This window comes from Streptomyces sp. NPDC041200 (genome assembly GCF_055591805.1).
Genome location: NZ_JBVIZF010000032.1, coordinates 1 through 55,477, shown reverse-complemented (window position 1 = coordinate 55,477; position 55,477 = coordinate 1). Strand labels below are relative to the sequence as shown.

53 protein-coding genes (1 of these 53 cut by a window edge) are annotated in these 55,477 nt (G+C 71.9%); 25 read left to right on the top strand and 28 right to left on the bottom strand.

The window, feature by feature from the left end; all coding sequences use genetic code 11:
* Together ACZ6CL_RS35895 and ACZ6CL_RS35890 are read left to right on the top strand one after the other, a co-directional pair.
* Positions 1–596 carry the 3' portion of a response regulator gene (locus ACZ6CL_RS35895; protein WP_468943912.1) on the top strand. 136 nt of this gene lie to the left of the window's left edge, so only the last 596 of its 732 coding nucleotides appear in the window; its start codon lies off the left edge, out of view; the stop codon is at positions 594–596.
* Positions 597–663: 67 nt separating this feature from the next.
* The gene (locus ACZ6CL_RS35890) at positions 664–1,632 is read left to right on the top strand and encodes a hypothetical protein (RefSeq protein WP_468943909.1); all 969 of its coding nucleotides are present in this window, start codon (positions 664–666) and stop codon (positions 1,630–1,632) included.
* Here the strand turns inward: ACZ6CL_RS35890 and ACZ6CL_RS35885 are convergent.
* From ACZ6CL_RS35885 to ACZ6CL_RS35875, 3 genes are all read right to left on the bottom strand, one after another.
* Positions 1,571–3,301 carry a sensor histidine kinase gene (locus tag ACZ6CL_RS35885; RefSeq protein WP_468943906.1) on the bottom strand — a complete coding sequence of 577 codons (1,731 nt, stop codon included), beginning with the start codon at positions 3,299–3,301 and terminating at the stop codon, positions 1,571–1,573. The genes ACZ6CL_RS35890 and ACZ6CL_RS35885 overlap by 62 nt on opposite strands.
* A 303-nt stretch (positions 3,302–3,604) precedes the next feature.
* Complete coding sequence (locus tag ACZ6CL_RS35880; protein ID WP_468943903.1) at positions 3,605–4,099, bottom strand: NUDIX hydrolase; 495 nt, start codon at positions 4,097–4,099, stop codon at positions 3,605–3,607.
* Positions 4,100–4,136: 37 nt separating this feature from the next.
* Positions 4,137–4,907: a class I SAM-dependent methyltransferase gene (locus ACZ6CL_RS35875; protein ID WP_468943901.1), complete on the bottom strand. Its 771-nt coding sequence runs from the start codon at positions 4,905–4,907 to the stop codon at positions 4,137–4,139.
* Between the two features lie 104 nt (positions 4,908–5,011).
* Between ACZ6CL_RS35875 and ACZ6CL_RS35870 the strand changes: the two genes are divergently transcribed.
* From ACZ6CL_RS35870 to ACZ6CL_RS35855, 4 genes are all read left to right on the top strand, one after another.
* Positions 5,012–5,518 carry a winged helix-turn-helix transcriptional regulator gene (locus ACZ6CL_RS35870; protein ID WP_468943898.1) on the top strand — a complete coding sequence of 169 codons (507 nt, stop codon included), beginning with the start codon at positions 5,012–5,014 and terminating at the stop codon, positions 5,516–5,518.
* 358 nt (positions 5,519–5,876) lie between these two features.
* Positions 5,877–6,554, top strand: coding sequence for a peptide deformylase (locus ACZ6CL_RS35865; protein WP_468943896.1), 678 nt, complete (start codon positions 5,877–5,879; stop codon positions 6,552–6,554).
* Positions 6,555–6,694: 140 nt separating this feature from the next.
* The gene (locus ACZ6CL_RS35860; RefSeq protein WP_468943893.1) at positions 6,695–7,453 is read left to right on the top strand and encodes a GNAT family N-acetyltransferase; all 759 of its coding nucleotides are present in this window, start codon (positions 6,695–6,697) and stop codon (positions 7,451–7,453) included.
* Positions 7,450–8,286 (top strand): lysophospholipid acyltransferase family protein, encoded by an 837-nt coding sequence (locus ACZ6CL_RS35855; protein ID WP_468943891.1) that lies wholly within the window; start codon positions 7,450–7,452, stop codon positions 8,284–8,286. Before ACZ6CL_RS35860 ends, ACZ6CL_RS35855 begins: the two co-directional genes overlap by 4 nt.
* Before the next feature lie 117 nt (positions 8,287–8,403).
* On the opposite strand, the gene ACZ6CL_RS35850 is transcribed toward ACZ6CL_RS35855, so the two are convergent.
* The gene (locus ACZ6CL_RS35850; protein ID WP_468943889.1) at positions 8,404–9,390 is read right to left on the bottom strand and encodes a pirin family protein; all 987 of its coding nucleotides are present in this window, start codon (positions 9,388–9,390) and stop codon (positions 8,404–8,406) included.
* Positions 9,391–9,592: 202 nt separating this feature from the next.
* Between ACZ6CL_RS35850 and ACZ6CL_RS35845 the strand changes: the two genes are divergently transcribed.
* Positions 9,593–10,132 (top strand): hypothetical protein, encoded by a 540-nt coding sequence (locus tag ACZ6CL_RS35845; protein WP_468943886.1) that lies wholly within the window; start codon positions 9,593–9,595, stop codon positions 10,130–10,132.
* 76 nt (positions 10,133–10,208) lie between these two features.
* Here ACZ6CL_RS35845 and ACZ6CL_RS35840 read toward each other — a convergent pair whose 3' ends face one another.
* The 8 genes from ACZ6CL_RS35840 to ACZ6CL_RS35805 form a co-directional block, all read right to left on the bottom strand.
* Positions 10,209–10,967: a sugar phosphate isomerase/epimerase family protein gene (locus tag ACZ6CL_RS35840; RefSeq protein WP_468943883.1), complete on the bottom strand. Its 759-nt coding sequence runs from the start codon at positions 10,965–10,967 to the stop codon at positions 10,209–10,211.
* Entirely contained in the window at positions 10,964–12,919 is a 1,956-nt protein-coding gene (locus ACZ6CL_RS35835; protein WP_468943880.1) for a DUF2264 domain-containing protein, read from the bottom strand. The genes ACZ6CL_RS35840 and ACZ6CL_RS35835 overlap by 4 nt, the downstream gene beginning before the upstream one ends.
* A 50-nt stretch (positions 12,920–12,969) precedes the next feature.
* Entirely contained in the window at positions 12,970–13,950 is a 981-nt protein-coding gene (locus ACZ6CL_RS35830) for a hydroxyacid dehydrogenase (RefSeq protein WP_468943986.1), read from the bottom strand.
* Between the two features lie 65 nt (positions 13,951–14,015).
* Entirely contained in the window at positions 14,016–14,903 is an 888-nt protein-coding gene (locus tag ACZ6CL_RS35825) for a carbohydrate ABC transporter permease (protein ID WP_468943877.1), read from the bottom strand.
* Positions 14,900–15,862, bottom strand: coding sequence for a carbohydrate ABC transporter permease (locus ACZ6CL_RS35820; RefSeq protein ID WP_468943875.1), 963 nt, complete (start codon positions 15,860–15,862; stop codon positions 14,900–14,902). Before ACZ6CL_RS35820 ends, ACZ6CL_RS35825 begins: the two co-directional genes overlap by 4 nt.
* A gap of 64 nt (positions 15,863–15,926) precedes the next feature.
* On the bottom strand, positions 15,927–17,273 hold the full coding sequence (locus ACZ6CL_RS35815; protein ID WP_468943872.1) for an ABC transporter substrate-binding protein: 1,347 nt from the start codon (positions 17,271–17,273) through the stop codon (positions 15,927–15,929).
* A gap of 207 nt (positions 17,274–17,480) precedes the next feature.
* Positions 17,481–18,566: a LacI family DNA-binding transcriptional regulator gene (locus tag ACZ6CL_RS35810; protein ID WP_468943869.1), complete on the bottom strand. Its 1,086-nt coding sequence runs from the start codon at positions 18,564–18,566 to the stop codon at positions 17,481–17,483.
* Between the two features lie 104 nt (positions 18,567–18,670).
* Positions 18,671–19,276, bottom strand: coding sequence for a hypothetical protein (locus ACZ6CL_RS35805; RefSeq protein ID WP_468943866.1), 606 nt, complete (start codon positions 19,274–19,276; stop codon positions 18,671–18,673).
* A gap of 813 nt (positions 19,277–20,089) precedes the next feature.
* Between ACZ6CL_RS35805 and ACZ6CL_RS35800 the strand changes: the two genes are divergently transcribed.
* From ACZ6CL_RS35800 to ACZ6CL_RS35790, 3 genes are read left to right on the top strand one after another with little or no spacing between them, the layout of a single operon-like run.
* Positions 20,090–20,731 carry a DUF4142 domain-containing protein gene (locus ACZ6CL_RS35800; RefSeq protein ID WP_468943864.1) on the top strand — a complete coding sequence of 214 codons (642 nt, stop codon included), beginning with the start codon at positions 20,090–20,092 and terminating at the stop codon, positions 20,729–20,731.
* Positions 20,732–20,751: 20 nt separating this feature from the next.
* The gene (locus ACZ6CL_RS35795; RefSeq protein ID WP_468943861.1) at positions 20,752–22,278 is read left to right on the top strand and encodes a DUF1996 domain-containing protein; all 1,527 of its coding nucleotides are present in this window, start codon (positions 20,752–20,754) and stop codon (positions 22,276–22,278) included.
* Complete coding sequence (locus ACZ6CL_RS35790; RefSeq protein ID WP_468943859.1) at positions 22,278–23,231, top strand: RNA polymerase sigma factor; 954 nt, start codon at positions 22,278–22,280, stop codon at positions 23,229–23,231. Before ACZ6CL_RS35795 ends, ACZ6CL_RS35790 begins: the two co-directional genes overlap by 1 nt.
* Before the next feature lie 109 nt (positions 23,232–23,340).
* Here ACZ6CL_RS35790 and ACZ6CL_RS35785 read toward each other — a convergent pair whose 3' ends face one another.
* Positions 23,341–24,519 carry a PucR family transcriptional regulator gene (locus ACZ6CL_RS35785; protein WP_468943856.1) on the bottom strand — a complete coding sequence of 393 codons (1,179 nt, stop codon included), beginning with the start codon at positions 24,517–24,519 and terminating at the stop codon, positions 23,341–23,343.
* A gap of 496 nt (positions 24,520–25,015) precedes the next feature.
* Here ACZ6CL_RS35785 and ACZ6CL_RS35780 point away from each other — a divergent pair, with 496 nt between their 5' ends.
* The 4 genes from ACZ6CL_RS35780 to ACZ6CL_RS35765 all read left to right on the top strand — a co-directional run bounded on the left by ACZ6CL_RS35780 (position 25,016) and on the right by ACZ6CL_RS35765 (position 29,086).
* The gene (locus ACZ6CL_RS35780) at positions 25,016–25,756 is read left to right on the top strand and encodes a hypothetical protein (RefSeq protein WP_468943853.1); all 741 of its coding nucleotides are present in this window, start codon (positions 25,016–25,018) and stop codon (positions 25,754–25,756) included.
* Positions 25,753–27,267, top strand: coding sequence for an NADH-ubiquinone oxidoreductase-F iron-sulfur binding region domain-containing protein (locus ACZ6CL_RS35775; protein ID WP_468943852.1), 1,515 nt, complete (start codon positions 25,753–25,755; stop codon positions 27,265–27,267). The genes ACZ6CL_RS35780 and ACZ6CL_RS35775 overlap by 4 nt, the downstream gene beginning before the upstream one ends.
* A gap of 195 nt (positions 27,268–27,462) precedes the next feature.
* Positions 27,463–28,473, top strand: a complete 1,011-nt coding sequence (locus ACZ6CL_RS35770) for an SCO0930 family lipoprotein (protein WP_468943849.1) — start codon at positions 27,463–27,465, stop codon at positions 28,471–28,473.
* A gap of 82 nt (positions 28,474–28,555) precedes the next feature.
* Positions 28,556–29,086: a hypothetical protein gene (locus ACZ6CL_RS35765; protein ID WP_468943846.1), complete on the top strand. Its 531-nt coding sequence runs from the start codon at positions 28,556–28,558 to the stop codon at positions 29,084–29,086.
* 24 nt (positions 29,087–29,110) lie between these two features.
* Here the strand turns inward: ACZ6CL_RS35765 and ACZ6CL_RS35760 are convergent, their stop codons facing one another.
* Both ACZ6CL_RS35760 and ACZ6CL_RS35755 read right to left on the bottom strand, forming a co-directional pair.
* Positions 29,111–29,788: an HAD family hydrolase gene (locus tag ACZ6CL_RS35760; protein ID WP_450874946.1), complete on the bottom strand. Its 678-nt coding sequence runs from the start codon at positions 29,786–29,788 to the stop codon at positions 29,111–29,113.
* 302 nt (positions 29,789–30,090) lie between these two features.
* On the bottom strand, positions 30,091–31,029 hold the full coding sequence (locus ACZ6CL_RS35755; RefSeq protein WP_468943842.1) for a ScbA/BarX family gamma-butyrolactone biosynthesis protein: 939 nt from the start codon (positions 31,027–31,029) through the stop codon (positions 30,091–30,093).
* Positions 31,030–31,118: 89 nt separating this feature from the next.
* On the opposite strand from ACZ6CL_RS35755, the gene ACZ6CL_RS35750 reads away from it, so the two are divergent.
* Positions 31,119–31,769: a ScbR family autoregulator-binding transcription factor gene (locus ACZ6CL_RS35750; RefSeq protein ID WP_468943839.1), complete on the top strand. Its 651-nt coding sequence runs from the start codon at positions 31,119–31,121 to the stop codon at positions 31,767–31,769.
* A 14-nt stretch (positions 31,770–31,783) separates the two neighbouring features.
* Here the strand turns inward: ACZ6CL_RS35750 and ACZ6CL_RS35745 are convergent, their stop codons facing one another.
* The 9 genes from ACZ6CL_RS35745 to ACZ6CL_RS35705 all read right to left on the bottom strand — a co-directional run bounded on the left by ACZ6CL_RS35745 (position 31,784) and on the right by ACZ6CL_RS35705 (position 40,978).
* Positions 31,784–32,581: an endonuclease I family protein gene (locus tag ACZ6CL_RS35745; RefSeq protein ID WP_468943836.1), complete on the bottom strand. Its 798-nt coding sequence runs from the start codon at positions 32,579–32,581 to the stop codon at positions 31,784–31,786.
* Positions 32,582–32,718: 137 nt separating this feature from the next.
* A complete protein-coding gene (locus tag ACZ6CL_RS35740; RefSeq protein ID WP_468943834.1) occupies positions 32,719–33,408 on the bottom strand; it encodes an SDR family NAD(P)-dependent oxidoreductase in 690 nt (229 codons plus the stop codon).
* A complete protein-coding gene (locus ACZ6CL_RS35735) occupies positions 33,401–34,606 on the bottom strand; it encodes a sialidase family protein (RefSeq protein WP_468943831.1) in 1,206 nt (401 codons plus the stop codon). The genes ACZ6CL_RS35740 and ACZ6CL_RS35735 overlap by 8 nt, the downstream gene beginning before the upstream one ends.
* Positions 34,607–34,693: 87 nt before the next feature.
* Positions 34,694–35,713: an aldo/keto reductase gene (locus ACZ6CL_RS35730; protein WP_468943828.1), complete on the bottom strand. Its 1,020-nt coding sequence runs from the start codon at positions 35,711–35,713 to the stop codon at positions 34,694–34,696.
* Positions 35,710–36,582 carry an ATP-binding cassette domain-containing protein gene (locus ACZ6CL_RS35725; RefSeq protein WP_468943825.1) on the bottom strand — a complete coding sequence of 291 codons (873 nt, stop codon included), beginning with the start codon at positions 36,580–36,582 and terminating at the stop codon, positions 35,710–35,712. Before ACZ6CL_RS35725 ends, ACZ6CL_RS35730 begins: the two co-directional genes overlap by 4 nt.
* Positions 36,579–37,439 (bottom strand): ABC transporter ATP-binding protein, encoded by an 861-nt coding sequence (locus ACZ6CL_RS35720; RefSeq protein WP_468943822.1) that lies wholly within the window; start codon positions 37,437–37,439, stop codon positions 36,579–36,581. Before ACZ6CL_RS35720 ends, ACZ6CL_RS35725 begins: the two co-directional genes overlap by 4 nt.
* 35 nt (positions 37,440–37,474) lie before the next feature.
* Entirely contained in the window at positions 37,475–38,467 is a 993-nt protein-coding gene (locus ACZ6CL_RS35715; RefSeq protein ID WP_468943821.1) for an ABC transporter permease, read from the bottom strand.
* Between the two features lie 3 nt (positions 38,468–38,470).
* A complete protein-coding gene (locus ACZ6CL_RS35710; RefSeq protein WP_468943819.1) occupies positions 38,471–39,400 on the bottom strand; it encodes an ABC transporter permease in 930 nt (309 codons plus the stop codon).
* A gap of 3 nt (positions 39,401–39,403) precedes the next feature.
* Positions 39,404–40,978 (bottom strand): ABC transporter substrate-binding protein, encoded by a 1,575-nt coding sequence (locus tag ACZ6CL_RS35705; protein ID WP_468943816.1) that lies wholly within the window; start codon positions 40,976–40,978, stop codon positions 39,404–39,406.
* 187 nt (positions 40,979–41,165) lie between these two features.
* On the opposite strand from ACZ6CL_RS35705, the gene pdxA reads away from it, so the two are divergent.
* From pdxA to ACZ6CL_RS35685, 4 genes are all read left to right on the top strand, one after another.
* Positions 41,166–43,526, top strand: a complete 2,361-nt coding sequence (pdxA, locus tag ACZ6CL_RS35700) for a 4-hydroxythreonine-4-phosphate dehydrogenase PdxA (protein ID WP_468943983.1) — start codon at positions 41,166–41,168, stop codon at positions 43,524–43,526.
* 37 nt (positions 43,527–43,563) lie between these two features.
* Complete coding sequence (locus tag ACZ6CL_RS35695) at positions 43,564–44,340, top strand: DeoR/GlpR family DNA-binding transcription regulator (protein ID WP_468943980.1); 777 nt, start codon at positions 43,564–43,566, stop codon at positions 44,338–44,340.
* A 138-nt stretch (positions 44,341–44,478) separates the two neighbouring features.
* Positions 44,479–44,796 (top strand): hypothetical protein, encoded by a 318-nt coding sequence (locus ACZ6CL_RS35690; RefSeq protein ID WP_468943813.1) that lies wholly within the window; start codon positions 44,479–44,481, stop codon positions 44,794–44,796.
* 108 nt (positions 44,797–44,904) lie between these two features.
* Positions 44,905–45,873 (top strand): alpha/beta hydrolase, encoded by a 969-nt coding sequence (locus ACZ6CL_RS35685; RefSeq protein WP_468943810.1) that lies wholly within the window; start codon positions 44,905–44,907, stop codon positions 45,871–45,873.
* A 14-nt stretch (positions 45,874–45,887) separates the two neighbouring features.
* On the opposite strand, the gene ACZ6CL_RS35680 is transcribed toward ACZ6CL_RS35685, so the two are convergent.
* A complete protein-coding gene (locus tag ACZ6CL_RS35680) occupies positions 45,888–46,478 on the bottom strand; it encodes an HhH-GPD-type base excision DNA repair protein (protein WP_468943808.1) in 591 nt (196 codons plus the stop codon).
* 250 nt (positions 46,479–46,728) lie between these two features.
* Here ACZ6CL_RS35680 and ACZ6CL_RS35675 point away from each other — a divergent pair, with 250 nt between their 5' ends.
* Together ACZ6CL_RS35675 and ACZ6CL_RS35670 are read left to right on the top strand one after the other, a co-directional pair.
* Positions 46,729–47,514 (top strand): SigB/SigF/SigG family RNA polymerase sigma factor, encoded by a 786-nt coding sequence (locus tag ACZ6CL_RS35675; protein WP_468943806.1) that lies wholly within the window; start codon positions 46,729–46,731, stop codon positions 47,512–47,514.
* A gap of 51 nt (positions 47,515–47,565) precedes the next feature.
* Complete coding sequence (locus ACZ6CL_RS35670; RefSeq protein ID WP_468943803.1) at positions 47,566–48,228, top strand: dienelactone hydrolase family protein; 663 nt, start codon at positions 47,566–47,568, stop codon at positions 48,226–48,228.
* Between the two features lie 27 nt (positions 48,229–48,255).
* On the opposite strand, the gene ACZ6CL_RS35665 is transcribed toward ACZ6CL_RS35670, so the two are convergent.
* The gene (locus ACZ6CL_RS35665; RefSeq protein WP_468943801.1) at positions 48,256–49,317 is read right to left on the bottom strand and encodes an ATP-dependent DNA ligase; all 1,062 of its coding nucleotides are present in this window, start codon (positions 49,315–49,317) and stop codon (positions 48,256–48,258) included.
* An 80-nt stretch (positions 49,318–49,397) separates the two neighbouring features.
* Here ACZ6CL_RS35665 and ligD point away from each other — a divergent pair, with 80 nt between their 5' ends.
* From ligD to ACZ6CL_RS35645, 4 genes are all read left to right on the top strand, one after another.
* Entirely contained in the window at positions 49,398–50,402 is a 1,005-nt protein-coding gene (ligD, locus tag ACZ6CL_RS35660) for a non-homologous end-joining DNA ligase (protein WP_468943799.1), read from the top strand.
* A 28-nt stretch (positions 50,403–50,430) separates the two neighbouring features.
* Entirely contained in the window at positions 50,431–51,423 is a 993-nt protein-coding gene (locus tag ACZ6CL_RS35655; RefSeq protein ID WP_468943796.1) for a GlxA family transcriptional regulator, read from the top strand.
* 193 nt (positions 51,424–51,616) lie between these two features.
* On the top strand, positions 51,617–51,769 hold the full coding sequence (locus ACZ6CL_RS35650) for a hypothetical protein (protein ID WP_468943794.1): 153 nt from the start codon (positions 51,617–51,619) through the stop codon (positions 51,767–51,769).
* An 83-nt stretch (positions 51,770–51,852) separates the two neighbouring features.
* A complete protein-coding gene (locus tag ACZ6CL_RS35645) occupies positions 51,853–53,199 on the top strand; it encodes an erythromycin esterase family protein (protein ID WP_468943792.1) in 1,347 nt (448 codons plus the stop codon).
* A 1-nt stretch (position 53,200) separates the two neighbouring features.
* Here ACZ6CL_RS35645 and ACZ6CL_RS35640 read toward each other — a convergent pair whose 3' ends face one another.
* Complete coding sequence (locus ACZ6CL_RS35640; protein WP_468943789.1) at positions 53,201–54,334, bottom strand: asparaginase; 1,134 nt, start codon at positions 54,332–54,334, stop codon at positions 53,201–53,203.
* A gap of 55 nt (positions 54,335–54,389) precedes the next feature.
* A partial coding sequence (locus ACZ6CL_RS35635) for a PP2C family protein-serine/threonine phosphatase (RefSeq protein WP_468943786.1) occupies positions 54,390–55,477 on the bottom strand: 1,088 nt, incomplete at its 5' end.

Below are 55,477 nucleotides of genomic sequence, written 5' to 3'. Positions count from 1 at the left end.
ACGCGGGCACGGTGGACCACGCGCTGGCCCGGGGCCCGGCGCTGCGGCCCGACGTGGCCATCCTGGACGTCCGGCTGCCGGACGGGGACGGCATCACGGTCTGCCGGGAACTGCGTTCCCGCATGCCGGGGCTGGCCTGTCTGATGCTCACCTCGTTCGACGACGACGATGCGCTGCTGGACGCGATCATGGCCGGGGCCGCGGGCTATGTCCTCAAGCAGATCAAGGGGTCCGACCTGGTCTCCGCCGTACGGACCGTCGCGTCCGGCCAGTCGATGCTGGACCCGGCCACCACCGCGCGGCTGATGCGGAGCCTGCGCGGCGACACCGCCCCGCAGGAGCCCCGGGACGAGGCGCTGGCCGGGCTGTCGCCGCGCGAGGGGGAGATCCTGGCGCTGATCGGCGAGGGGCTGACCAACCGGCAGATCGGCAAGCGGCTCTTCCTGTCCGAGAAGACGGTCAAGAACCACATCTCACGGCTGCTGGCCAAGCTGGGCGTCGAACGCCGCGTCCAGGCCGCCGTCCTGGCCAGCCACACGCCCCCGTCCCCGCCTCCGGCGCAGGCTCCCGACACCCGTCCCGCCCCGCCCCGCTGACCCTGTCCCCGCTCCGCTGACCTGACCCCACTCCGACCATCGGCCCGCCCCCGGCGAGGAGAAGACCATGCAGCCCGCAGTACTGGACGCGGCGACGCTGGAGAAGCTGATCTCCGCCGCCGTCGCGGCTCCGTCGATGCTCCACACCCAGCCGTGGCGGTACCGGCTGAACCCGGACACCGTCACCCTGGAGGTCCGGGCCGCCCCGGAGCGCGGGCTGCGGCAGGCCGATCCCATGGGGCGGGCGCTGTGCGTCTCCGCCGGGGCCGCGGTGTGCAATCTGCGCGTGGCCGTGGCCCACTTCGGCTGGGAGCCGGTGGTGCGGCTGCTGCCGCACCGCTCCCAGCCGGACCTGCTGGCCACCGTACGGCTGGCCCTGTCCCCGCACACGGCCGCCCCGCACCCCGACGGCGCCCACCCCACCACCCTGTACGACATGATCTGGCGGCGACCCGGCGGCCGGTTCCCGTTCCCGGGGCGCCGTCTGCCGCCACGGGAGCTGGGCGCGTTCACCGAGGCCGCGCGCCTGGACGGGGCGTCGCTGTATCCGGCGGGCCCCGAGGAGACCGCGCGGCTGCTGGAGCTGACCGCGGAGGCCGAGCGGCGCAGCGCCGATGACCACCGCCACGGGCAGGGGGCGGGCGACTGCCGGGGGCGCGACAGCGGTCCGTACGGCATCGCCAAGGGCCTCCCCGTGACCGCGGTCGTCGAGAGCAGGCCGACGATCGCCGTGCTCACCACCGCCCACGACCGGCGCGCCGACTGGCTGCGGGCGGGCCAGGCGCTGGAGCACGTCCTGCTGCTGGCGACGGCGCACGGCATCCGGGCCTCGCTGCTGCACCAGGCGCTGGAGTGGTCCGATCTGCGCTGGGCGCTGAGCGACGGGCGGCGCGCGCCCGGCCATGTCCAGATGATGATCCGGCTGGAAGGTGTCAGCGCTCCGGAAACGGGCGGCAACGGCTCGGAAACGAGCGTCAGCGCTCCGGAAGGGGCACGTCCCACACCAGCCGGGTGCCCCCGTCCCGGGGCGCGCTGAGGTCCAGCCGCCCGCCCAGCTTCTCGGCGCGCTCCGCGAGGTTGCGCAGACCGCTGCGGCGGCCGCCGTCCGGGATGCCGACGCCGTTGTCCGTCACGGTCAGGGCCAGCCGTGCGCCCCGTACGATCAGCGTCACCTCGGCGGCGTGCGCCCGGGCGTGCCGGGCCACGTTGGACAGCGCCTCGGCGAGCACCGCGACCATGTCGTCCGCGACCGGCCGCGGCACATCGGTGTCGACCAGGCCCTCGGTGCGCAGCGCGGGGGTGAAGCCGAGCGCGGGCACCGCCTCCTCGATGGTCTTGGCGGTACGGACGCGCAGCCCCTGCACCGAGGGACCCGCCTCGTGGGAGCGCAACCCGAAGATCGTGGAGCGGATGATCTTGATGGTGTCGTCGAGGTCGTCCACCACCCGCAGCAACCGTTCGGAACCCTCCGGGTGCTGGACGAAGCGCAGGGTGCTCTGGAGCGTCATCCCGGCCGCGAACAGCCGCTGGATGGCCAGGTCGTGGAGGTCGCGGGCGATACGGTCGCGGTCCTCCAGCAGGGCGAGCTGTTCGGCGTCGCGCCGTCGCTCGGCCAGCTTCATGGCGAGCGCCGCCTGACCCGCGAAGCCGAGCAGGGTGTCCGTCTCGATCTGGGTGAAGGCGGGGCTGCGTTCCGTACGGGCGAGGGAGAGGACGCCGCCGACCCCGTCGCTGGTGCGCATGGGGACCGCGACGGCCGGGCCGAGGCCGTTCCAGCGTTGGGGGCCGACCGTGATCCGGGGGTCGTTCGCGACATCGGTACTGGTGACCGGCTCGGACGCGGTGAAGGCGGCTCCGGCGAACGTGCCCTCGCGGGGCAGCACCAGACCGCGGTGCGCCTCGGCGTCGGTGCCGGACGCCAGCGCGACCTGGAGGGAGTCGGAGCCGGTGACGGGCAGCATCAGCACGCCCAGGTCGGCGGAGAGGATGCGGCGGGCGTGGTCGACGATCAGCTCCAGCACCCCGGTCTCGTCCACGCCGGACAGCAGGTTGTTGGTGACCTCGGCGTTCGCCTCCAGCCAGTGCTGGCGGTGCCGGGCCTCCTCGTACAGCCGGGCGTTCTCGATGGCGACCCCGGCGGCCACCGCGAGGGTGGACAGCACCGTCTCGTCCTCGCCGTCGAACTCCTTGCCCCCGCGCTTCTCGGTGAGGTAGAGGTTCCCGAACACCTCCTCCCGCACCCGGATGGGCACGCCCAGGAAGGAGTGCATCGGCGGATGGCCGGGCGGGAATCCGTACGAGGCGGGGTGCTCGGACAGCTCGGCCAGCCGCAGCGGCTCGGGGTGGCGGATCAGCTCGCCGAGGATGCCGTGCCCGGCCGGGAGCGAGCCGATCGCCTCGCGCTGCTCCTGACTGACGCCCACCGGCAGGAACTCGGCCAGCCGCTGTTCGTCGCCGACGACAGCCAGGGCCCCGTACTCGGCGTCCACCAGCACCACCGCGGCCTCGACGATGCGCCGCAGCACCTGGCGCAGATCCAGCTCGCGGCCCACCGAAAGAACCGCTTCGAGCAGGCTGTGCAGCCGGTCCTGGGTGCCGCGCACGGCGTCGATGCGTACCTGAAGCTCCTCCAGCAGCTCGTCCAGGCGCAGCCGGGGCAGGTACTCGGAACTCCTCGCGCCTCGCGTATCCCTCGCGTTCTCCATGGTCACCGCGCCTCCGTCGGCCCCACCGCGCCCGGCGGGGCATTCCGCACGGTCCTCCCCTTCACGGTAGCCGCGCTCGGCGGGGCGGCGAGTCCTGTCCGATGCCTTGGCCCGATGAAATGCGTTGACTAATGTGCGGACCTGTTGATTTTGGAGCGTTTCTCACCCATAGAAGGGTGAACCACCAGATGTCCCGACGCCCCCGTCTCCCCCGGCTCGCCGCCCTGGCTCTCGCCTTAGTGCTCGCCGCACTCGCCTCCTGCGGAACGTGACGGCACCGGCGGCGGATGGCGCGGACCCCGGTCACCCGGCCGGGGAGCCCGCGCCGTCCGCCCCCCGGACCAGCTCTGCGAGCCGGTCGAGGAAGAGCTGCTGCTTCGCGATGATCTTCGTACGGGCCAGGTCGAGGTCCAGCCAGGCGACCCGGTCGATCTCGGGGAACTCCCGTGTGCGGCCGGATCCGCGCGGCCATTCCATGGCGAACGTGCCGGGGGTGATCCGCTCCGGGTCGAGGTCGCCCGCCAGGGCCCAGACCGTGACCAGCTTGCCGCCGGTCTGCCGTACGGTGCCCAGCGGACGGAGGTCGCCCACGGGCGGCGGCAGCCCCAGCTCCTCCTGGAACTCGCGCCGCGCGGCGGCCTCGGGAAGCTCGTCCTCCTCGTACTCGCCCTTGGGTACGGACCACGCGCGCTCGTCCCGGGCGGCCCAGAACGGCCCGCCCATATGACCCAGCAGGACCTCGGTGGCCGGGCTCGTCCCGCGGTACAGGAGGATCCCGGCGCTGCGTTTACCCGTCACAGTGCCAGTGTGCGCCGGAACGCGCGGGCTGCCGCGCTCAGCGCTTCACGGCGTATCCGAGGTAGGTGACCAGCGGCCGGGCGTCCGGGGCCAGGACGAACCCGGCCAGCGGCGGGATCTGCTCATCGGTGATCCGGCCCCGGCGGCGGGCGACGGTGGCCTTGATGAGGCCGCGCGGGTCCCGGGGGCGGAAGTCGCAGATGTCCTCGTCACGCAGGCCGTGCCGGTCGAGCGCGGCGGTCAGCTCGGCGGGGGTGCGCAGCCGGGCGGCGGTGTAGCGGCCCGCGGGCATGATCCGGGTGAGCGGGAGGCGCTGGAAGGCGCCGAGGTAGATGAGCCGGGACAGCGGGGTGCGGTTGACGGTGTCGTAGACGAGGACGCCGCCGGGGCGCAGCACGCGGGCGGCCTCCGCGAGCGCCCGGTCGAGATCGGGGGTGATCTCGAAGGTGTCCGCGTAGTAGGCGAGGTCGAACGAGGCGTCCGCGAGGCCCAGTTCCCCGGCGGGCGCGGTCCGGTAGTCGACGGCGGGGTGGCCGTGCGGGTGGGTCTCGCGGGCGACGCGGGTGGCGGCGGCGGACGGGTCGACGGCGGTGACGCCGAAGCCGAGCCCGGCCAGACCGCGCGCCAGCAGCCCCCGGCCGCTGCCCACGGCCAGGGCCCGGCGCCCTGCGGGGGTCCGGCCGAGGGCGGCGAGGGTGGTGCATACGTAGGACAGGCGGCACTCCTGGAAGGCCACGGCCCTGATCTGGCGGCCGTCGACGGCCTCGGGCGAGCGTGCGTCCAGCTCGACGCGCGGGGTGGCGGCCATGGTCTTCCTCCGTCGCGGGGGTGGGTTCCCTGAGGGAATTCATGAGTTCCCTCGGGGAACTTAACACCTCGGGTTCCCTGGGGGAACGCGGATAGGCTCGGGGCATGACCCGTACTCCGCTCACCGACGTGGCCTGCTCGATCGCCCGAGCCACCGACCTGTTCGGCGACGCGTGGACCGCACTGATCATGCGGGACGTGCTGTCCGGAGTCAGCCGGTTCGACGACCTCGCCCATGACCTCGGCATCTCCCGCAAGGTGCTGGCGGCCCGGCTGGCCCGGCTGGTCGAGGAGGGCGTTCTGGTCAAGGAGCGCTATCAGGAGCGGCCGCCGCGCGAGCACTACCGCGCGACCGGGAAGGGTGAGGAGCTGTACCCGGTGCTGCTGGCACTGATGGCCTGGGGCGACCGCTGGTGCGCCGGTGCGGACGGGTCCCCGGCCCGTGTCCGCCACCTGACCTGTGGCCGGGACACCACGCCCGTCACCGCGTGCGCGCACTGCGGCGATCCACTGACCGTGGACAACACCACCCAGCTCCCGGGCCCCGGCGGCCGCATCGGCCCCGGTACCCGCGTCCTGGGCCCACTGCTCGCCTCCCGCGAACCGGAGTGACGACGCGCCGGTGCGGCTGAACGCGGGGCAGCGCACCGGCAGCCACGGAGTCAGGACTCCGCGGCCGCCGGTGGTTCCCCTCCGGCCGGGAGCTGACCGGAGGGGCGACCGGGGGCTGCCGCTCCGCCGCGTACAACCGGGGAGAGACACCGCGGAGCGGCAGCGAACCGGGTCCCGGGAGGACCCGGACGAGCCGCGGAGGCGTGGGATTCCCCGGCGGCTCACGGGCGGGTACGGAGCGCGCCCGCGCCGCGTTCACTCATTGTCCGATCGTGAGCATGAAGCGGAGGCACCTGTTCCGCGCACCGCGACCGCCGGACGGATTGCCCCCGCCCGGCCTCCTTGCCAGGCTGTCCCCATGCCCACCACCTCCCTGTCCGAGCTGGTCGAAGAACTGCTCGACGGCTGCCGTCCGCTCCCCATCGTCTCCGCCGGTCTCCCCGTCCTGCGGCAAGCCGCCCTCCCCTACGAGGGCCAGCTGTCCGACGGCCTGCTGGACCGGCTACTGACGGCGATGCGCGAGACGATGCACAACGCGCCGGGGGTGGGGCTGGCCGCTCCGCAGATCGGCGTGCCGCTGCGGCTCGCGGTGATCGAGGACCCGGCCGAGGTCGCGGCCGAGGTGCGCGAGGCACGCGGCCGGGTGCCGCAGCCGTACCGGGTGCTGGTGAATCCGTCGTACGAACCGGTCGGCGACGCCCGGGCGGGGTTCTTCGAGGGGTGTCTGAGCGTCCCCGGCTGGCAGGCCGTGGTCAGCCGCCCCGAGCGGGTCCGGCTGCGCGGGCAGGACGAGACGGGACGTGAACTGGACGAGGAGTTCACCGGATGGCCCGCCCGGATCGTCCAGCACGAGACGGACCATCTGGACGGCGTGCTCTATCTGGATCTGGCCGAAACCCGCTCCCTCTCGTCCGCACAGGCCGTCGCCGACCACTGGTCGCAGCCCACCCCGGCCGCCGCGGCCCGGGCGCTGGGCTTCCCGCTCCCCGGGGACCACGGGCCTCATGGACGTCAGGGCCACCACGGCGCCCCTTAACACCTCGCCGACCGACCTGTGGCATGTTTTCGTCATCGGCTGGCAGTCGTCGAATCACCACGCGGACACTGTGCCGTTCGGAGCCGGAGCAACAGTGGTGACATCACCGCTCCTGACGGTCCCCTGAACGGAGAACAGGAATGTCCGTGCTCACGACGTCCCCGGCTGCGGCCTCCACGAGCTCGTACGTCACCTCCATCGCCCATACCGAGGAGCAGATCAACGCCGCGCAGCGGCTGCGCTACCAGGTGTTCGGCGACGAACGGGGAGGGGTGCTGACCACGCCCTTCCCAGGCCGTGACGTGGACGAGTTCGACGATGTCATGGACCACCTGATCGTCACCGACACCGCCACGGACACCGTGGTCGGCACCTACCGGCTGCTGCCCCCGGGGCGCAGCGAGCGGCTCTACTCGGACACCGAGTTCGACCTGCGGGGGCTTCCCGACGAGGTGCGCTCCTCGATGGTCGAGGCGGGTCGCGCCTGTGTGCACCCCGATCACCGCTCCGGCGCGGTCATCAACCTGATGTGGGCCGGTCTCGCCCGCTACGTCCTGCTGTCCGGCCACCGCTACCTCGCGGGCTGCGCCTCGGTCCCGCTCGGCGAGGGCGAGCAGGCCGCGTCGAACGCCTGGCTGCTGGGCACCTCCAAGCACGCCGCCCCGCCCGAGCTGCGGGTCCACCCGCTCGACCCGTGGGTTCCGACGCAGACGCTGGACGCCCGGCCCAGCTACTCCGAACTGCCGCCGCTGCTCCGCGGCTATCTGCGGGTCGGCGCCTGGATGTGCGGCTCCCCGCAGCACGACCGGAACTTCAACGACGCCGACTTCTTCGTCCTCCTGGACACGGAGCGGATGAACGGCCGCTACCGCCGCTACTTCCTCGGCGAGTCCCGGTGACCCTGCCGGTGAGCGTCAACGCGAACGTTCCGGCGCACGCGTGGGCGGCCTGGTCCCCCTGCTCCCCCAGCTGTGTGTCGCACGCGGCGGAACGGCTGCCCACCACCCGGATCGCCCGCCGTTACGCGGCGTTCAGCCGGGCGATCATGGGCGCGCTCCTCAGGGGCGAGGGCATCGCCGACCCGGAGGCGCTGCGTTCGACCGCCGCGGCGATGCTGGACGCGCTGGACATCCGGCTGGAGGTGGCGGGCGACCGCACGCTCAGCGCACCGGGGAGCACCGGCACGCTGGTGGTGGCGAACCACATCTCCTGGATCGACATCATCGCGCTGCTCGCCGTCGAGCCGGTGGTCATGCTGGCCAAGCGGGAGGTGGGCGCCTGGCCGGTGGTCGGGCCGCTGGCGAAGCGGGCGGGCACGATGTTCATCGACCGCGACTCCTTGCGCCAACTGCCGGACAGCGTAGGGGAGATGGCGGACCGGCTGCGGTCCGGCCAGTCGGTGATGGTGTTCCCGCAGGGCGTCACCTGGTGCTCCGGGACGGGCGGCAGCTTCCGGCGGGCCACCTTCCAGGCGGCACTGGACGCCGGCGCCCCGGTGCGGCCGGTGTCGCTGGACTACGTCCAGCACGGCGCGCCGACCACGGTGGCCGCGTTCGTCGGCGAGGACGACTTCAGCAGCTCGCTGCGCCGGGTGGCCAGCGCCACCGGGCTCACGGTGCGGGTACGTACGCACCGGCCGCTGCGCCCCGTGCCCGGGACCGACGACCGGCGCGCCCTGGCCGCCCGGGCGCAGGCGACGGTGTGCGGTGCGCGGCTGCCCGTTCACGCCTGACGGATGCCAGACATCAGCTGACAGGCATCAACTGACGGCTGACGCATAACAGCTGACACGTAACAGGTGACAGCTGACAGATTACGTACGGTGTCCGGCCTGGCCCGGACACCGTGCTCAGCTCCGCTCCGTACCGCCCGTGTGCGGGATCCGCCCGGCGGGGATCACGCCGAGGCGGCCGCTCTGGAAGTCCTCGACCGCCTGGGCGATCTCGGCCTTGGTGTTCATCACGAACGGACCGTAGTGCGCGACGGGTTCACGGATCGGCTGCCCGCCGAGGATCAGCACGTCGAGGTTGGGCGTGCGGCTGTCCGGGCGCTCGGTGGCGGCGACGCTCAGGGAGCCGCCCTGACCGAAGACGGCCAGCTCATGCGCGTCCAGCGGGCGCTGTTCCGCGCCGACCGTGCCGCGTCCGGACAGGGAGTAGACGAGCGCGTTGAAGTCGGTGCGCCAGGGCAGGTCGAGCCGGGCGCCCGGGGCGAGAGTGGCGTGGATCATGGTGATCGGCGTGAAGGTGCCGCCCGGCCCCCGGTGTCCGGCCACGTCACCGGCGATGACGCGCACCAGCGCCCCGCCGTCCGGCGAGGAGAGCAGCGCGGCCTGCGGGCCCTCGATGGACTGGTACTGCGGCGGGTTCCACTTGTTGGCGCGGGGCAGGTTCACCCACAGCTGGATGCCGTGGAAGAGGCCGCCGGAGACCACCAGGTGCTCCGGGGGCGTCTCGATGTGCAGGATGCCGCCACCGGCGGTCATCCACTGGGTGGCGCCGTCGGCGATCAGCCCTCCCCCGCCGTTGGAGTCCTGGTGCTCCATCTGACCGTCGATGATGTAGGTGACGGTCTCGAAGCCGCGGTGCGGATGCCAGGGGGTGCCCTTGGGCTCGCCCGGCGCGTACTCCACCTCGCCCATCTGGTCCATGTGGATGAACGGGTCGAGATCGCGCAGCGAGGCCCCGGCGAAGGCCCGGTGGACCGGGAAGCCCTCCCCCTCGAAGCCCCGCGGGGAGCCGGTCACCGAGCGGACCGGGCGCGGCGGCGCGGTCTGCGGGTCGGGGGCGGGGACGTGGGGCAGCTGTACGGTGCTCTCGACGGTGACGGCGGGCATGGCGCTCTCCTCCCTGCGGGGGCTTCGGCGGCCGGTCGGCCACCGATGTCTTGTTGAACGCTAAACCATTCGGGCGCATTCCCGCACACGGGCAAGGGCCGGGAAGGCGCTGAACAACCGCTTCCGCTCGTCCGTACCCCTGGGTGTGAGGTACGCACCGGTGTGTGCACGCACCGGCCGAACCAGAACGAGAGGGAGCCTGATGGAAGCTTCACCCCACCCGGTCAGAACGCGGCGCCGCCCCGGGCGGCGGATGGCGCCGGTGCTGGCGGTGGCGAGCGTGCTGCTGGCCACCGGCTGCGGCGGCGGCAGCGGTTCGGCGGACGCCAACACGGGGGGCAAGGGCGGCAAAGGTGCGACGGCGCGACCGGGCGGCGGCGAGTCGAGCGCCGCGCCCAAGCCCGCGCGGGTGGAGCAGCTGGCGAAGTTCGCGGGCTGTAAACCGGATTTCACCACCGAGGTGGACGACTACCGGCAGGCGGTCTGCCAGAACTCCAAGGGGAAGTTCCTCTTCCTCGACTTCATCAGCATGAAGGCGCAGCGCGACTGGCTGGAGACCGCGCAGATGTACGGCGGGGTCTATCTGGTCGGCAATCGCTGGGCGCTGTCGTCGTCCCCGACGAAGAACATGAAGACGCTCCGGGGCGAGTTCGGCGGCACCATCGAGGAGAGCGGCGCGTTCGGCTCCTCCCCGGGCGCGGCCTCCTCATCGGGCGCGCCGTCCTCGCCGGGCGCGGGCTGATCTGCGGGCGCGGGCTGACCGCCGGGCGCGGGACAGCGGCCCGCACCCGGCGAGGACGGACGCGCAGAGCGTCCGCTCACACGGCGGCGAGCGCCCGGAGCGTCGCCGCCTCCCTCGGCAGCAGCCGTTCGTCGTCCCCGGGGACGAACTCCAGCAGCACGTCCAGAGGCGCCGCGCCCTCGGTGCTCAGCCGCTCGAACGCGCGGCGCCACAGCGGGGCGCGCGCGGTCAGCGGCAGCCGGTTGGTGCCCGGCCACCAGGAGAAGGCGTGGACGGCGGCGACCCGGCCACCGAGCACATCGAGCCCGGTCAGCGCCTCCGCGTCGGGCAGGTCGACCGGCGGCTGCCAGTAGGTGCGCACCCCGGGGCGGTCCACCTCGTCCAGCAGGCGGAGGGTGCGGGCGGCGCCGTCGGTGAGCGTGTTGCGATGGAACTCGTAGGCGAGTTCCACGCCCGCGTCCGCCGCGAGCGCCGCGGCGCGCCGGGTGTCCTCGACCACCGCCCGGCGCTGTTCGGGCGGGGTCGCGTCGGTGCCCGTGACGCCCGCCCAGATCCGCACCCGGGGCGCCCCGAGGGCCACGGCCGAGCGCAGCACGGCGTCGAACTCCCCCGGATCGGTGTGTCCGGCGCGGTAGTACGAGCCGTACGAGGCGACGGCGAGCCCCGCGTCCACGGTGGCCCCGCGCACCGCCCGGGCGACGGCCGTATCGCCCGCGGGCACATGGACGTCGCCGCCCCATTCGACACACTCCAGGCCCGCGCCGGCCACGGCGGAGATCACCCCGGCCGCGTCCAGGTGGCGGAGGGTGACCGAGCAGATGCCCAGCCGGCTCACGCGCTCTCCTCCCGCACGGTGGGAACGCCGAGCGCGCCTCCGTCGCCGAAGTCCACGACGGTCCGGGCGCCGTCCGGCCAGCGCACGGTGACGGTGCATCCGCTGACCTCGGCGGTGGCGAGCCCGGTGAGCGGGTCCGGTCCGACGTCGCCGGTGAGCGAGGCGAGCGCGGCGAAGAGCGTGCCGTCCGGGCCCTCGCCGACGGTGCCGGTCAGCTCGGGGACCAGGGCCCAGGGCCCGTACGCGGTGCCCCGGGGCGCCCGTACCGTACGGGAGGTGTCCCAGCCGTGCAGGCCGAGCAGCTGGCCGGTGACCTCCGCCCCGGCGAGGGTGACTTCGGGGGCCCCGTCGGTCGCGTCGGTCTCGGTGGCCGTGCCCGGGGGCAGCGCGATGGCCCAGCCGGTGTGGTGGACCGTGGTTCCGGCGGGGATGTTGACGGTGCGGTGGACCCGCAGTTCGAGCCTGCCGCGCACCAGGGTCAGGCTGTCGAGGCGCGCCGCGGGCAGGACGGGACCGCCGGGCGGGAAGAGCGGGATGTGGGAGGAGGCCAGCCAGCCGGGGCCCGCGGCGAGCGGCTCGACGCGCAGCCGGTCGCTGCGCACGCCGCGCATGTGGAGGGCGATGTGGTTGTCGGGGATGTTGTCGGCGCTGGTGGGGCCGGTGCGGGTGGAGTAGGCGAGCCGCCCGTAGAGGGGTTCGGCCGGTGGCCGCTCCGCCTCCCAGGGGCGCACTTTGCAGCTGCCGTGGTTGTGCAGCCGCACCAGGCCGTCGCTCTCGGTGGTCTGGACGAGCAGCCCGGGGGCGGGCAGCGCGAGTGCCCGGTCGGGGCCTTCGGCCGGGGCGGCCTCCTCGGGTGCGGTCCATACGGGGTGATCGGCCGGGAGCAGCAGGCCGAGGAAGCCCTTCGACGCCCAGTAGGGCGAGGCGGGTCCGGAGTAGCGCTGCACCGTCGGGAGGTGCGGCCCGTACCAGCCGAGGCCCAGGATGCCGTCCGCGGTCAGGGCGCCGCGGTCGAGGAAGTGGCGGAGCGCGCCGCTGAGGAGACGGCGGGTGGTGCCGGGCGCGAGCGGGGTGTGGCCGGTGAGCCCGCCGAGCGCCACGGCGGCTCCGGCGGCGAAGCGGTAGGTGAGGGAGCGCCCGTGGTGGATGGGGGCGCCATTCGCGTCGAAGAGCAGCGCGAAGCCGTCGAGGAATTCCTCCAGCCGGGGGCCGAGCCGGTCCAGCAGGGCGCGGTCCCCGGCGAGGTGGGCGTGGAGCAGCGGATACATGTGCAGCGCCCAGCCGTTGTAGTGGTCGAAGGCGCGCCCGTCGCCGTCGGAGTACCAGCCCTGCCCCTGGTACCAGCCGTCGAGCAGGCCGAGCGCGCGGTCGATGGCGCGGGTTGTCTCCGCGTCGCCCCGGCCGACGGATTCGAGGAAACCGGCGACGGTGAGCTGGAAGAGGTACCAGTTGTTGGGAGCGGGCGCGTGGCGCAGCGCGCCGCGCAGCCACTCCTCGGTGCGGTCCCGGGCGTCCGGGGTCAGGGCCTCCCAGGTCCACGGCGCGGTCAGGCGCAGGCCGAGCGCGATGGAGGCGGACTCCACCATGGGCTGCCCCCGCACCCCGTGGTGTCCGATCAGCGGCCAGGATTCGGCGTCGTCCCGCCCGGGGGTGCGGGTGCCGTGGTCGATGCCCTCGGTGTAGCGCTCCAGGAAGCCCTGCGGGTCCTTGCCGTAGGCACCCGCCGCGCGGAACGCGGCGAGCAGGAAGGTGCGGGCGAACCCTTCGAGCCCGTCGGAGCGGACCCCGGACTGGGACGGCGGCCCCGGCAGGTCGAGCAGCGCGTGGTGGGGGGTGGCGAAGCGGAGCGCGGCCCCCAGCAGTCCGTCGGCGGCGGCTTCCCAGTGGGCGCGGGTGTATCCGGTGTGCGGGCTGAGGGATCGGTCGTCTTCGGGGAGGTCGAGTACGAACATGTGGGGGTGTGTCTCCTTGTCCGGGGCTGCCGTACTGCGGGGGGGGGCGGTTACGCGGAGCGGTCCAGCCGTTCGTGGAGGACGGGATGCGCGAAGTCCCGGCCCGCCACGTAGTTTTCGACCTCGCCGATCGCGAGGTCGGCCAGCCGCCGCAGCTCACCGCTCTTCGACCCGGCGATGTGCGGGGTGAGGAGCACGTTGTCGCAGGTGTACAGCGGCGACTCGGCAGGCAGGACCTCCGGCACGGTGACGTCGAGGACCGCGTGGATACGGCCCGCCACCACCTCGTCGGTCAGCGCGGCCTGGTCCAGCACCGCGCCCCGCGCCGTGTTGATCAGGGTGGCGCCGTCCGGCATGGCGGCCAGCAGCTCCCGGCTGACCAGGCCACGGGTGGCGGGCAGCAGGGGGGTGTGCACGCTGACGACGTCGCTGGTGGCGAACAGCTCCCGCAGGCCCACCTGGCGTACGCCCAGCTCCCGGGCGTCCGGCGCCGTCACATACGGGTCGTACAGCTGGACGTCGAGGTCGTACGGCTCCAGCAGCGCGATCACCCGGCGGCCGATCTCCGAGGCGCTGAGGATGCCGATTGTTCTGCGGTAGTTGCCCGCCCGCGGGTAGCGTGCGCTCCAGTCGATGGCGCGCCGTTCGAGGCGGTAGTCGCGGGCCATGTCGAGGACGCGCTTGTTGGAGAGCAGGATCATGGCGAGGGTGAATTCCGCGACGGGTACGGCGTTGGCCGCGGCCGCCGAGGAGACCGCGATGCCGCGTTCCCAGCAGGCGTCGGTGATGTGGTGGCGTACCGTCCCGGCGGTGTGGACGACGGCACGGAGCCGGGGCGCGGCGTCCAGGGCACGGCCGTCGAGGGGCGGGCAGCCCCAGCCGGTGACGAGGAGTTCGGCGTCGGCGAGGGCGCGGCGCGCCGCGGGGGTGGTGAAGTCGTCGAGGACGACGTCCGGATCGAGGTCGAGGAGCGTGGTGAGCCGGTCCAGCGCGCCGGAGCCGAGCACCTGGCGGGCGGTGCGCTCCGTCATGGCCAGGGCGGCGCGCGGGCGGGGACCGGACGGCGGCTGCGACTGCGGGGGCTGCTGCGGTGCGATCACTTGACACTCCCTGCGGTCAGTCCGGACTTCCAGTAGCGCTGCAGCATCACGAACGCCACGATCAGCGGGACAACGGCGAGCAGCGAGCCGATGACGACCAGCGGGTAGTACTCGGGCGAGACGGTGGCGGAGCTGTTCCAGGTGTAGAGGCCGAGGCTGAGCGGATACAGGTGCTGGTCGGACAGCATCACCATGGGCAGGAAGAAGTTGTTCCAGATGGCCGTGAGCTGGAACAGGAAGACGGTCACGAACCCGGGGCCGAGCATGCGCAGGCTGACCCGCACATAGGTCTGCAGCTCCCCCGCGCCGTCGACCCGGGACGCCTCCAGCACCTCGTTCGGTACGTAGCCGCTGCTCAGCAGGCGGGCCAGATACACGCCGAAGGGGTTGAAGAGGACGGGGATGAAGACCGCCCAGAAGGTGTTGACCATGCCGATGCCGGAGGCCACCAGGTAGAGCGGCAGGGCGAGGACGGTCGGCGGCACCATGACGCCCGTGAGGACGAGGGCGAACAGCTTCTCCTTGTGCCGGAACTCGTACTTGTCGAACGCGTAGCCCGCGGCGACGCTGATCAGCGCGCCGGTCAGGGCGCCGACCACCGCGTACAGCAGGCTGTTGACGTACCACTCGCCGTACAGCCCGCCGTCCATGGAGAACAGGTCGGAGAGGTTGCTCGCGAAGGAGAAGTCGCCGAAGGAGAGGATGTCGCTGCCGAAGAGCGCGTCGGCGTTCTTGGTGGACGCCAGCACCAGCCACAGGGCGGGCAGCATGGTGTAGAGGGCCGCGATCAGGACGACGGCGTTGGCCACGCCGCGGCTGGTCAGCCGGGACCGGCCGCCGGATCTGGGGGTGCGGAGGGTGCTGGTCGGGGTGGTCGTGGTCATCGCGCGCTCCGTTCCCGGCGGCCCGACCAGCGTGTCACGGCGTACGACAGGGCGCAGGTGACGACGAGCAGGATGACCGAGGCCGCGGAGGCGAGTCCGTAGTTGTTGCGGCGGAAGGCCGCGTCATAGATGTACATGTTGGGGGTGAAGCGGGAGTTGACCATCGGGGTGGCCTGGTTCATCAGCATGGGCTCGGTGAACAGCTGCAGCGCGGCGATCAGGGAGAACATGCACACCATCACCACGGAGGCGCGGATGATGGGCACCTTGACCTGGAGCGCGGTGCGGATGCCGCCCGCTCCGTCGATGGTCGCCGCCTCGAGCACCTCGCGGGGCAGCGCCTGGAGCGCGGCATAGAAGATGATCATGTTGTAGCCGAGTCCGCTCCACAGGGCGATGTTGACGATCGACGGAAGCACGGTGTGCAGCCCGAGGAAGTCGATGGTGATGTCGGCCTGACCGAACAGCTTGATGACCGGGCTGAGCCCGGGGGTGTAGAGGTACAGCCAGAGGATGGCCGCGATGATGCCGGGGACGGCGTGCGGCAAGTAGAGCAGCATCTGCGCGGTACGCCGCAGCCGGACCAGACCCGAGTCGAGCAGCAGGGCGATCGCGAGCGCGCTGAGGACCACCAGCGGGACGAAGATCACGCAGTACAGGACGATGGTGCCGAACCCGGTCAGGAAGCTCGGGTCCGTGAGCACCGCGAGGTAGCTGCGCAGTCCGGTGAATACGGTACGCCCGCCGCCGAAGCCGAGCCCCTCATGGTCCTCGCCGAAGAAGCTGAGGTAGATGGCGTAGCCGACGGGGACCAGGAACACGGCGACGAGCAGGACCGTGAAGGGGGTCAGCAGGACGGCGGCGGCGATCCGCTGCTGGCGTCGCCCGGCTCTGGAGGGCGGTTCGGCGGCGGCCGCCGGTGGCGGCGCCGTCGGTTTCGGGGAGATGACGGTACTCACGGGATACCTCGGCTCACGGTGAAAGGGAAAGCCACTGAAGGAGACACAGCGCGGGTGAGGGGGTTCAGCGGGTGGTGACCGACAGGCCGAGGCTCTTCAGGTCGGGCATCGTCCGACTCTGGGCATCGCGCAGTGCCTCCAGGACACTGCCGCTTCCGGCCCCGGCCTTGGCGAGGCCGTCGTCACCGGAGGTGGTCGTCGACACCATCCGCGGTCCCCACTTCCAGGTGGGAGAGATCAGCTTGGCCTGCTCACCGAAGAGGCCGAAGATGTCCTGCCCGGAGTAGTAGCTGGTGTCCATCTCCTTGCGGGCCACCGGGAGCAGACCGGGCACGGACGGGAAGGCGCTGCTGACCCCGCTGGAGAGCTTGGCGCGCAGGGCGTCGGGGCTGGTGACCATCCAGGAGATGAACTCCATGGCCTCCTTGGGATGGTTGCTGTCCTTGGTGACCATGAAGGTCGAGCCGCCCTGGGTGCTCACCTTCGGCTTGGCCGGGTCCCACTGCGGCACCGGCGCGATGGCCCACTTGCCCTTGCCGTCGGGGGTGGACGCCATCATGGAGCCCGCGGCCCAGGCGCCCGCCAGATAACCGGCCGTCTCACCACTGCGCAGATGGGCCCGCCACTGCTGACTGGACCCGGGTTCCACGCGCACCAGGTCGTCGTCCATCAGCCGCTGCCAGTACCCCGCGACCTTGCGGGTGGGGGCGTCGTCCATGGACACGCGCCAGGTGTCGCCGGAGGTGTCGTACCACTGGCCCCCGGCCTGCCAGGCGTACGCGGCCATGTAGAGGGTGCCGCCGGTGGTGAAGAGACTGGCGATACGGGACCGGGGCTCGGCCTTCTTGAGCTGGCGGGCCGCACTCTCGAACTCCGCCCAGGTCTTGGGGACCGGGATGTGGTTCTTGGTGAAGATGTCCTTGCGGTACAGGAAGACCATCGGCTCGATGTCCACCGGGACGGCATAGGTGCGTCCGTCGAAGGTGGTGAGGTCGAGCGCCTGCGGCAGGATCTTGCTCCGCACCGAGTCCGGCAGCAGCTTGCTGATGTCCCGGGGCACCCCGTCGATCGTGAAGCCGGGCAGCTGCGGGTATTCGATGGTGGCGACGTCGGGGGCGTTGCCCGCGCGGGCGGCGTTGCTGAGCTTGGCCCAGCCGCCCTGCTCCCCCGAGGGCACCTGCGCGAAGTCGACCTTGATGTTGGTGTGGGTGCGGTTGAACTCGTCCACCACTTCCTGGCTGCCGCGCAGCGCGGACCAGAAGGTGAGGCGGACGGGGCCGTCCTTGGCGGTGTTCGCTCCGCCACCGGAGCAGCCGGCCAGCAGGAGGGCGAGCAGTGTGAGCAGTGCCGTTGTTCCGGCTGTCGCCCGGCGTCCGGTAGCCGCGCGTCCTGGGCGTCTGAGGCCAGGCATGGACCCTCCCCTGTTCGCGGTGGAGCGGTGGAGCGGTGGAGTCAGGGGGAATCCTGATCGCTTGACGGAAATACCGTCAATACATCGAACAGAAGAAACCGAAGCGGTCAAACGATCAGACGTGTCGCACACGACGGCCCGGCCGTCGCAGGAGCAGCCGTCTCAGGAGCAGCCGTCTCAGGAGCAGCCGTCTCAGGAGCAGCCGTCTCAGGAGAGCGGGGCCGTCGAGTCCCGGACCACCAGACCGGGCAGCAGCTCCAGATGGCGGGCGGCGCCCGGCCACCGGCCCTCCCGGGCGTGGTCGAGCTGCCGGAGCAGCAGCCCGAGGGCGGCCCGGCCGACCTCCGCCTTGGGCGGGGCGACGGCGGTGAGCGCGATCTGGCCCATGTCGGCCACCACGTCGTTGTACGCGACCACCGAACAGTCCCGCGGCACCTCGACCCCGGCCTCCCGCAGCCGCTGGATCAGCACCAGCGCGTCCATGTCGCTGTGGATCAACGCGGCGGTGGCCCCGGTCCGGCGCAGCGTCTCCGCCAGGTCGACCGCGCGCGGATCGGGGACGCGCGGATCGGGGCCCGCGGTGCGCGAGCTGAGGATGGCCGTACAGCCCTCGCCCAGGCCCCGGGCGCCCGTCTGTGCGGCGAACTCCGACTGGATCACCCTGGCCGTCGGACTGTCGTCGCGCGCGGCCAGCACGATGCGCCGGTGGCCGAGGGAGGTCAGATGGCCGAGCGCCAGATGTACCCCGTACGCGTGGTCCGAGCGCACGCAGTCCAGCCCGTACAGGGAGCTGCCGCGCTCGGGGCGGCGCTCCAGCAGCACCACGGGGACGTCCAGCGCGCGCAGCCAGGAATGGTCCCGCGCCGCCTCGGCCGCCGTGCGCCAGTGCGGCGAGAGCAGCAGCCCGCGCGCACCGGCCTCCAGCGCCGAGCGCGCCGCGGTGCGGTCGGCGTCGTACTCGTCGGCCGCGATGTGCAGCGCGAGCCGCAGCCCCGCCTTCTCGGCGGCCTCCCGGGCCGCCTGCACGGCCTCGGTCAGATAGGTGTTGCGCTCCGGGACCACCATGCCGACGGTGTCGCCGGTGGCGGTGGACTCCTCGGCCATCGGCTGCAGCGAGCGCGCCACCCCGTGGCCGCGGCGCACCTCGCCGCGGCGGGCCAGCTCCTCGACGTCCCGCCGTACGGTGACGACGGAAACCCCCAGCTCGTCCGAGAGATCGGTGATCCGCACGGATCCCCGGGACTCCACCAAGCCCGCGATCCGCGCCTGCCGCTTCCGCGCCGGCTCCCGCATGTCCCACCGCCGATCGGCTTTCGTTATCCGCTGAACAACGCCATAGTAGCGATCATTCGATCAGCGGCAGCGGGGCGTCCTCACACACCGGACTCACACGGGCGTCACGGCGCACCGGTCGGGACGGTGTCGGGAAAGCCATCAGGGGGGTAGCGGCGCATCAGCCACTCGGCCTGCACTTCCAGAACACGTTGCTTGCGGCGGCCGGAGCGGACCATCAGGATCAGCGCCACTTCCAGGAAGACGAAGAAGGCGGCGGGTACCAGCAGCACGGGCTTGCCGGTCAGTATCAGCTGCACCACCAGCCAGATGGCGATGAACGGCGCCACCGCCATGGCCGGGACCAGCTTGACCACGTTGCGCTCCCGCTCGATCATCTCGGCGTGGTTCCGGGCGGCCCGGGCGCTGCGGCCGTGGAAGGCCGGATGCCGGGCGGCCACCTCGAAGGGGGTGCCGGGCGGTACCGCCTCGCGCCGCGCCCCGGCGTCCTCGTCCGGTACGAAGACGCGGTAGCGGAGCGACTTGGAGCCCCGGGTGCGCTGGTGGCGGTAGCCGTACGCGGTGGCCAGCTGGACCGCTTGGTCCGGGCGGAGTTCGGTGGCGCAGATGTCCACCTCGGGTCGCCCGTCGAAGAGATGGGCGTAGTGGCCGGGCAACTCCTGGCGCGCCTGGGCCACCCGCTTCGACAACGTCCCTCGCACCGCGGCCACGTCCCACCTCTTGTTGCACCCTGTACGACCGGCTGACCCGGCACACGCTACCTGCGCCACGGGTGGGCCGTATCGGCAGGTCAGAGGAGAGGAAACGGCGCTCCGGCATAGCGTCATACGTCAGGAAACCGGCACTGACGGTGAGTCAGCGGACGTGGACTCGGGGGCCGCCGGACTACGCGGCGTCGGGCCCCGCGGGTGGCCGCCCGCCCCGGTTCTCTCCCCTATAACGGCTCTCCCCCATATAGGGGACAGGACTGGTCCCGGAAACGAGCCGTAGAGAGGGGAGAGAACCCGGGGCGGGACCCGCTTCGCCGTCACCGTGCCGAGCCAGACCCCGGCCGCCCGGGAGCAGCCGGACCACCGCGGCGCCCGTCCCCTCCGTGGCGGGCTCGTGGGGCGCGGGCTCCCGTCGCACCGGGGTCCGGTCCCAGGCCGATGGCAGCACCCGCGGTGTCCGCGCGGGACGGTTTCCCGGGACGGTCCGCGAAACACTGGTCACCGGCGTCGGGTTCATCGCGGTCGCTCGCACGGCTTGGGCCCTTCCGGTCGTGGTGATGACGAGGGTTCTCCCTGCCGTACGTACGGCCGCCGCTCTGTACTCAACGCCGCGGAAAAAAACTTTGAACGGCACGGATCTACCGGGCATTTCGGTGCGGTCCAGGCGCAATCGCATGCCCCCAACGCGCGGGCGCGGAGAGTACCAACAAGGAGAGATCTCTGTCCCGGCTTTATTCACTAGTGATGAGGTCTCCACGACCGTGCCACACCAGGCACTAGCGTCCGGTGTCACTCCGAAGCAAGGAGGGCGCTGTGCGATCAGCAATCCTGAGCAGATCCAAGGCATCCAGCCGTACTGTCGGCAGCGGGCTCATCATTGGTGCGCTCGCCGTGACGCTTGCGGCAATTCTCATTCCCGTGAGCCTGTTCAGTTCGAGCAGCGCCGCGGTACTCCCCAACGGCGTCGCGGACGACGGCGGAGGGACGGTCAGTACGCAGTACGGACCGCTCACGCCGACCGACCGTGACTTCGTACGCAAAGTCAAGCTCGCCGGGCTCTGGGAACTCCCCTCTGGACGCATGGGCAAGGAGCGCGGTACCACGGAAGCCGTCAAGACCGCGGGCCAGCACCTCATCGACGGCCATACCGAACTCGACCGCCGTACCAACGAGACAGCCCAGGCCCTGGGTGTCAGCCTGCCCACCCAGCCCAACGACCAGCAGCAGGGCTGGCTGAACGAGATGTCCCAGGCACCGAGCAGCGCTGAATTCGAGCGTTTGTTCGCGCAATTCCTGCGGAGCGCCCACGGGAAGGTGTTCAATCTGGTGGCGCAGGTACGGGCTCAGAGCAAGAACTCCATGGTCAGGTCTCTGGCCACCAGGGCCAACACCATCGTTCTCGACCACATCACGGTCCTCGAGGACACCGGGCTTGTCGACTACGACGCCCTCTAACGACTAAGTGAAGTGATCTCATGAGGCAACAGACCCACAAGCGCGGGCGGTTCAAGAACAAAACGGTCGCCATCGTCGCCGCACTGGCACTGGGCGGCGGCGGGGCCGCGATCATTACCGCCAACGCCTCAGCCAGCGGCGACAAGAACGCTTCCGCTCAAGATGGGGCCGTATCAGCCAAATCAGCGGGCGGGACGATCAACTGCCCCGATGTGAGCCAGAAGCTGAGCGATGTGCCGAAGGGTTCCCAGTCCCAGGTCGCCAAGGGCCTCGGTGAGCTGGACAACCAGGTGGCCACCGCCTACCAGCAGATGAACAAGGGCCAGGCGTCCGGCGACGCCGTGCTGAGCAAGCTCAACGACCAGCGCCAGCAGACGCTCAACCAGATGAGCGAGGCGATGGGCCAGGGCGGTGGGCAGAACCAGCTGCAGGGCATGACCGAGTGCCAGATGCAGCCGGTCGCGCAGCAGGCAGGCCAGCAGGACGGTCAGCAGCAGGACCAGCAAGGCGACCAGCAGCAGGGTCAGCAGGGCGGTGACCAGCAGCAGGGCGGCGACCAGCAGCAAGGTGGCGACCAGCAGCAGGGCGGCGACCAGGGCGGCCAGCAGCAGGGTGGCGAGGGCGCCAACGACGTGCCCGGCAACGCCGGAGGCCAGGCGGGCAACGGCCCGGCGCAGAACGACTTCGTCGACATCACCCAGGTGCAGCCGAACGTCAAGGAGGCGCCGCAGGCCCAGCAGGGCGGCTCGACCGGCACCTTCACGTCGGAGTGCGGCGTCGGCGAGGCGGGCCTGCGCAACAGCGACAACGTCATCGTCGCCCCGGGCGTGACCAACGGCGCCCACCACATGCACGACTACGTGGGCAACGACGCCAACGACGCGTTCGCCAACAACCAGACCTTCGAGCAGGCCGGCACCTCCTGCTCCAACGGCGACAAGTCGACCTACTACTGGCCCGTGGTCCGTCTTCAGGACGGCAAGGACGAGGCTGACGCCAACCAGCTCGGCGGTGGCCAGGAGGGCAACGTCGGCACGATCCTGACCCCCAAGGCTTCCAAGATCGAGTTCAAGGGCAACGCCCAGAGCAAGGTCGAGGCGATGCCGAAGTTTCTCCGGATCATCACCGGTGACGCCAAGGCCTTCACCAATGGCGATGCCAACGCCAACGCCGCCTGGAGCTGCAGTGGCTTCGAGGACCGTCAGCTGACGGACAAGTACCCGCTCTGCCCCGAGGGCAGCGACCTGCTGCGCGTCTTCGACTTCCAGGGCTGCTGGGACGGCCAGAACGCGGACAGCGCCAACCACCGTGACCACGTGGCCAACGCCAACGACGACGGTTCCTGCCCGCAGGGCTTCAAGGCCATCCCGCAGCTGGTGAACACCATCAGCTACGAGAACCCGGGTGACACCCCGTTCGCCGTGGACGGATTCCCCGAGCAGTTGCACAAGCCCATCACCGATCACGATGACTTCATCAACGTGATGCCGGATGACCTCATGAGCAAGGCCGTTGACTGCATCAACAGCGGCCAGCAGTGCACCTGATGGGTGACGAACACCAGGCGCGCGTCGGCCGCAAGGCCGGCGCGCGCCGCGCTGCGTCGCACCACCGGACCGCCGGTGACGCGGCCGCCGACGATCCCGACGGGCACCATCCCGGCCACCCCGGCCACCCAGACCGTCCGGTCCTTCCCGCCCCCCGGGAGCCGGGCGGTCCGTGCGTGCGGGGGGTCTCCGCCACCGGCTCCGACTCGCTCCCCGACCAGGAGCTGACCCGACGGCTCAGGGACGAGTACGCCTCGGGCGCCACCAGCCCGGCCTCGGGTGACGTGCTGTACCGCCGCCACCACCGGGCGACGCTCTCGTACGCCCGGACCTGCTGCCGGGCGCTCCACGACGCCGAGGACCTGGCCTCCGAGGCATTCATCCGCACGTTCCAGGCGGTCAGGGCGGGCGGCGGTCCGCGGGGACCGTGGCGGCCGTATCTGCTGACCGTCGTGCGCCACACGGCGCTCGAATGGAGCGACGGGGAGCGCCAGGTCCTGCTGACCGCGGACTTCGAGTCGTGGCGGCAGCACGCGCACACGGCCGACCCCCAGTGGCATCTGCTGGCGCGCGAGGACCGTCAGCTGCTCATCCGCAGCTTCCGCAGACTTCCGGAGCGGTGGCAGACCGTGCTGTGGCACACCCTGGTCGAGGAGGAACCGCCGCAGCGCGTGGCGTCCTTATTGGGCATCTCCCCCAGCGGAGTGACCTCACTGGCCTTCCGCGCCCGAGAGGGGCTGCGCGAGTCGTATCTGCAGTCCCATCTGGAGTCCGCGGCGAACGACCGCTGCCGCCACTTCAGCGCCATGATCGGCGCCTCGGTGCGACGCGGCGGGGTACGTGGCCACGCGCTGGCGCGCCATCTGGCGGAGTGTGCTTTCTGCGCCCACGCGTACAAGGAACTCCTGGGCCTCAACGCCGCGATGCGCACGGCGGGCGCCGGTGTGAACTGAGGACACGTCACGTCGACGCCACCACGCACCGGACTGCCGACCACGATTCCGCGGTCGGCAGTCCTTTGTGGCGTCGATGTGTCTCCGTGTGTGTCTCAGCCGATGTGACTCAGAGGCCGTTGACCCGCGCCTCGCGGGCGATACCCAGCGGACGGACGCCTGGGGCAGCGCCGGTACGGGGTCGTCGGTTCACCCGGGACGCGTGGCGCCGGATGCGGTCCATCTGCGCCATCAGCCTGCGGCCACGCAGCGCCATCTCCAGCTCGAACCGTATTCGCGGGTCACGCAGGCCCGGGCCGAAGAGCTTCTCTATCTGGCGCAGCCGGTACCGCACGGTCTGCGGATGCACCTTCAGCGCCTTGGCCGCCTCGGGTGCGCCACCGCCCTCCAGCCAGGCCAGCAGGGTCATCTGCAGCCGTTCGCTCTGCCGGGGAGTCAGCCCGACCAGCGGCTTGAGCCAGCGCGAGGCCAGCGCCCGGACGAGGGACTCGTCCTGGAGCAGCAGCAGCATCGACAGGTGGTCGTCGACGAAGAGCACCCGGGGTTCGGCGCCGCCCCGGCCGGGGGCCATGGTCAGCAGCCGCCGGGCCCACCGGACGGATGACGCCGCGTCGTTCAACGGCACCACGTGGCCGACGGAGGCGGTCCGGCCGCGCAGCGCGGCTTCCAGCGCGCCACGGGTGCCGGGGTCCGCGGGGGCCTCCCGGTCCGGGTCCCGTTCACCGTCCTGGAGCCGCTCCGCGCCCTGGTCGGGTGCGGGGTCGGCGTCCGCGTCCGGGTCGGGGATCAGCAGGCACAGCTCGTCACCGACGGCGCCGATGAGGGTGTCTCCCAGCACGGCCGCCAGAGGTGGCGCCTCGCCCGGGGTGGGCAGGGCGATGGCCTGGACCGTCTCCGGGAGCGGCCAGCGGGCCGCCCGGGACAGCTCGGCCAACGTCCGCTCGGACACCGAGACTTCGCCGATCAGGGCCTCGAACAGATCGCGCCGGGCCCGCTCGGGCGGGATGTCGGTGAGCGGCTCCTCGCCGTGCGAGGCGTCGGAGAGGGCCAGTGTCCCGGCGCCCTCCTCGCCCGCCTTCCGGTAGCCGAGCGCCGTCAGGATGGCCTGCTCGACCTCCCCGCGGACCTTTTCACGCTCAGTGTCCTCCAGAAGGTCGGCGAATCCCGGGATTCTCTGCCGGAGGTTCTCAACCACCTCGTCGGCCAGGGACGGGAGTTCATTGCGCAGCACGCGGGTCCACTCGCCACGGGGGCGGGACCAGATGCGGTTCACCAGTTCGCCCATCATTACCTCGTTCTTGCCGGGGGGAGGCCCGACCGTTGGGGGGTCGGTCGGACCCGTGGAGGTTGCCTCCGTCTCCGGCTTCATCCGGACCGGAAAGGGAGTCGAGGGTCCTCCGCTACCTCATAGAGGACTCCCGCCCCTACCGGTCCCGGTGCTTTGCCGGGTCTTTGCCATCGGGATGACAGTGGATCAGCCGAAGACGGTCTGGGCAGTGTTCATACACGAGAAGTTGTCACGTTACGACAAATCTTATGGAGATCACGTGTAGTTCCGAGAAGCTGCTGCCCCCAAGACGACTTTGACGTATCTCGTCATCCGCGCGAACACGCGCGATCGGGAGGCTCCAATGTCCATGTCCCAAACGCCTTCTCCCTCACAGGGGCGCCACGGGGGACGCCAAGCACCTGGGGGACGACGAGCCGCTCGCCGGACTCGGCAGGACCGGCCTGGTATCGGCTGGTCCCGCAACATCCGCATCTACGCTATCGTCGCGACCCTCGTGCTGTCCCTCATCGTGACGTACAACGCCGGCGCTTTCAGCCAGACGTTCGCGTTCCTCGACTTCGGCGCCGGGGTGCTCGCCCTGGTCTGCCTCAGCTCAGCGGTGCTGTGGGGGCTCGCCGCGACCGACCAGATGATCCTGCACTCCAACCACCGGCTGATCGCCCAGGGCGTCCACCGGGCGGCCGCGGTCGCTGGCCTGCTGTTTCTCGGCATTCACATCTGGGTGAAGGTCGCCGAGAGCCACACGAACGCAGCTTCGATCGTGCTACCGTTCGCTGACGCAAAGCAGCCGGTGCTGATCGGGCTCGGAACCATTGCCGGTTACCTCTTCGTCATCGCGGCGGTGACCGGAGCGGTCCGCAGCTCCTTCGCCGCGGCGGGCAACTCCCGCTGGCGGTACCGGTGGTGGCGGGCGCTCCATGTGGGCGCCTACCCCGCCTGGGGCCTCGCGCTGGTCCATGGTCTGAAGGCCGGACGTGAGGCCAAGATCTGGGCGACATACGGCTACATCGCGGCTCTGGCCGGAGTGGCCATCGCGCTGTGGATGCGGCTCGCAGCCCGGCGCAGCCAGGACGACGATCGAGGGGATGGCATCTCGGTGAGGAACCCGCCCGCCCGCAGCCTGCAGGAAGGCCGCACCCGGCGCGCCGCGCCCACCGTGCCGCGCCCGCGCTCGGCCGACTCGGACCGGCGGGACGGGGCCTCGCTCGGTGCCTCCCGTGGGTGGGACCGGTGATCAAGACAAAACCCAGGCTGGCCTGTGTCGATCCGCCCCGGCTGCTGGCCGGGCTGGACGAGGCCTACCGGCTCGACCGGGTGGGCCACCTGACGGTGCACGGCACCATGCCCGCCCTGAGGGCGGACGAACTCGTCGCGCTCGCGGAGAACATCGATCTCCGCGGGCGCGGCGGCGCCGGTTTCCCGTTCGCCAAGAAGGTCACCGCGGTCGTCGAAGCGGCGGCCCGCGCGGGCGGACGTTGCAACGTGGTGGTCAACGGCAGTGAGGGCGAGCCCAGTTGCCTCAAGGACACCGCGCTGCTGCTGCACACCCCGCATCTGGTCATCGACGGCGCCACGCTGGCGGCCGAGGCGATCGGTGCCGAGGAGGTCGCCATCGCGGTGCACCGCCCGGACGTCGAGGAGTCGCTGAACGCCGCCGTGGCGGAGCGCGGCCCCAGCGGGGTCCCGGTGTCGGTGACCCTCACGCCCGACCGGTTCGTGGCCGGTGAGGGCGGCGCCGTCATCAACGGCATCAGCGGCGCCCCGGCCATCCCCAACGGCCGGAAGATCCGGTCCAGCGAGAACGGTCTCGGCGGACTGCCCACCCTGCTGTCCAACACCGAGACCTACGCCCAACTCGCCATCGCGGCACGGATGGGCGCGCTGCCGTACCGCTCGGTGGGGCTGCCCACCGAACCGGGCACGACGCTGCTGACGGTCGGCGGCAAGTACGTGATGGAGACGCCGACCGGGGTGCCGCTGACCTACGTCCTGGAGCTGTGCGGGCTCTCCCCCGGCCAGGGTGTGCTGGTGGGTGGCTACCACGGCAAGTGGCTGGACCCGAAGAGCATCAACGCCACCACGATCTCGCGCGAGTCCATGAAGAAGTACGGCGCGCGGCTGGGCGCGGGCGCGGTGCTGCCCATCCCCGAGGACACCTGCCCGCTCGGCGAGACCGCGCGGGTGGCCCGCTGGCTGGCCGCCGAGACGGCCGGTCAGTGCGGCCCGTGCTTCATCGGCCTGCCCGCCCTCGCGGACGCGATCGGGCAGGTGGAGCGGGGTGGCGGCCAGTCGTCCATCGACAATGTGCGCGCGTACATCAACTCGGTGCGCAAACGGGGCGCGTGCAGCCATCCTGACGGTACGGCCGGTTTCGTGACCACGGCGCTGGACGCGTTCCCCGAGGAGTTCGAGTCCCATGCGCTCGGCGCGGGTTGCGGGCGGCCCACGATCGGTGTGCTGCCGCTGCCCGAGGAGTCCCAGCCGCTGGCCCTGCCGCCCGGTCCGGCGTCCGCGCCGCCGCGTGGCGAGCGGCAGCAGCGGGGTCCGACGGAGAAGCTCCTGGTGGACTGGTCGCTGTGCCAGGGCCATGGGCTGTGCGCGGACATCCTGCCGCCCGAGGTGCTGACGCTCGGCATCGACGGCTACCCGTCCTCCGCCCGGATGGACGTGCCCCGCCAGCTGCGCGCCCAGGCGGTGCGCGCGGTGCGCCGCTGCCCCGCGCTGGCGCTGCGCATCGAGGAGTAGGCAGCAGCGAAGTCCCCCTTCCACGACGGCCGTTGCTCAACGGCCGTCGATTGCTGTGCGCTCACGCATCCGACGTTTTTTGCGTCTGGTGACAAATTTTTAACTGGCTGAACGACGGTCGACTCGGGCTCCGTATGGACATGACGTCGGCGCCTTCACCGCCGGACACCAAGATGGATTTCGCAGGGAGTGGTCATGGAGAAGCGGCGTCAGATCGCATTCGCGGGAGTGTCCGTGGCGATGGTCATGCTGACGGCGGCGTGTGGCAGCAATGACACCTCCGCGGGCAGCGCGAACGTCCAGCCCGTGGGCGGCAGCAGCCAGGCGGCGAGTGCGGGCGCGGGTACTTCGGCGTCGGCGGGTGCGGGTGCGGCGGCCGCGGGGGCCGGCGCGACCGGTGGCTCCAGCGACACCGGTGCGGCAGCGGGAAGTGGCGCGGCCGCGGGCAGTGGCGCCGCCACTGGCGGGACGAGCCCGGCGAAGGAGCTGGCGGTCAAGACCGACGCCAAGCTCGGCAAGTTCGTCGCCGACAGCGGGGGTCTGACCCTCTACCGGTTCGACGAGGACACCCCCAAGCCGGCCAAGTCCAACTGCAACGACGCGTGCGCCACCAAGTGGCCGCCGGTGCCCGCCGACGACGCCACCGCGGGTGCCGGTATCGACGCCAAGAAGCTCGGCAAGGTCAAGCGCGCCGACGGCACCGAGCAGCTGACCCTGGAGGGCTGGCCGGTCTACCGCTACGCGGGCGACACCAAGGCGGGCGAGACCAAGGGCCAGGGCGTGGGCGGCACCTGGAACGCGCTGGCCCCGGACGGAAAGCCGGCCGGCAAGAAGGCCGCGGGCGGCGCCCTGGAGCTGATGGTCAGCAACAACGCCGACCTCGGCAAGATCATGGTGAACAGCAAGGGCATGACCGTCTACCGCTTCGACAAGGACACCCCCTGGCCGATGAAGACGGCCTGTGTCGACGCCGCCTGCCTGAACACCTGGAAGCCGGTCAAGGCCGTCGACACCACCAAGGTCGCCGGGGTGGACGCCTCGAAGGTCACCTCCTTCACTCGTCCCGACGGCACCAAGCAGGCCGCCTTCGACTGCTGGCTGCTGTACACGTTCGCCGGTGACAAGAAGCCCGGGGACACCAACGGCCAGGGCGTCAAGGGCACCTGGTTCGCCCTCGACGACAAGGGCAAGAAGGTGACCCAGTAAGACGGCATGATGGCCCACCCCGGCGGGGGCCCGGGAGCGCACACGCTCCGGGCTCCCCGCCGGATGTCGACGGGAGGTTGATGTGTCACGCGCACTTCGTGCCACCGCGCTCTGCGCGGCAGTGCTGTTCGCGAGCGGCGTGGTGAGCGGCTGCGGTGGAAACAGCCAGGCCCACGCGAAGAAGCCGGAAAAGGACAAGGCACCCGCCGCCAAGGAGCTGGGGAAGCCCGGGAAACCGGCGGCCCTGACGCAGATCGCCGATGCCATCGGTTGCAAGGCGACCATCGTCACCGAGGCGGACGAACTGCGCCAGGGCTCCTGCCAGTCCGGCAAGGGCGACCGGTACACCATGGTCACCTTCGCCACCGAGAAGGGCCAGAAGGACTGGCTGAACACCTCGAAGGACTACGGGGGCACGTATCTGGTCGGCGCCCGCTGGTCGGTCACCGGTCTGTCCTCGGGATCCCTCAAGCCGCTGCGCGCGAAGCTCGGCGGGGACATCGAGCAGGGCTCGATGATGCACCACGGGGGGTCGAAGTCCCAGGGCGGTTCCTCGTCCCAGGGTGGCTCCCACGGAGGTTCCTCGTCCCACGACGGGATGAAGATGGACTGACCGGTGACACGGTCTCCCGAGGCCTCAAGCAGCCCGGGAATCAGCCCATTTGAGCAGGTCGGGATCGGCGAGCGTGGAGACCCACAGGTCCACCGGCGGGCGCTCGTCGACCGGTTTGCGCGGCCCCACGCCGAGCACCCTGAGCCCGGCGCGGGAGGCGGACAGGAAGCCGCAGTGGGAGTCCTCCACCGCGAGCGCGTCCGCGGGGGCCGCACCGCACAGGCGGGCGGCCGCGAGATACACGTCCGGGTGGGGCTTGGGCCGCACTTCCCCACCGGGGACCAGCACATGGTCGAAGTAGCGCAGCAGCCCCGCCTTGGAGAGCCCGTCCTCGACGACGTCGCGCGGGCAGTTGCTCGCGACGGCGAGCGGTGCGAACGCCGCCGCCTTGTGGACCAGTTCGGCCGCGCCGGGCATGGTGACCGGGTCGTCCGCCACCAGTCTGCGGAATGCGCTGAGGAGTTGCCGGGTGATCTCGTCGGCGAGGTCGGGGAAACCCGCGAATTCGGCCATCATGCGGCCGCATTCGGTGTAGTGGAGTCCCTTGGTGCGCCGCGCGAACTCCTCGTCGCAGACGGTCCCGTAGTCCGCGAGCACGACTTCGCGGGCCTTTTCCCAGTGCCGTTCGGAGTCCATCAGTGTGCCGTCGCAGTCGAAGACGATGGCGGCGGGGGTCCATGCGAGAAGGGTTTCTGCTGTCATCTGCCTGCCGTTCCAGGAGAGATGGGGGAATCGGCGCAGGAAATGCCTGTAGCCACGGGGAGCAGCGCGGTGGATTTCTGGGCGGCGCTGCGTCGCGGAATGCCGGACGCGGCATGGAAAGCCATACAGGCGAAGAATTGCCTGCCCGAAACATAACGATCACTACGTTAGTGAGATGACTCCTGGTAAGCAAGGGGTGACTGAGCGTCGGCGGTTTGTTCGTCGCTCAGTACGTTCGCCGCTCGACGCGTTCGTCACTCATGACGTTCGCAGCACGGAGTGTTCGTCGGTCAGCTGTGCGGTCAGCCGTACTGGAGCACACCGACCGCCGTGCAGATGTCCGCCTGACGCAGCCGGAAGACACACGTTCTGCCGTGGGAGACGCACTCGACCACGGCGGGCGGATGGGACTCGGTGAAGCGGATCGCCTTCATCCGGCAGGCCAGGGGGCGGATCAGCAATCCGCCGGTGGCCAGCGCCGCGGCCTGCCGGGCGCTCTCCAGCAGTACCAGCCCCGGCACATGGTCGCTCCAGTGGTCGAAGAAGAACGGGTGGCGGGTGTCCGCGGGGTCCAGGTACACCACTCCCCCGTCCCGCACGACCAGCACGTCCCGGGCCGCCGTTACGCCCAACTGCGCTGGTGAGGGCCGTACGGCGGCACGCAGCCGGCGCCCGGCGGTCTGGCCCGAGTGCGCGGAGCGGGTCTCCGCGTACGCCGTGCCGTCGAGGAAGCGGGCGGTGCCCCCGGCCCGCGCGAAGATCCTTCCCCCCGCCCACAGGCCGACGTCGAGCCGCATCCCGGACACGGACCGCTCGGCGGGCGCGGCGGTACGGACGTCCGTCACGGTGATCCGGCAGGTGATGTCGGTCGCTCCGTGCGGAGCCCGGGGCTCGGTCTCCGGGTCGAGCCGGAAGTACAGGTCGCGGATCAGGAAGTGCGCGCCCGCGGGCACCGCGTAGTACCGGGTGGGGATGTAGATCCCCAGTTCGCGCAGCGTTTCGGCGATCATCAGCGGGTGGTGTCGGCCCTCCCCGCCGTGCGGGAACGTCGGATGGGACCGGGGCCACTGGGCGGCCGCCTCGAACCGTCCGTCACCCAGCGTGCGGACGTCGGTGAGCAGCACCTCGGCCACCGAAACCCGGTGCACGGCCTCACGGGCCACGGTGCGGGACCAGCTGAGCGGCCGACCGGTGGGACCGGTCGGCTCCGAAAGGCCGTGAGCCTCACGAACGATCACCATAAAATACTAATAATGTTTGACCTGTCTGTCCTCATCACCATCAGCGGCCGAAAGTCCGCTAAGTTCACTCCGTCACACCCGACCGGCTGATGAAGGACGACAAACACGTGCAAGAGCGGGCCGAACAAACACGCCGGTCTCTTCTGGAAGCGGCCGCATCGCTTTTCGACGAACGCGGATACGCCGGGACGAGCATCAGCGACATCACCGCCCGGTCGGGTCACACGAGTGGCGCCATCTACTTCCACTACACCAGCAAGGAAAGACTCGCCCTCGCCGTGGTGCGGGAACACTTCGCCACCTGGCCGCCCCTGATCGACCGGCACACCGGACCGCAGGTGCCCGCGCTGGAGCAGCTCATCCGGCTCAGCTTCGCGGTGGCCCGCGCCTTCCGCGATGACATCGTGGTACGGGCGGGGGCCCGGCTGTGGACCGAGCGCTCCCTGATCGCGGCGCCGTTCCCGCCCCCGTTCATCGGCTGGATCGACGCCGTCGGGGCCATCCTGGAACGGGCCCACGGCGAGGGCGAGCTGGCCGCCCACGTAGATCCGCTGCCCGCCGCCCGGACCATCGTCTGCGCCTTCTTCGGCCTGCACACGGTGTCCGAGGCCCTCGACGGGCGGCGGCTCGTCGAGGACCATCTGGCCGAACTGTGGACCCTGCTGCTGCCCTCGCTGCAGGCCCGCCCCGGGCACCCCGGCCAGGCCTCCGAGCTGCTGGCGGCGGCGCGGGGCGCGTGACGGCGGGGGTTACCTCACTTCCAGATCTCGGCGACCCACTCCGGGTGGTCGATGAACGGGTTCCGGTTGTGCTGGAAGTCGTCGTAGATGACCTGGTTGCGCTTCTTCTCGAAGGCGTCCGGCGGGTCCTCGTCGCTCCACTTCTTCAGCACGGAGAGCCGCCCCATGTAGGGCTGGCTGCCGTTGTCGACCTTGTCGTTGGGCTCCAGGTCGGGGAAGCCCTCACCGCCCTCGTAGCGGACCGACATGTAAAGGATCATCCGGGCCACATCGCCCTTGACCTGGTCACGGGGCTCGAAGGAGTCGTCGTCGGTGCGGTTGCCCGGCGCCTCCCCCACCTCCGAGCCGCCCTCGTCGAAGTCCTTGTTGCCACGGGTGCTGTTGACCGAGACATCGGTCGGGCGCAGATGGTGGATGTCCGTGCCGGGTCCGGTGGCGGTGCCGAAGTCGCCGTGTGACTTCGCCCAGACGTGTTCGCGGTTCCAGTCGTCGGCGTTTCCGCCGTTCGAGTCCTTGCTCTGGGAACGGCCGGTGTAGAGCAGGATGACGTTGGCGGAGTTGTCCGGGTCCTCGTCGGTCTTCTTGAGGGCGTCCCAGACCTCGTCGTACGAAAGCTTGCTGACGTCCTTGCTGATGATCTGGTGCAGGGCGTCCTTCAGCGGTTCCCCGGTCTTGCCCATCGCGTCCTGGTAGTACGTGTCGTCGTACGCGGTGGCGGTGGGTGCCGCGATGGCCGGGGTCTGCGCCGTGACGGCGACCGTCACGACTCCGGCCAGCAGCGCCAGGGATTTCCAGCGGGTCACACGGGTCATGTGTGGTGTCCTCTCCCCGAATTACGACCGTTGTTCGATCACCGAAAAGAGTGTCAGACACAGGATCGTCCAATGGTGAACATCAAGAAGAGGTTCTGTGTCAGGGCCATGACCGCGCCGGGGCTTGGCCCCGGCTGTCAGAGCGAGGCGCCCCCGCACATCACCAGCGTCTGACCGGTCACCGAACCGCCCTCCGGGCCCAGCAGGAAGGCCGTCAGACCGGCCACCTCCTCGGGCCGTACGAGCCGTCCGAGCGGCGGCATGACGGGCGGGGTGCGGCTGCGGCCGGGGTCGCGCAGCATCGGGGTGTCCGTGGGTCCCGGCGCCACCACGTTCACGGTGACCCCGCGCGGCGCCAGTTCGGCCGCCCACGACCGGGCCAGGCCCGTCAGCGCCGCCTTGGTGGCCGCGTACTGGCTCTTGCCCGGTACGCCGGTCATCGTCCGGCTGCCCACCAGCACCACCCTGCCCCCGTCCCGGACCCGGTCCACCAGCGCGTCCGCCAGGACGGTGGCCGCCTGGACGTGGATCCGCCACATGAGGGACCCGTCCTCGGCGTCCAGTTCTCCCAGCCGGGCGGAGCGCTGGACACCCGCCGCGTGGACGAGGGCGTCCAGCGGGCCGTCCTCGGCCATCGGGGTGAGCGCCTCGGGCAGCACCTCCGGCCGGGCCAGGTCGGCCGCAAGCCAGCGCAGCCGGTCGTGCGCGTGGGGCGGGGCCGTACGGCTGATCCCGGTGACCCGCCACCCCTCGTCCAGCAGCCGGGTGGCGATGGCGGCGCCGATGCCGGAGCTGGCGCCGGTGACCACGGCGTGCGGCTCAGCCATCAGCGGCCCAGTCCGGGCTGACGCGGACGTACTTGATGGCCTGGCGGTGATATGTGTACGCGATGTGCAGGGTGCCGTCAGGCGTCTGCCGGATGGTGGGATACGACAGCTCCCGGTTGAGCCGGTCGCGTGAGTTGTTGGTCAGGCAGTGGCCGTCGCCGACGTCGAGGTCGCGCCGTACGGGCCAGGTGCGGCCGCCGTCGGCGGAGAGCGCGAGGGTCATGGGCGCCCGGGGCGCGCCCCAGAAGGCCCCGGGGGCGTCCTCTCGCTGCGCGGGTGCGGCGGCCGGAGCGTCGCCCGCCTCCCCATCGTCGTCGATCTCGTCGTAGAGCGAGACCCGGCGGGCCGTCGCGTCCGCGCGACTGCTGTGGTTGTACACCAGCGCCAGCCGTCCGTCGCCGAGCGGTACGTACTGAACGGAGGAGTTGTTGTTGGGCAGCTCCGTGGGCTCCGGCTCGCTCCAGCTCTCCCCGCCGTCCGTGCTGTGCGAGCGGTACACCGCGTCGGCCCAGCGGCTGCGGAAGAGGGCCAGCAGCGTGCCGTCCGGGAGCGGGTGCACGTTCATGTGCACACAGCCCGTGGAGCCCGGCACGGGCCGCTCGCGCCAGGTGCGGCCCTCGTCGTCGCTGATCATCACCGCGCTGGTGTCATGGTCGCCCACCCACTTGACGCCGGGCGTGGCCACGCAGTGGAACACCGGCAGCAGCCACCGCCCGTCGTCCAGTACGGCGACCGGCTGACGGATGAACACCCCGCCCCCGCCGCTGGCCGGGAAGAGGGTGCGCGGCGCGCCCCAGGTCTCCCCGTTGTCGTCCGACACCCGCACCCGGACCTCGGCGGTGTCCTGGTTGCCCGCCTGCTGGGCGGTGTAGAGCAACCACAGCTCACCGCCCGGGGTGGGGAACAGCAGCGGGTTCTGCTCGGAGCGCGCCGGATCGTCGGAAAGCCGGACCGGCTCCGACCAGGCGTCGGCGGCCGGTGCCAGCCGGGAGAACCACACGGAGATGTCCGGCACGCCCTCCTGGGTTCCGCCGAACCACACGCAACCGAGGTCGCCACCGGGCAACACGGTCAGGTTGGCGGCGTGGTTCTGGACGGCCGGCGCGGGCAGAAACGCCTCCAGCCGCACCGGATCCCCCGGCCGCGGCCGCAGCCGCCCGTCCGTCAGCGGTATCGCGGTGTCATGTTCGCCGGTCATGGCGCCGGGCTCCTCGTGGTCGCGGTGGGGCGGATGTCTTCGGCGGTCTGGTTTCGAAGGCGGTGTTCAGCGGTTCGAACGCGCTGCTCAGCGGTTGTACGCGGGCATCGGGCCCCTCAGCCTCGCGCCCACCTCGTCGCACGCCGCCACCACGTCCTCCGGGAGCGGCCCCGCGGTGGCCGCCGCCACGTTGGCGCGCAGGTGCTCGATCCGGGAGCCGCCCAGGAGCAGGGCGTCCACCCCGTCGCGGCCCAGCAGCCAGCGCAGCGACAGGTCCGTCAGCGGGATGGACGCTTCGTCCGCGATCCGGCCCAGGTCGCGGACCGCCTCGAAGAGGCGGGGGTCCCAGTAGCGCTGCCGGTACATCGCGGCGAGCTTGGAGTCGCCGAAGCGGCCGGACCCGGGGGTCTCCTCGTAGACATGACGTCCCGTCAACAGGCCGCCACCCAGGGGGTTGTAGACCATCGTGCGCAAGCCACTGGTGGCCGCGTACTCCCGGTACTCCTCCTCCACGCGCCGGGCCAGCAGGTTGTAGAGCTGCTGCGCCACCACCGGGCGCGGGGCGCCGACCCGGTCGGCGGTGTGGGTCAGCTCGGCGATCTGCCAGGCGGCGTAGTTGGAGACGCCGAGTGCGCGGATCTTGCCCTCGGCGACGAACTCGGCGACCGTGCTCAGCGTCTCCTCCAGCGGCGCCGCGCGGTCGGGCTGGTGGAGGTAGAAGAGGTCGACGTGGTCGGTGCCGAGGCGGCGGAGGCTGCCTTCGAGTGCCGCGCGCATGCCGCGCGCGGACAGCGGGGAGTGCTCACCGGCGTCGGCGTGCGGCATCCCGGCCTTGGTGGCGAGGACGATCCGGTCGCGGCGGCCGGGCAGCAGCTCGGCGAGGATGGTTTCGGTGGCGCCCCCGGCGTACGCGTTGGCGGTGTCCACGCCCGTCACCCCGGCGTCGAGCGCGGTGTCCAGCATCGCCTCGGCGCCCGCCCGGTCCACCGTGTCGCCGAAGGTCATCGTGCCCAGCACCAGCCGGGACAGCGGCACCGGGGCCCCGGGCACGATCACCCCGCCGGGGGACGCCTGGGAGGTGGTGTGGGTCTGCGCGTGCGCGTTCACTGCGTTGCTCCTGAGGTTCGGTGAGGGTCCTGGCCATGACCATGGTCCTGGTCGGTCACGATCGCGGACACGAGGGCGCGCGGTTTGCGTCCCCGCATCGTCGCCGGGTCGAGCGCCGCGCGCCGCAGCGCCCTGGTGTACGGCTGGGTGGGCGCGGCGAGCACATCCGCGGTCGGGCCCGATTCGACGATCCGCCCGCCGCGCATCACCACCACCTCGGAGCTGATCTCACGGACCACGCCGAGGTTGTGGGAGATGACGATGTACGCGAGGTTCTGTTCGGCCTGGAGTTCGCGCAGCAGCTGGAGCACCTGGGCCTGTACGGAGACGTCCAGGGCGGACGTGGCCTCGTCACAGACCAGCAGCTCGGGCCCGCTGGCCAGAGCGCGGGCGATGCCGACCCGCTGGCGCTGGCCGCCGGAGAACTCGGCGGGGCGCCGCTGGAGGGCGCTGGTGGGCAGCCCCACCTGGTCGATCAGCTGGGCGGCCCGGCGGCCGCGCTCGGCGGCGGACCGCGTTCCGGCCAGCCGCAGCGGCTCGGCCACGATCTCCTCGGCGGTCAGATGCGGGTCCAGGGATCCGTACGGGTCCTGGAAGACCATCTGCACCCGGCGCCGCAGCGGCCGCAACCGCCGTTCGGGCAGGGACGCGATGTCGGCGCCGTCGAGCAGGATGCGCCCCTCGGTGGGGCGCAGCAGCCGGACGATGGCGCGGGCGATGGTGGACTTGCCGCAGCCGGACTCGCCGACGATGGCGAGCGCGCCGCCGGGCGCGACGGTGAAGCCGACACCGTCCACCGCGCGGAACACGCCGCCCGGGACCGGGTATTCGACCACCAGGTCCTCGACGGCCAGCAGGGGTGTGGTCATCGCGAGGCCTCCTCGGGGGATGGGGCGGCGGGGGTTTCGTCCCAGGGGCCCAGGGTGGGGACGGCGGCGAGCAGATCGCGGGTGTACGCCTCGGCGGGGTGTTCCACGATCTGTTCGACGGGGCCGGATTCCACGAAGCGGCCACCGCGCATGACATGGATGCGGTCGGAGACCAGCCGGGCCACCCCCAGATCGTGGGTGATCATGAGGATGCCGATGCCGGTGCGTTCCTGAAGCTCCATCAGGAGGTCGAGGACGCCCGCCTGGACGGTGACGTCGAGGGCGGACGTCGGCTCGTCGGCGACCAGCAGCTCGGGTTCGGCGGCGAGCGCGATGGCGATGAGGACGCGCTGCAGCATGCCGCCGGAGAACTGGTGGGGGTAGGCGCCCCACCGGGTCTCGGGCCGGGGGATCCGTACCCGGCCGAGCAGGTCGATGCCCTTGGCGCGGGCGTCGGCGCGGGACAGCTCCGGGTGGCGGATGCGCAGCGCCTCGCCGAGCTGGCGGCCGATGGTGTGCACCGGGCTGAGCGCGGTCATCGGGTCCTGCGGGATGAGGGAGACGCCTCGGCCGCGGATCCGGCGGGCCGCGCGGGGGTCGGCGATGACGTCGACGCCCCGGACGCGGGCGGTGCCGGACAGTACGGCCAGCCCCTCGGGCAGCAGCCGCAGCAGGCCCATCGCGGTGGTGGACTTGCCGGAGCCGGACTCGCCGATGAGGGTCACGGTCTCGCCCGCGGCGAGGGTGAAGCCGACGCCGTCGACCGCGCGGACCACACCGCGCTCGGTGATCAGCTCGATCTGGAGGTCCTCGACCTCCAGCAGCGGGGCTTGCCGGTCGCTCGTCGCGTCGCTCATCCCCTCGCTCCTCGCGTCAGTCGTCGCGTCGCTCATCAGGAGCCCTCCGTCGTACGTCGCCGGGTACGGTCGCGCAGCCCGTCGCCCAGCAGGTTGACCCCGACCACCAGCAGCGCGATGACGAGGCCGGGCAGGGTCACCAGCCACCAGGAGGTGGTGATGTAGTCCTGGCCGTCGGAGATGATGCGCCCCCAGGTGGCGAACGGCCGCTGGGGCCCGGCGCCGAGGTAGCTGAGCGCGCTCTCCAGCAGGACGGCCTGGGCGAGCAGCAGCAGGACGACGAGGGACGCCTGGCGGACGATGTTGGGGATGATGTGGCGGGCCAGGATGGCGATCTGGCGCAGCCCCAGCACCCGGGCGGCCGCCACGTACGGCTTCTCGCGTTCGACCAGCACCAGCGAGCGGGTCAGCCGGGCCACCTCGGGCCACTGGGCGATGGCGATCACGCAGGTGATGACGGTGACGGACGGGCCGAAGAGGGCGACGACGAGCAGCAGCATCATCAGCAGCGGCAGCGACATCTGCGCCTCCAGCAGCCGGGAGATGATCGCGTCCACCCAGCGGCCGAAGTATCCGGCGGCGGCGCCCGCGACGATGCCGATGAGGCCGGAGACGAGGACGGCGAGCACACCGATCGACAGGGACACCTGGCCGCCGTGCAGCACCCGGGAGAGCAGGTCGCGGCCGAGCTGGTCGGTGCCGAAGAGGTGGCCGTCGGTCAGCGGGGCCAGGCGGCGGCGGGAGAGGTCCTGGTCGTTCGCACCGGGCAGCGGCAGTACCTGCGCGAGGGCGACGGGCACCACCACCAGCAGGGTGCACACCACGCCCGCCCACAGCTTGAGGCTCGCGCTGCGGCGGCGCCGGGTGGCGGCCGCGCGGGCCAGGTCTCGGGCGGTGACCCGGCTGGGGCGGGGCGCGGACGTGGCCTCCGCGGTGGCCTGGGCGCGCGAGGGGGACGCGGTGCGGGCCGAGGAGCCGGTGGGGTCCGAGGAGCCGGTGGGGGCCGGGGGTTCGAGAGCGCCTTTCATCTCTCAGGCCGCCTTTCCCAGGCGTACCCGCGGGTCGAGCAGCGGGTAGGCCAGGTCGATGAGGAGTTGGACGAGGACCGCCAGGGCGGCGGTGACCAGGACGGTCGCCTGGATCAGCGGGTAGTCGCGGGTCTCCAGGGCGCGGACGACCAGCGAGCCGACGCCGGGCCAGCCGAACACCACCTCGACCACCACCACGCCGTTGAGCATCGCGGCGAACCGGGTACCGAGCGCGGTGAGCACCGGGATGGCCGAGTTGCCCATGGCGTAACGCCAGGTCAGGGCGCGTTCAGAGACACCTCGGGAGCGGGCGGTGGTGACGTACGGCGAGCTGAGGGCCGCGACCATCTCGCGCCGCACCAGCCGGGAGATGAGCGCCATCTGCAGGGTCGCCACGGTGACGGTGGGCAGCACCAGGCCGCTCCAGGTGGTGAAGCCGGAGGCGGGCAGCACCGGCATCAGCACGGCGAAGACGGTCAGCAGCATGACGCCGGTCCAGAAGTCCGGCATGGACTGTCCGGCGATGGTCAGCACATTGGCGCCGAGTTCGCGCTTGGTGTCGGCGCGGCGGGCCATCCACACCCCCAGCGGCACGGCGACCGCGGTGGTGAGCGCGATCGCGGAGAGGGCGAGGGTGATGGTGTACGGCACCCGGTCGAAGACCACCTCGAAGGCGGGGGCGTGGAAGGAGTAGCTGGTCCCGAGGTCGCCGGTGAACAGATCGCGCAGGAAGACGCCGTACTGGGTGAGCAGGCTCTGATCCAGCCCGAACTGTTCACGGATCCGGGCGAGGTCCGCGCTGCTGGGGTTGGGTCCGGCCAGGGCGGCGGCCGGGTCGCCGGGTGCCATGCGCACCAGGACGAAGACGGTGGAGAGGGTCAGGAAGATGGTCAGGACGCTCTGGCCAAGGCGGCGTATCAGATAGCGCGGCACGGCTCAGCCCTCCAGGCGCACGGCGGCGAGGTCGTAGGAGTTGAGCTGCAGGAGCGATACGTCCCGGACCCGGGAGCGGCGGGCCAGCACCACGTCGGGGACGAAGGCCCACAGGCAGGGGCGGGTGTTCCAGATGTCCTTCTGGACGGCGGCGAGCTTGGCGTTCCGGGTTTTCTCGTCGGTTTCGGCGGAGGCGTCGGCCAGCCGGTCGGCGATCTTCGGGAAGACGTATCCCTGGTAGGTGTCGCGGGTCTTCTCCTTCTCCGGGGTGCCGCCGTACATGCCCTGGAGGCTGGTGCTGGCGTGTCCGGTGGGGACGGAGAAGCCGTTGCCGAGGACGTCCCAGTCGCCGCGGCGGCCCTGCCGCCATTGCTGGATGTCGCCGCCGGGTTCGAACTGCTGGAGGGTCGGGCGGACTCCGGCGTCGCGCAGCATCTCCAGGACGGCTTCCATCACCGAGGTGTCGCCGGGGAACTCCCCGGACTCCCAGATAATTTTCACCTTGAGGTCGCGGTGGCCGAGCGCGGTGAGCTGTTCGCGCGCCTTGCCGGGGTCGTGGACGTAACCGCCGGTGCGTATCGCGCCCTTGAGGGCGAGCGGGACCACGCCCTCGGCCTGCTGGGCGGACCCGGTGAGGACGTCGTCGACGAGGGACTTGCCGTCGATGGCGTAGCTCAGCGCCTCGCGTACGCGCGGGTCGGCGAGCGGATGGCCGCGGGGCTTGCGGAAATTGAAGAACAGCTGGTTGACGCGGGTGCCGGTGGTGCGGTCGAGCCGTACTCCGGGGAGCCCGCGCAGCTGCTCGGCCGAGTCGGGGGTGATGGTGTCGATGACGTCCAGCTCGCCGCTGCGGAGGGCGACCACGCGGCTGGACTCCTCGGGGACGAAGCGGACCCGCACCCCGGGGGTGGCGGGGCGCCGCCCCCAGTAGCGGTGGTTGGCGGCGAGCGCGTATTCGCCGGTGCCGGAGTTGGCCGAGGTGACCACGTACGGTCCGGAGCCGACGCCGCCGCCCAGCTCCTCGGGCCGGTTCTTGGCGGCCGGGCTGATGAGGATGTTGGCCATCAGCTGGTCGAGGATGGGGACAGGGCGCTTGGTGTGCAGGTAGAACGTCCGCTCGTCCACCGGCTCCAGGGCGGGCCGCTCGGGGAAGAGCCCCACGATGAACGAGCCGTTGACGCCCCAGTACATCTTCAGCGCGGTCGCCACGTCCTTGACGGTGACCGGGCTGCCGTCGGAGTAGCGCACCCCGGCCCGCAGCCGCACCGTCCAGCGGGTGGGCTCGGTCATCTCGAACCGATCGGCGAGCACCAGCTCCGGCAGGAGCCCTTTGCCCATCCGGGTCAGGCCCTGGCGGACCGCGCGCTGCACCGTGACGGCCGCGTCGAACTGGTTGAGCTTGTTGTCGAGGCTGACCAGGGAACGGTTCAGCCCCAGGCTGATGGCGCCGGGGCCGGGGCCACCAGTGGGGCCCGCGCACCCGGTGAGCGGGGCGAGGGCGAGACCTGCGGAGGCGCCCGCTCCGAGGCGGAGCACGGCCCGGCGGCTGATGTCCGGGGCTTGGGGGATTCGGGTCATCGTCGACCTCTCGGCAGTACTAGGTGTCGCGGCGGTCACCGTGACATGGCTGCGCGCTTTACGCAATACCTCTCGCGCGGTTCGCGCAACGTGTGCCATCATCGAGACTGCGGCGACAGCGTGTCCGCTGCCCGACCGCGCCTGACCGCTCCCCCTGTCATGGCCATTCAAGGAGGTACCGGTGGAGATGCCGCCCTTCCGGAGGCTGCTGGCCATCGCCGACGACCTGTCCGGTGCCGCCGAGACAGCCGCCGGACTGAGTTCGCGCACAACGCGCAGTCAGGTCCACCTCCTTGGGCCCTCCAGGACACCTCCCGAGGATCTGACCGCCGTGGACGTGACCGTGCTGGACCTCGACTCGCGCCACCTCCCTCCCAGGGACGCGGCCGACGCGATCCGCGCGGCGCTGCGGTCCGCGCCGGGGGGCGGCACCCTGGTCCTGAAGAAGATCGACTCACTGCTGCGGGGCAATGTCGCCGCCGAGGTCGCCGCGCTGGCCGCGGGCTGCGCGGGCGTCGTCGTCGCCCCCGCCCTGCCGGTCGCGGGGCGCGTGGTGCGCGCGGGCGTGGTGCACGTCGGCGGGATACCGCTGCACGAGACCGACGCCTGGCGCGCCGAGCCCACGCCCCCGCCGTCCTCGCTGCCCGAAGCCCTGGGCGGCCTGCCCACCGCCCTGATCCCCCTCGCGACCGTCCGCGCCCCCAGGCCCGCCCTGCTGTCCGCCCTGCGCGCGGCGGTGGCGGCGGGCCGGATGGCGGTCTGCGACGCGGAGACGGACGCCGACCTGGACGCGATCGTCGAGGCCTCGCTGGCTGACGGCCCCCACCTGCGCCTGGTCGGCACCGGCGGCCTGGCGATGGCCCTCGGCCGCCACCTCGCGGGCGACGAGGCCCGGGCGCCGGGCGTCACCGCGCGCCTGGGGGCGGATACGGCAGAGGCGACGCCCCTGCTGGTCGTCGTCGGTACGGCCGAGCCGGGCGCCGTCGAGCAGGTACGCCGGCTGGTCGCCGACGGCGCCGTACACGTCCCGCTCGGCCTTGCCGACCTGCTGCCCGAGCCGCCCGAGGCCGCCCTGCCCCCGCTGACGGCCCCGGTCACGGTCGTCACCATCGCCCCGGCGGCTGGTCCGCGCGCTGCGGCACACCCCGCAACGGCCGCCGCGCCAGGGCCCGGTGGCACCGCCGAGACCCCGGTACCGACCCAGCGCGACCCCCTGCCCGCCCGGCGGTTGGTGCACAGGCTGGCGCGGGCCGTCGCCGACGCTCTCGCGGGGCGCGACGGGCGGGTCGACCTCGTCCTGACCGGTGGGGAGACGGCGCGGCGGGTGCTGGACGCGCTCGCCATCGACCGGCTCGACCCCATCGGGCAGGTGCACCACGGCGCCGTACACCTCCGCACTCCCGACGGGCGGTCCGTCGTGACCCGCCCGGGCAGCTTCGGCGATCCCGATTCACTGCGTCACATCGTCTCCGCGCTGCGCCCCCACACCCGAACGGAAGGTCCCTCCATGCCGTCCACGCCGTCCACGCCGTCCATGAATGCGTCCACCAGCTCGCTTCCGCTCATCGCGGTCACCATGGGCGACGGCGCGGGCATCGGGCCCGAGGTGATCGTCCCCGCCCTGCTCGCCCCGGAGACGCCGCGGCGCTGCCGTCCGGTGGTCATCGGGGACGCGGAGCGGCTGCGGCAGGCGGCCCGGCTGCGCGATATCGCGTGCGAGATCGTCACGGTCGGGGCGCCCGCCGAGGCCGAGTTCACGCCGGGCCGGATCAACGTCATCGACCTCGGGCTGCTGCCCGCCGGGCTGCCCTGGGGCGAGCTGTCGGCGGTCGCCGGGGACGCCGCGTACCAGTACGTGCGGACGGCCGCCCGGCTCGCCATGGACGGTGAGGTGCAGGGCATCTGCACCGCGCCGCTGAACAAGGGGGCCCTGCACGCGGGCGGGCACATCTTCCCCGGTCACACCGAGCTGCTGGCCCATCTCACCGGCGTCGAGGAGGTGTCGATGATGCTGGCCACCCCGACGGTGAAGGTCATCCACGTCACCACCCACATAGGGCTGATCGACGCCGTCAACAAGATCGAACCGGGGCTGGTCGAACGCACCGTGCGCCGCGGCCACGAGGCGATGGTCCGGGCCGGGACCCCGGAGCCGGTGATCGGGGTGTGCGGGATCAATCCGCACGCCGGGGAGAACGGGCTGTTCGGCTACGGCGAGGAGGAGGAGAAGATCGTGCCCGCGCTGGAGGTGCTGCGCGGGGACGGCATCGACGCCCGCGGACCGCTCCCCGCCGACACCGCCTTCTTCCTGGCCGGGCGCGGCGACTACGACCTGATCGTGGCCATGTACCACGACCAGGGCCACGGCCCGGTCAAGGTGCTGGGCCTGGAGGCCGGGGTCAACCTCACCGTCGGCCTCCCCGTCATCCGCACCTCCGTCGACCACGGCACCGCGTTCGACATCGCCGGTACCGGCAAGGCCGACGCCGGTAGCATGATCGAGGCGCTGCGGCAGGCCGCCGAGATGTCGCCCTCGCCCGCCCGCTGAAGCCCTGAAGCCACGTGACCGAGAAGGACGAGTGACATTGCCGGTACAGGGAGCACGGGCCCGGCGCGACCAGATCGTCCACCTCGCGACGACCACGGGCCTCGCCAGCGTGGAGGAGCTGTCCCACACCTTCGGGGTCACCGCCTCCACCATCCGCCGCGACCTCGCGCAGCTGACCGCCGACGGACGGCTGGCGCGGACGTACGGCGGGGCGATGGCCCTGGTCGCCCACCCCGAGGCCTCGCTGCGGCAGCGCACCGGCGAGGCATTCGAGGCGAAGCGGGCCATCGCCCGCTGGGCGGCCTCGGCGGTCCGTACCGGCGAGACGGTGCTGCTGGACGCGGGCTCGACCGTCGGCGCCCTCGCCCATGAGCTGCGCACGGCCGAGGAGCTGACGGTGGCCACGACCGGGCTCACCGCGCTCCAGGAGCTGGCCGACGTGGAGTCCGTACGGGTCGAGTGCCTGGGCGGTACGCTCCGCCCGCTGAGCCAGAGCTTCCTGGGCCCCCTCGCCGAGGCGGCGCTGGAGCGCATGACGTTCGACCGGGTCTTCCTGGGCGCCGACGGGGTGACGGCCGAACACGGCATCTGCGAGGCGGACCTGCGCCAGACCCGGCTGAAGGAGCTGATGGCCCGTCGCGCCGAGCGGGTGTACGTGCTGGCGCACGCGGCCAAGGTCGGCCGGCGCCCGTTCCACACCTGGATACGGCTGCCACCCGGCTGGACCCTGGTGACCGACAGCGGCTCCGACGAGGCGGAGATCCGGGCGCTGCGCGCCGGTGGCGTCGAGGTCGTGATCGTGGACGCGGACTGACGGTGCCTTCGGCGCCTCCCGACGTACGGTGGAAGGCGCCGGGGCATGCGTGGCCCCGGGGATATCGGGCACCCGGCCCGCGGGGCACCCGCCCCGCACATGACGTGACCACCGTCTCGCGAGCTTTTGGAGGACACCGTGGCACGGCAGACGAAGCCGCATTCCACCGCCGACCCGACGCAGCCCGACCCGGTGCCGCCGAACCCGACCCCGTCGCCCGGGCCGGGCGGGCCCGAGCCGGGGCCCGCGCCGGGGCCCGTGCCCGGACCGCCGCCGGGGCCCCCGCCGGACCCGGTGCCCTCTCCTCCGCCGGAGCCGCCGCCGAACCCCACCCCGGAGCCGCCGCCGAACCCCACCCCGGGGCCGCCTCCGGGCCCGTCCCCGGACCCCGTCCCGCAGCCCCCGGGCCCCGATCCGGTCCCCGACCCGTCCCCGGCGCCGGGCCCGCTGACCTGATCCGGCACCCAGATCCGACCTCCGCTGCTCCCCCTGTTGGCGCAAGCGGAAAGGTGCGGGCGCGGCGGCGGTGAGATGGTCGGAATCCCGGACCGTCGAGGAGCCGAGATGCCGCGCACCGCACCGCCCCACCCCGTTCTGGAACCCGCAGCCGCCGCGCTCGCCGAGGCCACCGCGAAGCCGCCGTACCTGTACCAGATGTCGCCCGCGGAGGGCCGCAGGACGGTCGACGAGCTGCAGTCCGGCGAGGTGCCCAAGCCCGAGGTCGACGAGGAGTGGATCAGCGTCACCGGGATTCCGGCCGGTAGCGTGAAGGCGCGGATCATCCGTCCGCCGAATGTCTCCGGAACCCTTCCGGTGATTCTCTACGTACACGGCGCGGGCTGGGTGTTCGGCGACGCGCACACCCATGACCGGCTCGTCCGGGAGCTGGCGGTCGGAGTCGGCGCGGCCGTGGTGTTCCCCGAGTACGACCTCTCCCCCGAGGCCCGCTACCCGGTGGCCCTGGAGCAGTGTTACGCGGTCGGGCAGTGGATCGTGGCGCACGGCGAGGGCGCCGGGCTCGACCCGGACCGGATCGCGGTGGCCGGGGACTCGGTGGGCGGCAACATGACCGCCGCGCTGACGCTGCTGGCCAAGGAGCGCGGCGATGTCTCCCCCGTCCAGCAGGTGCTGTTCTACCCGGTGACCGACGCGAGATTCGACACCGCCTCGTACGAGCAGTTCGCCGACGGCTACTACCTGACCCGCGAGGCCATGAAGTGGTTCTGGGACCAGTACACCACCGACCCCGCCCAGCGGGCCGAGATCACCGTCTCCCCGCTGCGCGCGGACCCCGACCGGCTCAAGGGGCTGCCGCCCGCGCTGGTCATCACCGGTGAGGCCGATGTGCTGCGGGACGAGGGCGAGGCGTACGCGAACAAGCTCCGGGACGCCGGTGTGCCGGTGACCGCGCTGCGGATGCAGGGCATCATCCATGACTTCCTGATGCTGGACGCGCTGCGCGACACCCATGCGGCACGGGCCGCGCTCACCCTTGCCGTGGACACCCTCCGCGACGCGCTGGGCACGGCCTGAGCCGGCCGCCGTCGTCAGCCCGCGGCGCCGCCCGCCTTGGCCTGCTTCTTCATCTGCTGCTTGTACGAGCGCACCTTGTCCAGCGACTCGGGCCCGGTGATGTCGGCCACCGAGCGGTACGAGCCCTCCTCGCCGTACGCCCCCGCCGCCTCGCGCCAGCCCTCGGGCCGCACCCCGAACCGCTTGCCGAGCAGGGCCAGGAAGATCTGGGACTTCTGCTTGCCGTAGCCGGGCAGGGCGTTCAGCCGCTTGAGGAGTTCGGCGCCGGTGGCGGCATCGCGCCACAGGGCGGCCGCGTCGCCGTCGTAGTGCTCGACCAGGTACTGGCACAGCTGCTGGATCCGCTTGGCCATCGATCCGGGGTAGCGGTGCACGGCCGGTTTCTCCGAGAGCAGCGCCGGGAACCGCTCGGGGTCGTACGCGGCGATCTCATGGGCGTCCAGATCGTCGGCGCCCAATCGCCGCGCGATCGTGTACGGGCCGGTGAACGCCCATTCCATGGGCACCTGCTGATCGAGCAGCATGCCGGTCAGAAGGGCCAGGGGGCTGCGCGCGAGCAGGGCGTCGGCCTCGGGTTGCTGAGCGAGACGAAGGGTGGCGTCCATCCCCGGCGGATACCCACCGCTCCGGCACCGAATCACCCGGTGTCATAATTCCCCCCAAAGACACGGAAAAGGGTGGGCGATTTAGCCGAATTGCACGACCTTGGGGGGCATGCGAGCCTGGTGGCGACCGCAGACCGCAGAACCGACCGTGACACCGATCGCCCCTCTGGAGAGCGGGACCTCACCGCACCACCGCACCGCCGTTGTGCCGCGCGCAGGCCGTGACATCGGACCACGGAGGCGAGTGACCATGCCAGCAACCGCGACTCGCCGCCGACGCCACGACGACACCCCCGACACCGGCGGCGCCTTTCTGCGCATGTCCCGGCTGCCCTGCGGGCCCGAGCGCGACGCGCTGCGCGAGGCGATCATCTGCGAGTGGCTGCCGGTCGCCAAACGGCTGGCGCTGCGCTTCCGCAACAAGGGCGAGAACATGGAAGACCTCACCCAGGTCGCCTCGCTGGCCCTGGTGAAGGCCGTCGACCGCTACAACCCGGACCTCGGCCACGCCTTCCCCTCGTACGCCATCCCCGTCATCACCGGCGAGCTGAAGCGGCACTTCCGCGACTATCTGTGGACGCTGCACATCCCGCGCAACATCCAGGAGGTCCGCTCCCGCACCCGCTCCGCGCGCGACGCGCTGGAACAGGAGCTGGGCGGCCGCACCCCGACCGTCGGGGAGATCAGCACCCGCACCGGCATGCCGCAGGAGGACGTACGCGCCGGTCTCGAAGCCAGCGCCTCCTGCACCCCGCTGTCCCTCAACGCCGCGGTGCAGGGCGCCGAGGAGCGGCTGCTCGCCGAGACGGTCGGCGCGGACGACGCCGCGATCGAACGGGTCGTCAACCGGGAATCGCTGCGGGTGCTCATCGCCAACCTCTCCGAACAGGACCGCTACGTGCTCTACCTGCGGTTCTTCGCCGGGCTCTCGCAGAGCCAGATCGGCGAGATCCTCGGCTTCTCGCAGATGCACATATCCCGCCGGCTGTCCCGGCTCTACAGCGAGCTGCGCCAGGGGCTGCTGGCCCACGCGTAGTCCCCGTAGCACCCGTAACCCGATGGCTTCCCGGCCCGGCAGGAGGTGCCGATGCGCTCCGAGACCGCCCGTATCGCCGCGGACGACGCCCTGCTCGTGGGCGATCTGGCCCTTCCCGCACACCCCTCGGCCGTGGTCGCCTTCGCGCACGGCAGCGGCAGTTCCCGGCACAGCCCGCGCAATCGCGCGGTGGCCGGGGTGCTGCAGCGGGCGGGGCTCGCGACGCTGCTGTTCGACCTGCTCACGGATGCCGAGGAGCGGGTGGACGCGATCACCGCGGAGCACCGGTTCGACATCCCGCTGCTGGGACGGCGCCTGGTGGCGGCGGTCGACTGGCTCGCCGGGCACCCCGGCACCAGCGGGCTGCCGGTGGGCCTGTTCGGCGCCAGTACGGGCGCGGCGGCCGCCCTGACAGCCGCCGCGGAGCGGCCGGAGCGGGTGCGGGCCGTGGTGTCCCGCGGCGGCCGCCCCGACCTGGCGGGCGGGGTGCTGAACCGGGTGGGCGCGCCCGTACTGCTGGTGGTGGGCGGGGACGACCACGAGGTACTGCGGCTGAACGAGCAGGCCGCCGCGATGCTGGCCGCGCCGCACGAAGTGCATGTGGTGCCCGGGGCGACCCATCTCTTCGAGGAGCCCGGGGCGCTGGAGCAGGCGGCGGAGGCGGCGCGGGACTGGTTCGCGCGCATGGCCGAGCAGCCCGGCGCCAAGCGCTGATCGCCCGCGCCGCCTCCGGGTACGCCTCTAGGTACCGAGCACCTCGCGCAGGTCGTACGAGACGGGCTCCTCCAGCTGCGCGTAGCCGCACTCCCCCGGCTCGCGGTCGGGCCGCCAGCGCCGGAACCGGGCGGTGTGCCGGAAGCGGTCGCCCTGCATGTGGTCGTACGCCACCTCGCACACCCGCTCCGGGCGCAGCGGCAGCCAGGACAGGTCCTTGACGCCGGTCCAGCGGCTGGGCGCGCCCGGCATCCGGCTCTGCGCGTGCGCCTCCTCCCGCGCCCAGTCGGCCCACGGGTGGCCCTCGACCGACTCCATGCGCAGCGGCTCCAGTTCGGTCATCAGCTCCTGGCGGCGGCGCATCGGGAAGGCGGCGCAGACGCCGACGTGCTGGAGGCGGCCGGTGGCGTCGTGCAGGCCGAGCAGCAGCGAGCCGACGACCGGTCCGGACTTGTGCAGCCGGAGCCCGGCCACCACGCAGTCGGCGGTGCGCTCGTGCTTGACCTTGACCATGACGCGTTCGCCGGGCCGGTAGCCGAGGTCGGGGCGCTTGGCGACGATGCCGTCGAGCCCGGCGCCCTCGTAGTGGTCGAACCACCGCTGGGCCACGTCGAGGTCATCGGTCCAGGGGGCGGTGAACACGGGGTCGGCGGCCTCGCGCAGCGCCTCGGTCAGGGCGTCGCGGCGCTCGCTGAGGGGTGCGTCCAGGTACGAGGTGTCGCCGAGGGCGAGGAGGTCGAAGGCGACGAAGCCCGCCGGAGTGGTCCGGGCCAGCATCCGTACCCGGGAGTCGGCGGGGTGGATGCGCTCCAGGAGGGCGTCGAAGTCCAGGCGGCCCTCGCGCGCGATGACGATCTCGCCGTCCAGGACGCAGCGCGGCGGCAGGTGGGTGCGGAAGGCGTCGACGAGTTCGGGGAAGTAGCGGGTGAGCGGCTTGCCGGTGCGGCTGCCGACCTCGATCTCGTCCCCGTCGCGGAACACGATGGCCCGGAAGCCGTCCCACTTCGCCTCGTACCGCATCCCGGGCGGGATCGTGGCCACCGACTTGGCCAGCATCGGTGCCACCGGGGGCATCACCGGAAGGTCCATGATGTCTTCGATTGTGTCCCTGGCGCGGCCCGGGCGCGCGCCGGGAGGTGGAGCGGGCGGAGTGGACCTAGCGTTGGGGTATGGCAGAGACGGTGGAGCTTGACGTCGGTGGGCGCGCGGTGCGGCTGTCCAACCCCGGGAAGGTGTACTTCCCGGAGCGCGGTTTCACCAAGCTCGACCTCGCCCGCTACTACCTCGCCGTCGGCGACGGCGTGCTGCGGGCGCTGCGGGACCGGCCGACGACGCTGGAGCGCTACCCGGACGGCGTGGAGGGGGAGTCGTTCTTCCAGAAGCGGGCGCCGAAGAACCTGCCCGACTGGATCCCGACCGGCCGCATCTCCTTCCCCAGCGGCCGGTACGCGGACGAGCTGTGCCCCACCGAGGTGGCGGCCGTGGTGTGGGCCGCCAACCTGGGCTGTCTGACCTTCCACCCGTGGCCGGTGCGGCGCGGCGACACCGAGCACCCCGATGAGCTGCGCATCGACCTCGACCCGCAGCCGGGCACGGACTACGGGGACGCGGTGCGGGCTGCGGGCGAGCTGCGCCAGGTGCTGGACGAGCTGGGGCTGCGGGGCTGGCCCAAGACCTCGGGCGGGCGGGGGCTGCACGTCTTCGTGCCCATCGCGCCGGAGTGGACCTTCACCCAGGTGCGGCGCTCGGCGATCGCGGTCGCCCGGGAGCTGGAGCGGCGGGCGCCGGAGCGCATCACCACGGCGTGGTGGAAGGAGGAACGCGGCCAGAAGATCTTCGTGGACTACAACCAGACGGCGCGGGACCGCACCATCGCCAGCGCCTATTCCGTACGCCCCCGGCCGCACGCCCCGGTCTCCGCGCCGCTGCGCTGGGACGAGGTGCCGGACGCCCGGCCGCGCGACTTCGACCTGGCCACCATGCCGGTGCGCTACCGCGAGGTGGGCGATGTGCACGCGGACATGGACGAGCACACGTACCGGCTGGAGGCCGCGCTGGAACTGGCCGACCGGGACGAGCGGGAGCACGGTCTCGCCGACCTTCCGTATCCGCCGGAGCACCCCAAGATGAAGGGCGAGCCGAAGCGGGTCCAGCCGAGCCGGGCCAAGCACTGAGCCGCGCGTCAGGTGCGAGAATCGCGGCATGGCTGCTGTCTTCACCCACCCGGACCGCCACCGGGTGGCCGTGCTCGTGCGGCACGGGATGCTGCCGTTCGAGCTGGGCATGGCGCACCGGCTGTTCGGCCGGGCCGTCTCGGCGTCCGGCGAGCCGCTGTACGAGGTGGTGACGTGTGCGCTGGTGCCCGGTGAGGTGCGTACGGACTCCGACGTCAGCGTGAACGTCGCCCACGGGCCGGAGGTGCTGGCCGAGGCCGACACGGTGATCGTCCCGGCCGCCAACGAGAAGGACGAACCCCAGACCGAGGGCCGTCTCGGCCCCGCCCTGGCCGATGCCTTCGCCCGCATCCGGCGGCCCGGCACCCGGATCGCCTCCATCTGCACGGGCGCCTTCGTCCTGGCGGCCGCCGGGCTGCTGGACGGCCGCCGCGCGACGACGCACTGGCAGGCCGCCGACCAGTTCCGGGCGCTGTACCCGTCGGTCGAGCTGGACCCCGACGTCCTGTACGCCGACGAGGGCGACGTCCTCACCTCCGCCGGGGACGCCTCCGGCATCGACCTGCTGCTGCACCTGATCCGGCTCGACCACGGCTCCGCGGTGGCCGGTGAAGTCGCGCGCGGCGCGGTGGTGGCCCCGCACCGCGACGGCGGCCAGGCCCAGTTCATCCGCCGCCCCGTCCCCGCCCCGCACGGCACCTCCACACGAGAGGCCCGCGCCTGGGCCCTGACGCGCCTCGACCGCCCCCTGACCCTCGCGGAACTGGCCGCGCACGAGTCGATGAGCGTACGCACGTTCTCCCGCCGCTTCCGGGAGGAGGTCGGCATGACCCCGGTCCGCTGGCTGACGCAGCGCCGCGTGGAACGGGCATGCCAGCTCCTGGAAGAAACGGACCTGCCAGTGGACCAGGTAGCGGCGGAAGCGGGCTTCGGCACGGCGGCGTCCCTGCGCATGCACCTGCGAGACGCCCTGGGCGTCTCCCCGACCGCGTACCGAGCCACGTTCCGCGGGCAGGAGTAGCGGGCGGCCGCGAGATGCGGCGCCTGGCACGTTGGACCAATCTGTCCGAGACCACGTTCGTGCTGCCCTCCACCGTCCCGGAGGCGGACTACCGCACCTGTGTGTCATCGTCGCCTCCCAAGGCCGCCGCGCGATTCTGCTCGGCGACGCGGTCGTCTGCCCGGTCCAGCTGGATGAGCCCACCTGGCATTCCATGGGCGACGTCGATCCCCAGCTCGCGCAACGGGTCCGCGAGCGGCTGTTCCGTGAACTCGAAGACGAGGCGGCCATCGGCGTCGGCGCCCATTTCCCCGAGCTGGAGTTCGGCCGCGTACTCACCGGGCAGGGCCGACGCTGGTTCACCTGACCCGCGGACCTGTGGTTGTCCCCAGGAGGAGAACTGAAGGTGGCAGGCTGTCCGGGACCTGCCACCATCGGCAGTCTTGATCCATGCGTGTATCACATCGATTACCTCGGTTACTGCTGCTCCTGCTGGCGCTGACCGTCGCCGCCCCGTCGGCGCACGCGAACGCGAGGACCACCACCGATCCGGTGCGCGAACTGGCGCGCGTCGCGCAGCCGCTGCGCACCACGGAGCCCGGCGCCCCCGGAGGCGATCTGCGCCCGCTCGGCCGCATGATCGGCTCGGCGAAGATCGTCGGACTGGGTGAGGCCACGCACAGCTCCCGGCAGTTCTTCACGATGAAGCACCGCGTCTTCCGGTACCTCGTCGAAGAGAAGGGCTTCACCACCTTCGCGCTGGAGGCGCCCTGGTCCACCGGCCTGGTCCTCAACACGTACGTGCTGTACGGGAAGGGCGACCCGGAGAAGATCATGCGGAAGGAGTTCCAGAGCTCGTACCGGATATGGAACACCCGCGAATATCTCGATCTGCTGAGGTGGATGCGCGCCCACAACGTCCGCCACCCCGACCACCCCGTGCGGTTCATGGGTGAGGACAACGGCTACGCGGGACCTGAGCTCTTCGACGAGGTCACGGACTATGTGTCCGCCCACCACCCGCGGCTGCTGCCGGAGTTCCGCCGCTCCTACCGCGCGCTCCGGCCGACCGGGAGCGTGGCGGAGACCGTCAACGAGAACCTGGCCAAGCCCATCGCCGAGCGCGAGCGGACGGCCACGGACGTGCGGCGCGCCTACGAGCTGCTTCGGGCGCAGGGGCCGGACGGGGACCGTAAGGCGTACGAGTGGGCTCTCCAGCACGCCAGGGCCATTTCCCAGACCGGCACCCTCTACTCGTACTACGACCTCTCCGACCCGGAGAAGATCGCCCGGGCCATGCTCTACCGCGACCGGGTCATGGCGGAGAACACCGTGTGGTGGCAGCGGCACACCGGCCACCGGATGCTGCTGTCGGCCCACAACGGCCACGTCTCCTACGAGTCCGACAATCCTGAGCAGTATCCGAAGACCCAGGGGGAGTTCCTGCGCGAGACGGTCGGGGCCGGATACGTGAACATCGGCTACACCTTCGGGCAAGGCTCGTTCAACGCGATGGATCTGACGGATCCGGCGGAGCCCTACCGCCGCTTCTCCGTGCAGCCGCTGGGCGCGGGCAGCAATGAGGAGGTGCTGGAGCGCGTCTCGCGCCGGGACTACTACGTCGATCTGCGGGCCGCGCCCGAGCCGGCGCGGGGCTGGCTGCTGGCGAAGCGGCTGACCCGCTCCATCGGGAACTCCTGGCCGGAGAACCCCTATCAAACCTCGCTCGGGCGCCAGTTCGACGTGCTGGTCCACCTCCATCGCGTCACGGCCGCGGATCTCCTGCCAACGACCTGATCTACCGCCGCGGGGACACCAGGCGTTCTGGCCCCAGCGTGGTGAACCAGTGCTGGACGCGGTCCTCGTTGTGAGTCTTCGCCAGGGACAGGGTCAGCAGCAGCCGGGCCTTCTGCGGGGTCAGGTCCTGCGCGCCGACCACACCGCGCACATCAGGGTCGTACACCGCGCCCGACCCGGTGCGGGAGGCCGACGCGAAGAGCACGCCGTTCTTCACCGCGTCCGCGCGGGCCTCCGTCATGGCCGGGGAGAGGCCCCCCGCGCCGGTGCCCGCCGTGACGATACCGGCCGCGCCCGCGTCGGCGAACGCCTTGATGGCCTCGGGCCCGGCGCCCTGGTAGCTGTAGGCGATCTCGACCTTCGGCAGCGGCCGCCGGGCGAGGCGGTCCAGGTCGAAGGGGGTCTGCCAGCCCGGCTTGCCGCATTCCTGGACGCGGGCCGGGGCCCGGTCGAGGCGGATGTGGTTCTGGTCGACGACGCCCAGCTCACCGCTGCTGCCGCTGGTGAAGGCGTTGAGCCGCAGCGCGTCGGCCTTGCGGACGTCGCGCGCGGCCTGGATCTGGTCGTTGAGCATGACGACCGTGCCGTAGCACGTGGTGCGGCCGCTCGCCGCGAGGTGGATCGCGTTGTAGAGGTTGGCGGGGCCGTCGGAGCCGATGACGGTCCAGGGACGCATCGCGCCGGTGAGCACCACGGGCTTGTCGCTGCGGACGGTGAGGTCCAGCCAGTACGCGAACTCCTCCATGGTGTCCGTACCGGTGGTGACGACGACCGCGTCGTTGGTCCGCAGCGCGTCGTCGACCGCGGCGGTGAGCTTCCGGTACTCGGGGACGGAGTAGTCGTTGGAGTCCTTGTTGCCGAACTGCCGTGTCCGGACGTCGGCGAGCCGGTCCACCTCGGGCCTGAGGTCGTCGACCAGCCGGGACACCGGGAGCTGCCCGGACTCGTAGTTCTGGAAGGACACCCGGCTCTTGGCCACGCCCGCGATGGTGCCGCCGGTGCCGATGACGGCGACCTGGGGCTCGGGTCCGCGTTCCGGTTCGGGCGCCGCGTGGACCCCGGCCGTACCGCCGAGGCCGAGGGCGACCGCGATCAGGGTGATCAGGACGGTGGAAGCGCGGGCGAGCTGACGCATGGGCACCATGCCATCTCGATTCCGGTCATGTACGGCTTATCCCACCGTACCCATGTCACGAGCGCCCGCACAGTCGGGCCAGCAGCAGCGCCACATCGTCGTCCGGCGCCCCGTGCAGCGCCGCGAGCACCTGGTCGCAGATCCGGTCCAGCGGGCCGTGGCGGTGCCGGCGCAGCAGCTGGACCAGGGTGTGCAGGCCGACGTCCAGCGACTCGTGCCGCTTCTCCACCAGGCCGTCGGTGAACAGGGCCAGCACCGCGCCCTCGGCCAGTTCGCAGTCGACCGCCGCGAACGGAACGCCGCCGACGCCCAGCGGTGCGCCGCTCGGGGTGTCGATCAGCTCGGCGGCGCCGCCCGGGTGGACCAGGACCGGCGGCAGATGGCCTGCGGTGGACAGCTCGCAGTGCCCGGTGCGCGGGTCGCAGACCGCGTACAGGCAGGTGGCGATGGACTCCCCCAGGGTGCGGGTGATCTCGTCGAGATGGCGCAACAGCTCGACGGGCGGCAGCTCGAGCTTGGAGAAGGCACGGGTCGCGGTGCGCAGCTGCCCCATGATCGCGGCGGCGTGGATCCCCTTGCCCATGACGTCCCCGACGACCAGACCGACCCTGCCGTCCTCCATCGGCAGCACATCGAACCAGTCGCCACCGGCGGCGCTGACCGCGGGCAGATAGCGGGAGGCGGTCTCCAGGCCGTCGAGGTCGCGCGGCGGCAGGGACAGCAGGCTGCGCTGGAGGGTGAGCGCGGCGTCGCGTTCCCGCCCGTACAGGCGGGCGTTGTCGATGGCGAGGGCGGCGCGGATGGCCAGCTCGCAGGCGAGGGTCAGATCGTCCTCGTCGAACGGCCGGGGGTTGACCGTGCGGTGCAGACTGAGGGTGCCGAGCACGCTGCCGCGGGCGATGAGCGGGGCCGCGATGTAGGAGTGGACGCCCTCGCGCCGCAGCACGTCGGCGGCGGCCTCGTCGCGCGCGATACGGCGTATGTCCTGCTCGGACGTGTGCGGCAGCAGGATCGGCGTGGCGTCGCGCACGCACTGGGCGATCATGCGGTTCGGGCCGTAGCGGGCGATCTCGCCGACCGGGTCGGCGGCGTGGACGGCCTCGGTGGGGTAGCCCGCGGCGACGGCGAGCGCCCGGAAGCGGG

Excerpts from the sequence above, each read along its gene's own strand:
- ACZ6CL_RS35675 (WP_468943806.1), top strand. The coding sequence starts at position 46,729 with ATGCCAGCAACCGCGACTCGCCGCCGACGCCACGACGACACCCCCGAC.
- ACZ6CL_RS35755 (WP_468943842.1), bottom strand. The coding sequence starts at position 31,029 with ATGGTGATCGTTCGTGAGGCTCACGGCCTTTCGGAGCCGACCGGTCCC.
- ACZ6CL_RS35750 (WP_468943839.1), top strand. The coding sequence starts at position 31,119 with ATGAAGGACGACAAACACGTGCAAGAGCGGGCCGAACAAACACGCCGG.
- ACZ6CL_RS35845 (WP_468943886.1), top strand. The coding sequence starts at position 9,593 with ATGGAAGCTTCACCCCACCCGGTCAGAACGCGGCGCCGCCCCGGGCGG.
- ACZ6CL_RS35850 (WP_468943889.1), bottom strand. The coding sequence starts at position 9,390 with ATGCCCGCCGTCACCGTCGAGAGCACCGTACAGCTGCCCCACGTCCCC.
- ACZ6CL_RS35870 (WP_468943898.1), top strand. The coding sequence starts at position 5,012 with ATGACCCGTACTCCGCTCACCGACGTGGCCTGCTCGATCGCCCGAGCC.
- ACZ6CL_RS35760 (WP_450874946.1), bottom strand. The coding sequence starts at position 29,788 with ATGACAGCAGAAACCCTTCTCGCATGGACCCCCGCCGCCATCGTCTTC.
- ACZ6CL_RS35890 (WP_468943909.1), top strand. The coding sequence starts at position 664 with ATGCAGCCCGCAGTACTGGACGCGGCGACGCTGGAGAAGCTGATCTCC.
- ACZ6CL_RS35865 (WP_468943896.1), top strand. The coding sequence starts at position 5,877 with ATGCCCACCACCTCCCTGTCCGAGCTGGTCGAAGAACTGCTCGACGGC.
- ACZ6CL_RS35885 (WP_468943906.1), bottom strand. The coding sequence starts at position 3,301 with ATGGAGAACGCGAGGGATACGCGAGGCGCGAGGAGTTCCGAGTACCTG.
- pdxA (WP_468943983.1), top strand. The coding sequence starts at position 41,166 with ATGCCGCCCTTCCGGAGGCTGCTGGCCATCGCCGACGACCTGTCCGGT.
- ACZ6CL_RS35670 (WP_468943803.1), top strand. The coding sequence starts at position 47,566 with ATGCGCTCCGAGACCGCCCGTATCGCCGCGGACGACGCCCTGCTCGTG.
- ACZ6CL_RS35860 (WP_468943893.1), top strand. The coding sequence starts at position 6,695 with ATGTCCGTGCTCACGACGTCCCCGGCTGCGGCCTCCACGAGCTCGTAC.
- ACZ6CL_RS35650 (WP_468943794.1), top strand. The coding sequence starts at position 51,617 with ATGGGCGACGTCGATCCCCAGCTCGCGCAACGGGTCCGCGAGCGGCTG.
- ACZ6CL_RS35655 (WP_468943796.1), top strand. The coding sequence starts at position 50,431 with ATGGCTGCTGTCTTCACCCACCCGGACCGCCACCGGGTGGCCGTGCTC.
- ACZ6CL_RS35825 (WP_468943877.1), bottom strand. The coding sequence starts at position 14,903 with ATGACCACGACCACCCCGACCAGCACCCTCCGCACCCCCAGATCCGGC.
- ACZ6CL_RS35645 (WP_468943792.1), top strand. The coding sequence starts at position 51,853 with ATGCGTGTATCACATCGATTACCTCGGTTACTGCTGCTCCTGCTGGCG.
- ACZ6CL_RS35725 (WP_468943825.1), bottom strand. The coding sequence starts at position 36,582 with ATGACCACACCCCTGCTGGCCGTCGAGGACCTGGTGGTCGAATACCCG.
- ACZ6CL_RS35640 (WP_468943789.1), bottom strand. The coding sequence starts at position 54,334 with ATGCGTCAGCTCGCCCGCGCTTCCACCGTCCTGATCACCCTGATCGCG.
- ACZ6CL_RS35815 (WP_468943872.1), bottom strand. The coding sequence starts at position 17,273 with ATGCCTGGCCTCAGACGCCCAGGACGCGCGGCTACCGGACGCCGGGCG.
- ACZ6CL_RS35680 (WP_468943808.1), bottom strand. The coding sequence starts at position 46,478 with ATGGACGCCACCCTTCGTCTCGCTCAGCAACCCGAGGCCGACGCCCTG.
- ACZ6CL_RS35785 (WP_468943856.1), bottom strand. The coding sequence starts at position 24,519 with ATGATGGGCGAACTGGTGAACCGCATCTGGTCCCGCCCCCGTGGCGAG.
- ACZ6CL_RS35875 (WP_468943901.1), bottom strand. The coding sequence starts at position 4,907 with ATGGCCGCCACCCCGCGCGTCGAGCTGGACGCACGCTCGCCCGAGGCC.
- ACZ6CL_RS35685 (WP_468943810.1), top strand. The coding sequence starts at position 44,905 with ATGCCGCGCACCGCACCGCCCCACCCCGTTCTGGAACCCGCAGCCGCC.
- ACZ6CL_RS35810 (WP_468943869.1), bottom strand. The coding sequence starts at position 18,566 with ATGCGGGAGCCGGCGCGGAAGCGGCAGGCGCGGATCGCGGGCTTGGTG.
- ACZ6CL_RS35770 (WP_468943849.1), top strand. The coding sequence starts at position 27,463 with ATGGAGAAGCGGCGTCAGATCGCATTCGCGGGAGTGTCCGTGGCGATG.
- ACZ6CL_RS35720 (WP_468943822.1), bottom strand. The coding sequence starts at position 37,439 with ATGAGCGACGCGACGAGCGACCGGCAAGCCCCGCTGCTGGAGGTCGAG.
- ligD (WP_468943799.1), top strand. The coding sequence starts at position 49,398 with ATGGCAGAGACGGTGGAGCTTGACGTCGGTGGGCGCGCGGTGCGGCTG.
- ACZ6CL_RS35835 (WP_468943880.1), bottom strand. The coding sequence starts at position 12,919 with ATGTTCGTACTCGACCTCCCCGAAGACGACCGATCCCTCAGCCCGCAC.
- ACZ6CL_RS35795 (WP_468943861.1), top strand. The coding sequence starts at position 20,752 with ATGAGGCAACAGACCCACAAGCGCGGGCGGTTCAAGAACAAAACGGTC.
- ACZ6CL_RS35745 (WP_468943836.1), bottom strand. The coding sequence starts at position 32,581 with ATGACCCGTGTGACCCGCTGGAAATCCCTGGCGCTGCTGGCCGGAGTC.
- ACZ6CL_RS35830 (WP_468943986.1), bottom strand. The coding sequence starts at position 13,950 with ATGACGGAGCGCACCGCCCGCCAGGTGCTCGGCTCCGGCGCGCTGGAC.
- ACZ6CL_RS35665 (WP_468943801.1), bottom strand. The coding sequence starts at position 49,317 with ATGGACCTTCCGGTGATGCCCCCGGTGGCACCGATGCTGGCCAAGTCG.
- ACZ6CL_RS35740 (WP_468943834.1), bottom strand. The coding sequence starts at position 33,408 with ATGGCTGAGCCGCACGCCGTGGTCACCGGCGCCAGCTCCGGCATCGGC.
- ACZ6CL_RS35705 (WP_468943816.1), bottom strand. The coding sequence starts at position 40,978 with ATGACCCGAATCCCCCAAGCCCCGGACATCAGCCGCCGGGCCGTGCTC.
- ACZ6CL_RS35715 (WP_468943821.1), bottom strand. The coding sequence starts at position 38,467 with ATGAAAGGCGCTCTCGAACCCCCGGCCCCCACCGGCTCCTCGGACCCC.
- ACZ6CL_RS35735 (WP_468943831.1), bottom strand. The coding sequence starts at position 34,606 with ATGACCGGCGAACATGACACCGCGATACCGCTGACGGACGGGCGGCTG.
- ACZ6CL_RS35790 (WP_468943859.1), top strand. The coding sequence starts at position 22,278 with ATGGGTGACGAACACCAGGCGCGCGTCGGCCGCAAGGCCGGCGCGCGC.